The organism is Actinotalea sp. JY-7885 (assembly GCF_014525465.1).
In the GTDB taxonomy this organism is placed as follows: Bacteria; Actinomycetota; Actinomycetes; order Actinomycetales; family Cellulomonadaceae; genus Actinotalea.
Genome location: NZ_JACEXH010000002.1, coordinates 1 through 57,671, shown reverse-complemented (window position 1 = coordinate 57,671; position 57,671 = coordinate 1). Strand labels below are relative to the sequence as shown.

The 57,671-nt window shown below is 72.9% G+C and carries 49 protein-coding genes; 23 read left to right on the top strand and 26 right to left on the bottom strand.

The window, feature by feature from the left end; translation table 11 throughout:
- Positions 1-332 precede the first annotated feature (332 nt).
- Positions 333-908, top strand: a complete 576-nt coding sequence (locus IDM29_RS00615; RefSeq protein ID WP_182112696.1) for a hypothetical protein — start codon at positions 333-335, stop codon at positions 906-908.
- 24 nt (positions 909-932) lie between these two features.
- Here IDM29_RS00615 and IDM29_RS17555 read toward each other — a convergent pair whose 3' ends face one another.
- Entirely contained in the window at positions 933-3,017 is a 2,085-nt protein-coding gene (locus tag IDM29_RS17555) for a DUF4132 domain-containing protein (RefSeq protein ID WP_182112695.1), read from the bottom strand.
- 92 nt (positions 3,018-3,109) lie between these two features.
- Here IDM29_RS17555 and IDM29_RS17470 point away from each other — a divergent pair, with 92 nt between their 5' ends.
- Together IDM29_RS17470 and IDM29_RS00600 are read left to right on the top strand one after the other, a co-directional pair.
- Positions 3,110-4,690: an SIR2 family protein gene (locus tag IDM29_RS17470; protein WP_182112694.1), complete on the top strand. Its 1,581-nt coding sequence runs from the start codon at positions 3,110-3,112 to the stop codon at positions 4,688-4,690.
- Positions 4,687-5,190 carry a hypothetical protein gene (locus IDM29_RS00600; protein ID WP_182112693.1) on the top strand — a complete coding sequence of 168 codons (504 nt, stop codon included), beginning with the start codon at positions 4,687-4,689 and terminating at the stop codon, positions 5,188-5,190. The genes IDM29_RS17470 and IDM29_RS00600 overlap by 4 nt, the downstream gene beginning before the upstream one ends.
- Here IDM29_RS00600 and IDM29_RS17080 read toward each other — a convergent pair.
- Positions 5,134-5,376 carry a histidine kinase gene (locus IDM29_RS17080; protein WP_255491710.1) on the bottom strand — a complete coding sequence of 81 codons (243 nt, stop codon included), beginning with the start codon at positions 5,374-5,376 and terminating at the stop codon, positions 5,134-5,136. The genes IDM29_RS00600 and IDM29_RS17080 overlap by 57 nt on opposite strands.
- A gap of 265 nt (positions 5,377-5,641) precedes the next feature.
- Here IDM29_RS17080 and IDM29_RS00590 point away from each other — a divergent pair, with 265 nt between their 5' ends.
- Together IDM29_RS00590 and IDM29_RS00585 are read left to right on the top strand one after the other, a co-directional pair.
- Positions 5,642-6,610, top strand: coding sequence for a DUF6318 family protein (locus IDM29_RS00590; protein ID WP_188037035.1), 969 nt, complete (start codon positions 5,642-5,644; stop codon positions 6,608-6,610).
- Between the two features lie 173 nt (positions 6,611-6,783).
- Positions 6,784-7,683, top strand: a complete 900-nt coding sequence (locus IDM29_RS00585; protein WP_223147804.1) for a nuclease-related domain-containing protein — start codon at positions 6,784-6,786, stop codon at positions 7,681-7,683.
- Between the two features lie 90 nt (positions 7,684-7,773).
- Here the strand turns inward: IDM29_RS00585 and IDM29_RS00580 are convergent, their stop codons facing one another.
- The 11 genes from IDM29_RS00580 to IDM29_RS00530 all read right to left on the bottom strand — a co-directional run bounded on the left by IDM29_RS00580 (position 7,774) and on the right by IDM29_RS00530 (position 22,361).
- Positions 7,774-8,592 carry a hypothetical protein gene (locus tag IDM29_RS00580; RefSeq protein WP_182112691.1) on the bottom strand — a complete coding sequence of 273 codons (819 nt, stop codon included), beginning with the start codon at positions 8,590-8,592 and terminating at the stop codon, positions 7,774-7,776.
- Positions 8,589-14,954, bottom strand: coding sequence for a DUF4011 domain-containing protein (locus tag IDM29_RS00575; protein ID WP_188037034.1), 6,366 nt, complete (start codon positions 14,952-14,954; stop codon positions 8,589-8,591). Before IDM29_RS00575 ends, IDM29_RS00580 begins: the two co-directional genes overlap by 4 nt.
- Positions 14,955-15,042: 88 nt before the next feature.
- Complete coding sequence (locus tag IDM29_RS00570; RefSeq protein ID WP_188037033.1) at positions 15,043-15,276, bottom strand: hypothetical protein; 234 nt, start codon at positions 15,274-15,276, stop codon at positions 15,043-15,045.
- Between the two features lie 53 nt (positions 15,277-15,329).
- A complete protein-coding gene (locus tag IDM29_RS00565) occupies positions 15,330-15,683 on the bottom strand; it encodes a DUF6188 family protein (protein WP_182112688.1) in 354 nt (117 codons plus the stop codon).
- A 16-nt stretch (positions 15,684-15,699) separates the two neighbouring features.
- Positions 15,700-16,068 (bottom strand): hypothetical protein, encoded by a 369-nt coding sequence (locus IDM29_RS00560; RefSeq protein ID WP_188037032.1) that lies wholly within the window; start codon positions 16,066-16,068, stop codon positions 15,700-15,702.
- Between the two features lie 52 nt (positions 16,069-16,120).
- Positions 16,121-16,477: a DUF6188 family protein gene (locus IDM29_RS00555; protein WP_188037031.1), complete on the bottom strand. Its 357-nt coding sequence runs from the start codon at positions 16,475-16,477 to the stop codon at positions 16,121-16,123.
- Positions 16,477-17,676 carry a putative T7SS-secreted protein gene (locus IDM29_RS00550; protein WP_188037030.1) on the bottom strand — a complete coding sequence of 400 codons (1,200 nt, stop codon included), beginning with the start codon at positions 17,674-17,676 and terminating at the stop codon, positions 16,477-16,479. The genes IDM29_RS00555 and IDM29_RS00550 overlap by 1 nt, the downstream gene beginning before the upstream one ends.
- A complete protein-coding gene (locus IDM29_RS00545; RefSeq protein ID WP_188037029.1) occupies positions 17,673-17,990 on the bottom strand; it encodes a hypothetical protein in 318 nt (105 codons plus the stop codon). The genes IDM29_RS00550 and IDM29_RS00545 overlap by 4 nt, the downstream gene beginning before the upstream one ends.
- Positions 17,991-18,102: 112 nt before the next feature.
- A complete protein-coding gene (locus tag IDM29_RS00540; protein ID WP_309232651.1) occupies positions 18,103-19,332 on the bottom strand; it encodes a Fic family protein in 1,230 nt (409 codons plus the stop codon).
- Positions 19,333-19,398: 66 nt separating this feature from the next.
- On the bottom strand, positions 19,399-20,181 hold the full coding sequence (locus tag IDM29_RS00535; RefSeq protein WP_375372388.1) for a DUF429 domain-containing protein: 783 nt from the start codon (positions 20,179-20,181) through the stop codon (positions 19,399-19,401).
- A gap of 101 nt (positions 20,182-20,282) precedes the next feature.
- Positions 20,283-22,361 carry a nuclease-related domain-containing DEAD/DEAH box helicase gene (locus IDM29_RS00530; RefSeq protein ID WP_188037027.1) on the bottom strand — a complete coding sequence of 693 codons (2,079 nt, stop codon included), beginning with the start codon at positions 22,359-22,361 and terminating at the stop codon, positions 20,283-20,285.
- 102 nt (positions 22,362-22,463) lie between these two features.
- Between IDM29_RS00530 and IDM29_RS17550 the strand changes: the two genes are divergently transcribed.
- Positions 22,464-23,348 carry an HNH endonuclease gene (locus IDM29_RS17550; protein WP_223147803.1) on the top strand — a complete coding sequence of 295 codons (885 nt, stop codon included), beginning with the start codon at positions 22,464-22,466 and terminating at the stop codon, positions 23,346-23,348.
- Between the two features lie 53 nt (positions 23,349-23,401).
- Here IDM29_RS17550 and IDM29_RS00520 read toward each other — a convergent pair whose 3' ends face one another.
- On the bottom strand, positions 23,402-24,640 hold the full coding sequence (locus IDM29_RS00520) for an exonuclease domain-containing protein (protein WP_182112679.1): 1,239 nt from the start codon (positions 24,638-24,640) through the stop codon (positions 23,402-23,404).
- 147 nt (positions 24,641-24,787) lie between these two features.
- Positions 24,788-26,629, bottom strand: coding sequence for a DUF2075 domain-containing protein (locus tag IDM29_RS00515; protein ID WP_182112678.1), 1,842 nt, complete (start codon positions 26,627-26,629; stop codon positions 24,788-24,790).
- 222 nt (positions 26,630-26,851) lie between these two features.
- On the opposite strand from IDM29_RS00515, the gene IDM29_RS00510 reads away from it, so the two are divergent.
- Positions 26,852-28,357 carry an MFS transporter gene (locus IDM29_RS00510; protein WP_375372387.1) on the top strand — a complete coding sequence of 502 codons (1,506 nt, stop codon included), beginning with the start codon at positions 26,852-26,854 and terminating at the stop codon, positions 28,355-28,357.
- Positions 28,358-28,390: 33 nt separating this feature from the next.
- Here the strand turns inward: IDM29_RS00510 and IDM29_RS00505 are convergent, their stop codons facing one another.
- The 3 genes from IDM29_RS00505 to IDM29_RS00495 are packed head-to-tail and all read right to left on the bottom strand — an operon-like array spanning position 28,391 to position 30,341.
- Positions 28,391-28,924 carry a hypothetical protein gene (locus IDM29_RS00505; protein WP_188037025.1) on the bottom strand — a complete coding sequence of 178 codons (534 nt, stop codon included), beginning with the start codon at positions 28,922-28,924 and terminating at the stop codon, positions 28,391-28,393.
- Complete coding sequence (locus tag IDM29_RS00500; RefSeq protein WP_182112676.1) at positions 28,921-29,265, bottom strand: hypothetical protein; 345 nt, start codon at positions 29,263-29,265, stop codon at positions 28,921-28,923. The genes IDM29_RS00505 and IDM29_RS00500 overlap by 4 nt, the downstream gene beginning before the upstream one ends.
- 2 nt (positions 29,266-29,267) lie before the next feature.
- A complete protein-coding gene (locus tag IDM29_RS00495) occupies positions 29,268-30,341 on the bottom strand; it encodes a hypothetical protein (protein ID WP_182112675.1) in 1,074 nt (357 codons plus the stop codon).
- A gap of 165 nt (positions 30,342-30,506) precedes the next feature.
- Between IDM29_RS00495 and IDM29_RS00490 the strand changes: the two genes are divergently transcribed.
- Entirely contained in the window at positions 30,507-30,881 is a 375-nt protein-coding gene (locus IDM29_RS00490; RefSeq protein WP_255491708.1) for a nucleotide pyrophosphohydrolase, read from the top strand.
- 2 nt (positions 30,882-30,883) lie between these two features.
- Here IDM29_RS00490 and IDM29_RS00485 read toward each other — a convergent pair whose 3' ends face one another.
- From IDM29_RS00485 to IDM29_RS00460, 6 genes are all read right to left on the bottom strand, one after another.
- Positions 30,884-31,294 (bottom strand): contact-dependent growth inhibition system immunity protein, encoded by a 411-nt coding sequence (locus IDM29_RS00485; RefSeq protein WP_223147802.1) that lies wholly within the window; start codon positions 31,292-31,294, stop codon positions 30,884-30,886.
- 8 nt (positions 31,295-31,302) lie between these two features.
- Positions 31,303-31,632 carry a hypothetical protein gene (locus IDM29_RS00480; protein ID WP_182112674.1) on the bottom strand — a complete coding sequence of 110 codons (330 nt, stop codon included), beginning with the start codon at positions 31,630-31,632 and terminating at the stop codon, positions 31,303-31,305.
- 157 nt (positions 31,633-31,789) lie between these two features.
- Positions 31,790-32,131 carry a hypothetical protein gene (locus tag IDM29_RS00475; protein ID WP_188037024.1) on the bottom strand — a complete coding sequence of 114 codons (342 nt, stop codon included), beginning with the start codon at positions 32,129-32,131 and terminating at the stop codon, positions 31,790-31,792.
- A 226-nt stretch (positions 32,132-32,357) separates the two neighbouring features.
- The gene (locus IDM29_RS00470; RefSeq protein WP_188037023.1) at positions 32,358-32,729 is read right to left on the bottom strand and encodes a hypothetical protein; all 372 of its coding nucleotides are present in this window, start codon (positions 32,727-32,729) and stop codon (positions 32,358-32,360) included.
- A complete protein-coding gene (locus IDM29_RS00465; RefSeq protein WP_188037022.1) occupies positions 32,726-33,862 on the bottom strand; it encodes a putative T7SS-secreted protein in 1,137 nt (378 codons plus the stop codon). The genes IDM29_RS00470 and IDM29_RS00465 overlap by 4 nt, the downstream gene beginning before the upstream one ends.
- Before the next feature lie 104 nt (positions 33,863-33,966).
- Positions 33,967-34,206 carry a VOC family protein gene (locus IDM29_RS00460; protein WP_188037039.1) on the bottom strand — a complete coding sequence of 80 codons (240 nt, stop codon included), beginning with the start codon at positions 34,204-34,206 and terminating at the stop codon, positions 33,967-33,969.
- Positions 34,207-34,343: 137 nt separating this feature from the next.
- Between IDM29_RS00460 and IDM29_RS00455 the strand changes: the two genes are divergently transcribed.
- The 14 genes from IDM29_RS00455 to IDM29_RS00390 all read left to right on the top strand — a co-directional run bounded on the left by IDM29_RS00455 (position 34,344) and on the right by IDM29_RS00390 (position 54,331).
- Entirely contained in the window at positions 34,344-34,931 is a 588-nt protein-coding gene (locus tag IDM29_RS00455; RefSeq protein ID WP_188037021.1) for a DUF6318 family protein, read from the top strand.
- Complete coding sequence (locus IDM29_RS17545) at positions 34,928-35,794, top strand: PKD domain-containing protein (protein WP_188037020.1); 867 nt, start codon at positions 34,928-34,930, stop codon at positions 35,792-35,794. The genes IDM29_RS00455 and IDM29_RS17545 overlap by 4 nt, the downstream gene beginning before the upstream one ends.
- Before the next feature lie 451 nt (positions 35,795-36,245).
- Positions 36,246-36,842 carry a DUF6318 family protein gene (locus IDM29_RS00445; protein WP_255499749.1) on the top strand — a complete coding sequence of 199 codons (597 nt, stop codon included), beginning with the start codon at positions 36,246-36,248 and terminating at the stop codon, positions 36,840-36,842.
- A gap of 383 nt (positions 36,843-37,225) precedes the next feature.
- Entirely contained in the window at positions 37,226-37,720 is a 495-nt protein-coding gene (locus IDM29_RS00440; protein ID WP_188037018.1) for a PKD domain-containing protein, read from the top strand.
- A 217-nt stretch (positions 37,721-37,937) separates the two neighbouring features.
- Positions 37,938-38,546 carry a DUF6318 family protein gene (locus IDM29_RS00435; protein ID WP_255499748.1) on the top strand — a complete coding sequence of 203 codons (609 nt, stop codon included), beginning with the start codon at positions 37,938-37,940 and terminating at the stop codon, positions 38,544-38,546.
- Positions 38,547-39,114: 568 nt separating this feature from the next.
- Positions 39,115-39,795: a DUF6318 family protein gene (locus IDM29_RS00430; protein WP_309232650.1), complete on the top strand. Its 681-nt coding sequence runs from the start codon at positions 39,115-39,117 to the stop codon at positions 39,793-39,795.
- 313 nt (positions 39,796-40,108) lie between these two features.
- On the top strand, positions 40,109-40,708 hold the full coding sequence (locus IDM29_RS00425; RefSeq protein WP_255499746.1) for a DUF6318 family protein: 600 nt from the start codon (positions 40,109-40,111) through the stop codon (positions 40,706-40,708).
- A 285-nt stretch (positions 40,709-40,993) separates the two neighbouring features.
- A complete protein-coding gene (locus tag IDM29_RS00420) occupies positions 40,994-41,590 on the top strand; it encodes a PKD domain-containing protein (RefSeq protein ID WP_188037014.1) in 597 nt (198 codons plus the stop codon).
- Between the two features lie 103 nt (positions 41,591-41,693).
- Positions 41,694-45,056 carry an exodeoxyribonuclease V subunit gamma gene (recC, locus tag IDM29_RS00415; RefSeq protein ID WP_188037013.1) on the top strand — a complete coding sequence of 1,121 codons (3,363 nt, stop codon included), beginning with the start codon at positions 41,694-41,696 and terminating at the stop codon, positions 45,054-45,056.
- The gene (locus IDM29_RS00410; RefSeq protein WP_255499745.1) at positions 45,053-48,538 is read left to right on the top strand and encodes a UvrD-helicase domain-containing protein; all 3,486 of its coding nucleotides are present in this window, start codon (positions 45,053-45,055) and stop codon (positions 48,536-48,538) included. Before recC ends, IDM29_RS00410 begins: the two co-directional genes overlap by 4 nt.
- A complete protein-coding gene (gene recD / locus IDM29_RS00405) occupies positions 48,535-50,496 on the top strand; it encodes an exodeoxyribonuclease V subunit alpha (RefSeq protein WP_188037012.1) in 1,962 nt (653 codons plus the stop codon). Before IDM29_RS00410 ends, recD begins: the two co-directional genes overlap by 4 nt.
- Before the next feature lie 115 nt (positions 50,497-50,611).
- Positions 50,612-51,175, top strand: coding sequence for a hypothetical protein (locus IDM29_RS00400; RefSeq protein ID WP_188037011.1), 564 nt, complete (start codon positions 50,612-50,614; stop codon positions 51,173-51,175).
- 168 nt (positions 51,176-51,343) lie between these two features.
- Positions 51,344-52,732: an MDR family MFS transporter gene (locus tag IDM29_RS00395; protein ID WP_188037037.1), complete on the top strand. Its 1,389-nt coding sequence runs from the start codon at positions 51,344-51,346 to the stop codon at positions 52,730-52,732.
- Positions 52,733-53,128: 396 nt separating this feature from the next.
- The gene (locus tag IDM29_RS00390; protein WP_188037010.1) at positions 53,129-54,331 is read left to right on the top strand and encodes a DUF4190 domain-containing protein; all 1,203 of its coding nucleotides are present in this window, start codon (positions 53,129-53,131) and stop codon (positions 54,329-54,331) included.
- A 65-nt stretch (positions 54,332-54,396) separates the two neighbouring features.
- Here IDM29_RS00390 and IDM29_RS00385 read toward each other — a convergent pair whose 3' ends face one another.
- Positions 54,397-54,663, bottom strand: coding sequence for a hypothetical protein (locus tag IDM29_RS00385; protein ID WP_182112660.1), 267 nt, complete (start codon positions 54,661-54,663; stop codon positions 54,397-54,399).
- A 199-nt stretch (positions 54,664-54,862) separates the two neighbouring features.
- On the opposite strand from IDM29_RS00385, the gene IDM29_RS00380 reads away from it, so the two are divergent.
- Positions 54,863-56,395, top strand: coding sequence for a glucose-6-phosphate dehydrogenase (locus IDM29_RS00380; RefSeq protein WP_188037009.1), 1,533 nt, complete (start codon positions 54,863-54,865; stop codon positions 56,393-56,395).
- A gap of 9 nt (positions 56,396-56,404) precedes the next feature.
- Here IDM29_RS00380 and IDM29_RS00375 read toward each other — a convergent pair.
- On the bottom strand, positions 56,405-57,671 hold a 1,267-nt coding region (locus tag IDM29_RS00375; RefSeq protein WP_188037008.1), incomplete at its 5' end, for a class I adenylate-forming enzyme family protein.

Genomic DNA, 57,671 nt, shown 5'->3' with positions numbered 1-57,671 from the left:
GGCGACGACGCCGACGACGATGGCCCCCGGACTGGTTCCGGGGGCCATCGTCCGTGTGCTGCGAGCTGCTCACCTACCCTCGTCGCATGAGGACTGACGGCAGCGCGCGCGGCACGACCCTGGATCCCGCCCGATGAGGGCGGCACGCAAGGCCGCGCCCTGGGTCGCCGGCGGCGTCGTGCTGGCGATGCTGCTCGCCGGGCTGGTCGGAGCGCTCGGCGGGCTGGGCTGACGCAGGGCCGCACTCTCCGCTGCCATGAGCACGCACCGCACCCGATCTGGTGCCAAGATCGGCCGGCAGGTGCTGTCACCCCGCTGCGGAGGAGGCCCGGATGGAGCACGACGAGCTCATCGGACGGCTGCGTCGGCTCGAGGGCCGGCTCTCGCGCATCGAGCGGCGCGAGGGGACGCTGCGCAGGACCGCGTCGATGCTCACCCTCGGCGCCGCGCTGTCGGTCGTGTCGATGTCCCTCACGTGGCTCGGCGACGGGGTGGACCTCGACGCGGACCACGTGACCGAGGCGGTCACCTGGCCCGGTCTGAGCGGCTGGAACCTGCTCATCAGATTCACCGGGACGACCGAGGGCGGCGAGGCCTTCCTCACCGTCGCCGTGCTGATGCTCCCGCTCCTGACTGCTGCCGCGGCCCTGACCGCCCTGCGCAGCGACAGCCCTGGTCCGTCCCGCCTCGCCGTCGCAGTCGCCGCGGTGACCGCAGGGGTGGTCGGCGGGCTGTACCTGCTCGGTCTGCTCACGACGCGGTACGGGCAGGTCGTCGGGTCCGGATGGCTCCTGGCCGCCGTCAGCGCCGCCGTCGTGGCGGGTGCGGCCTACGCCCAGGTGTCGGTCCTGCGGGACGAGGAAGAGCGGCGGCCACGTGCGCGCACGGGCCTCGCGGCTCTCCGCTGACGGGTGTGCGGCCCGGTGGCGGCCTCACCCGCCACGGGCGCACTGGGCCACGGCCGCCAGGATGCGCGCGAGCAGCTTCTCGTCGTACGGGAGCCAGGGGACCGTCGGCGTCGGGCGCGGCGTGACGACGAGGGGCACCTCGTCCCCGTCGAGCGTGATGCGCCCCGTCCGCAGGTGGATGGCGAAGCGGCCGACGTGGAGATGCGTGCGGCTCAGGTGTGTGTCCGGCAGGCCCTCCGTCGCGCGGGCGACCACATCACGCCGCAGGGCCAGGCCGTCGCTCCAGTGCGGCAGCCTCGCCGGCCGGTCGGGGACGAGGCCGAGGGCCGCCACCGAGACCGCAAGGTCCAGGGAGCGAAGGATCTCGGAGAGGAGCACATGCCCCTCGGCGGCGTCGGGAGACCACGCCGTGCCGGCACCGCGGCCGGTACGGAGCCGCAGTGCCCCGAGCACGGACTCACCACGCGCGCCGGGGTAGGCGCCGGGGAGGTCGACCCGCGCCACGACGGCGCCCTCGGTGCGCGTCATCCCGTCGTGCGCGTCGCTCGTCCACCCCGCCCCGCGAGCGACCGCCGTGAACAGCCGCAGGTCGACGACGTAGCCCTCGAAGTCCGTGACGACGCCGTCAGCCGCCGGGATGGCGCCATAGTGCTCGCGGAAGACCTGTCGGAACGGCTGGTCGATGCGCTCGCGCCAGATGCGGTCGCGCCACGCGCCCCGCTCCTGGTCGTCGGCGGAGGCCGGGTGCCACAGCGCGACAGAGGCGTCGGGCGTCACCGAGACCTCCAGGTCGTCGGCGTCCGTCCACAGCAAGGTGCCCGCGCCCGGGCGCGGCATCGCCGACCGGACGCGACCGTCGGCGCTGGTCACCCTCCACACGAGGCGACCCGCCACGTCCCCGAGCGAGGGGGCGACAGCGTCCTGCCACTGCGCCGCCGGCCAGTGCAGACCCGTGAGATAGCCCTTCTCGAGCAGGCGCAGCTGTGTCGTGCGCCGCGGGTCGTGGAGGTCAGGGTCGCCGCGGAAGGCGATCGCCGGCCGCAGCGCGAGGTGGCGCCGGGCGTCCGCCAGGTGACGCGTCAGCTTCTTCTTCACGCCCGCGTGCCGGACCGTCGGTATGACACGGGTCAGGGCCTGGACCGTCTCCGGCGTCGGCGCGCACGCGATGGCACGGCCGAGGTTCATCGCCAGTGACTGCGAGGGAACCGTGCGGGCGGCAGGGTCCGGCGCCGTCGAGACCGCCTCGAGCAGTGGGGGCACGAGATCGGCGACCCAGGGCTCGTCCCATGCCAGCGCCTGGAGCGCGGCCTCGGCGACGACGGGCGCCTCCGTCCCGGTGAACGCGGCGTCGGGTGCGTACGGCACACGCCCCGCGGCGACGTCGCGGGCCCGCTCCAGCGCATCCTCGAGGGCGTTGCGGACCCAGGCCCGGTAGGCGGGGATGTCGTCCGGCCGTGGGCCGCCGTCACCGACCGGCGTCGGGCGCGCCCCCACCCACAGCTGCGGGGCCCGGTCGAGGAGGAACCGCTCCTCGGCGGACAGGGTGGACACCATCTCGAGACGGCCGGCGTGCCAGCTGCTTTCCGCGGTGCCACGAAGGCGGTCGTCGAGGTCGGGCCAGACGTCCTCGGCGCCGGGAATACCGGCGAGCAGGGCAAGCGCGGGACCGTGGCCCCACGGGAACCTGTGCCTGCGCTCGGGTCCCGGGGCGGGTGCGTCCGCCGCAGCACGGAGCACGGCGAGGAGCGCTGTCGCGGCGGCGACGACGTCCGGCGCCACCGGGTCGGTCGCGCGCCGCAGGACGTGCGCCGCCGCGGTCAGCCGGCCCGCCGGCGTCTGCCGCGGCCCGTCGCCGTCCGCGAGGGCACGCAGCACGGCGCTCGCCGCGGCCGGCGGGTAGACAGCGTCGTCGAGGTGCCTCCGCAGCGTGCCGGTGAGCCGCGGGTGAGCCGCGGCCCGGACCTGGTCCGTCTCGAGATGGACGTGGAGGCGGCCGAGGTCCGCGGGGGCGAGCTCGACCACCCGGTCCGCCAGGGCGACCTCATCGTCCGTCGCTTCCCGCGCGGCGAGCGCCTGCTCGATCCGGTGCACGAGCGAGGCGGTGGTCACCGGGCGAGTGTCGCGCACGGGGCCGACACCGGGCAGCCGCCCACAGGGTGACGACGGGAGCACACCCCGCCCCACCGGGCTAGCGTCGCCCCATGACCGGGGACGGACACGTCTTCGTGGTCCACGGGCGCGTGGAGAACCTGGACCACGACGCCGTCGTCGTGCCGACGGACCGGGCGTTCTCGGTCGGCGAGCGGTGGGCGGCGGCGCTCGGTCGGCGTGACGACACCGGCGCGGCCGCGTGGCGTCGGGACGTCGGGGCGCTCCGGCCGCACGGCTGGGCCGACGCCGGCTGGGGCCGGGCACGGGAGTCGTCCGTGCTGCGCCCGCGGTCGCCGGTCTGGTTCGTCGACGCGGCGAACGGCCGCGGGCTGGCGGGCGCAGCGGACGCCGTCGGGCCCATGGTCGACCGGCTGGCCGCCGTCCTCGCGGACATCGACCACGCCCAGCTGCGACCCGGCGGGAACCGGCCGCGGCCCGTGGTGGCCGTGCCCACGCTCGGCGTCGGGCGCGGCGGATTCGGGGCAGTGCGGGGCGACGTCGTCGACGCGCTGCTCGCGACCTGCCTGGCTGCGGCGCACTCGGGGGGGATCGACGTCGTCGTCGCCGCGGCGGACGCGGCGGACCACGCGGCGTTCCAGGCGCGACGCCGCCTTCTCGGTGGAGGTCACGCCGACCACCTGCCTCCCGGCCTGCTGCGCGACGCCGAGGCGCTCGCCGCCCGCGTGACCGAGGGGTCGCTGGCGCTCTTCATCGGCGCGGGGGTGAGCATGTCGGCGGGACTGCCGTCGTGGGGCGAGCTCATCGGGCGGCTCGCGCAGGACGCCGGCGTCGACCTCGGCACCGTCCGGTCGCCGCTCGACCAGTCCGAGCTGCTGCGGCGCGTGCTCGGCGAGCAGCGGCTCGGCGAGCGTGTCGCCGAGCTGACCCGCGGGGACGGCCGGTACGGCCTGTCGCACGCGCTGCTCGCGTCGCTGGGGTGCGCGGAGGCAGTGACCACCAACTACGACGACCTCTACGAGCGTGCCGTGCACGACACCGGCCAGGAGCACCTCGCGGTGCTCCCCTTTAACCTGACGATGCCGGGCGCCCCGTGGCTGCTCAAGATGCACGGCGACGCGCGGTTCCCCGAGACGATCGTGCTGTCACGGTCGGACTTCGTGGGCTACGACGCGCAGTCCGGGCCTATGGGCGCCGTCGTGCAGTCGCTGCTCATGACCAAGCACCTCATGGCGGTCGGGGCCTCGATGACGGACGACAACTTCCTGCGCATCGCGCACGAGGTGCTGCTGTTCCGGGCCGGCAGCACGCCGCTCGCGTCCGACCGGCGGCGGGGGACAGCTCTCGGCACGGTCGTCACGTTCTCCGCCGACGAGGCGACGCGGCGGTTGTGGGAAGGCCGCTTCGACTACGTCGCCGTCGCGCACGACAACGGCGCCGGCCCCGGCGTGCGGGCCAGGCGCCTGGCGATCTTCCTTGACGCGGTCGCGATGCACGCGACGCCGGCGCAGTACCTCGCCGACGAGCGGTACGCGGCGCTCCTCAGCGACCGCGAGCGCGAGGTGGCGGAGAAGGCTCGTGACCTGCGACGACGCATCGAGACGCTGCCCGAGGCGGAGCGGGCGGCGTGGCGGCGGCTGGCAGACGCGCTCGGCGAGGTGGGGGCCGGATGACGGAGGCACTCGCGCCGGACCTGCGACGCCTGCTCGCGAGGTTCGCCGCGCTCGGCCAGCCACGGCGCTACGACGACTCCGGCTTCCGGCTCGCGAGCACTCTCGAGCCGCCCGCCACAGCCCACGAGATCGCCGCCACCGTGCCCGAGCACGCGCCAGACGAACTGCGCGAGCTCTGGTCGCTGACCCGAGGTGCCAGGCTCTTCGAGGACGTGGACTACGGACAGTGGGGGATGGTGATCCTCTCGCCGGCCGCCAGCGCCAGGCGCACCGCGCACGAGCGCATCGCGCGCCCCGACGAGCTCCGACCGCACGACGTCGTCATCGCCGAGTTCCTCGGGGACTCCGATCTCCTGATCGCGAGCGTCGACGGGTCCGGCGGCTGGCAGCTGCGGGTGGCCGAGCCGCTCCTCCCTCGGGAGGACTGGCCCGTGCTCCAGGGGTCACTGGCGGGCGTCCTGTGGCGGTTCCTCGCGAGCGGGGGCGAGAAGTACTGGTAGGCGGGCGGCTCCCCGCCGCCGAGCACGAACACGTGCGTCCCGGCGCCCTGGCCGAGCGCGTAGGCGCGGATCATCCAGCCGCGGTACCGAGGGCGCGACGGCGAGTCCGGCCTGCGCGCGCACGGCGATCGCGGAGACGTGGTGCGCGACCGTGTCGTGCAGGTCGCGCGCCAGATGGTTCGGCACGTCACCGATGGAAGGGCAGCGGTGGGTAGGGCTGATCGGCCGGAAGGAGGAGAGGTGCGCGGGCGGCGCCCTGCACGGCTACCGCCGGGAGCCCCACGGGACGGGTCGGACAGTTGTCCACAGGGCACTCCGAGGACCACTGCCCTGGCCTACGGTGCCCGACATGCGCCTTTCGCCCAGGACCGAACGCCATCGGCTCGCGGCGGTCGGCGCCGCCGTGCTCGCGGTGGCGCTCGTCGCATGCGGCAATGCCGCACCATCGCCAGTGCCGCGCCCTAGCGAGCCGGCCGTACCCGTCTTCACCGTCGACGAGGCGCGGGACAAGGCGCCCGAGCTGGTGCACCACACGGTGCGGCCGGAGCCACCCGCCCAGCTGGACGTCACCGCCGACGAGTCGGGCGGCATCTTCCTGGAGTACGCGCTGGCGGTTGCCGACTACACCCACGACACCGGTGACCTGCAGGCCTGGGAGCAGCTCAGCCACCCCGAGTGCGGGTACTGCGCGCACGTCGCGGAGCAGGCTCGCGCCGCCCACGCGGAAGGTCGGGTGCCCAGCGGGGCGACCTCGCGACTGCACGTGGCGCACGCGATCCGTGTCAGTGACGACTTCTTCTCCGTCTTGGGTCGCGTCGTCACGACGCCGAGCCAGGAGCTCGACGCCCACGGCACCGTCGTCGACACGGGCCCGGGTGGGACCTACGCGGTGGCGGCCGCCGTCGTGCTCGAGGAGGGCCGTTGGATGTTGCGCGGACTCGACTCCGCGACCGTCCAGAGGCCGGGGCCCGACGGTGGGCCACCCCTGGCTGCCGCCTACAGCGGACCGCCGACGGAGCTCGACAGCGACAGCTGGAGCGACGGCATCAGCACCGCCGCCCACTACGCCCACCTCGACCGATACGTGCGGGCGACGGGCGACGACGTCGCGATGCGTGACCTCACCGACCCGTCCTGCGAGACGTGTGGCTCGTTGATCGAGGACGCGCTCGCGCAATGGCGGACGTCGCCGACGCCAGCCGACGACCGCGTCGTCGTCGCGTCGGCGATGCCTGGCGGCGCCTCCGACACCTGGGTCATGGTGAACTTCCACCTGGTCGAGGGGACCGACCTGAGCCGCCTCGCCGTCTATGACGAGGGCCCTTCCTCACCGACGCGACGCCACTGGTACTACGCGATCACCGTGACGCACGACGGCGCCCGGTGGCGCGTCGCCCACGTGACCGCATCGCAGGGGTGAGCAGAGCGGCACCCGCTGCCGTGGCATGAGCGGCACGGCCGGCGGGGCCGGTGATGCGCCGAACGGGTGACCTGACGTGCACGCCGTCACGTCGAACCCCGGGGATGTCGATGCCGCGTCAACGGCGCGAGCGCTATCGCGTCGGCGCTCGGCGCGAACACCAGGGGGAGACCATGAGCGATCTGAGGGAGCTGAGCGTCGTGCGGTGGCGCAAGTACGGGAAGGACCGCCTCTACGTCACCGCTCCTGACGAGCGACGGATGGGATGGTGCGACCTGGCCACCGGGGTCGTCACCGTCGACGACGACGCCGACCGTGCAGCGGTGGAGGCAGCCGTCGCGGGCTGGCGCGCCGCGGTCCCGGAACCAGCTCAGCAGGCCTCCCCCGCGCCGTCCACGAACGCCGGGGTCACGGTCATCACCGAGTCGTCGGTGGCGGCGCAGGAGCCGGTCTGGAACGACCTCGCCGAGCGACGAGCCGGCCAAGCGGCCCGCGAACAGGCGATCGCTCTCAAGCACGCCGCGCCGGTGCGGACGTTCGTCGCGCGCGTCCTGCGGGTGCACACCGACGAGCGGGCGTGGCGGATCGGCGCGGACGGTGAGGAGATGGTCGCGGCCCGTCTCGCGAGGCTGGTCAAGAAGGACGCGCGCTGGCGTGCGCTCCACGCAGTGCCGGTCGGCGTGAACGGATCTGACATCGATCACGTTGTGATCGGCCCGGGCGGAGTCTTCACGCTGAACGCCAAGCACCATCCCGGCGCGAAGATCTGGGTCGCGGGCACGACGTTCATGGTCAACGGTCAGAAGCAGCCGTACCTGCGCAACAGCCGCCACGAGGCGGCTCGCGCGTCGAGGCTCCTGACCGCGGCCGCCGGCGTCCCTGTCGAGGCGGTCGGCGTGGTCGTCCCGGTGGGCGCAGCCGACATCACCATCAAGAAGGCGCCGGAGGGTGCGCACGTGGTCTACCGAAGGGCCATCGGCAAGTGGCTCGAGCGACGACCGGAGGTCCTCGATCTCGAGGCGATCGACCGCGTCTTCGAGGCCGCGCGACGATCGACCACCTGGCTGGGATGACAGGGGCCGGAGCGCGCTGCGGGGCGATCAGCGGAAGCAGGTAGGGGCAGGGGGCGCGTGAGCGTCGGATAGCGACGCTGCCGCGTCACCTCAGCGGTGAGCCGTCGTCGCCGGAGGGCTGCCCGGGCGCGGGAAGGTGCCGCGCGCCGGGCCCCTGCGGTGCGCGTGGCCCGCCTCGGTCGCGTTGATCGCGAGCGCCGGGTCGCCGTGGTCCGGCGCCGTCCAGTAGCGGTCGTCGTCGAGCACGGTCGCCAGCTCGGCGTCCGGGACCGGGTGCAGGTCGACGTCGGCCCAGACATGCCGCTCGACGGTGAGCAGGCCGGCACGGACCAACCCTGCGACCACCTCGACGATCGCCCGCCGAAGCACCGCCTCGCCCATGCCGAAGAAGTAGACGCTGAGGTCGGACTCGATCTCCCAGAGGCCCGCGTCGTCCGCCATGCCCAGGACGAGGCGGCTGACGTCGTCGGCCGTCGCGCCGTGCCTCCCGTCGGCGTCGGGGGAACGGCGCAGCGGAGGGTCCGCGAGCCACGCCAGGAGGCCGGCCTGCGGAAGCCGGATGCCGCCGTTGCGGTCGATCACCGAGCGCGCCCGCCGGGCGGCGCACACGACCTCCGCCCACCGGGGGTGCACCCTGCAGGCCGTCGTCGAGGCCCGTGGCAGCTCGGCGAGCATGGCGAGGAGGCGTGCACCGAGGGCACGCATGACGAGCACCTCGTCCCGGTAGAGGACCGCGCCGACGGCAGCCTCGGGACTCGCTGCGACCGTGGTGTGGCGGGTCAGCCACGCGAGGGCGTGCTGGATGGCGGGCGGGTGCTCGATCGCGAGGGCGGTCACCCCCAGGGTGACCTCGAGCCTGAGGTGCGGCTGGGCGACCTCCGCCGGGGCGTCGGCCACGGCGCTGCTCACGGGGCGGCCACCACGAGGCCGTCGCGCTCGATCAGAGCGGCTTCGTCGAGGGCGGCCGCCAGGACCGCCTCGAGGCGGGGGCGGGTCCTCGACGCGAGGCGGGCGACGCCGAAGACCTGCGCGGTCGCGCGGAGCAGGTCCTCGCGCCCGATGCCGTGGGCGCCGCGTGCGATGTGCACCATCGCGGCGCGGAGCTCGGGGTAGGCCACCTCGGCGAGGTCGCGCCCCCCGACGTGCGGGACGCGGACCAGGGCCCAGGTGCGGCGGTCGGCGCCGTGCGGCCAGACGACGACGTCGCCGTTGGGCGCGTGCTCGACGCGGTCGGGCGGGACGACGGCGGCCAGGCTCCGGCGGCGCGCCTCGCGGACCGCGGTGAGTCCGAAGCGCCGGGCGACGACGCCGACGAGGCGGTCCATGAGCATCGGGCCCTCGGTTGCCAGGACGTCGTCGATCTCGATCACGACGCGCTTGCGGTCGTGCGCGCGGTGGAGGTTGTCGAGGACGGTGACCGTGCCGCGTGGTTCCTCGGACGCGGGCACGTAGGCGGTGCCCGAGGGTGCCGGGGCCGTGGCGTCCGGGGGCGGCGCGAGGTCCTGGACGTCCTGCACCGTCGCGCTGTCCGGGACACCGACGACGGTGTCCTGGATCGGCGCCGTCTCCCCGAAGGCCCCGGTGTCCTGGATGCCGACCGCGACGTGCTCGGGCTCCGCGCGGCGCACCGCGAGCGCCGGCTCGCGCGCCTCCGGGCGGCGGGCCGCCTCCACGACCGCGTGCACGACGGCGTCGGGCTCGCGCAGCCAGGTCGGCAGCCACACCCGCACCACGCGCGCCCAGCCCATCGCGCCTTCGAGCACGGTGCGCGGGAGGCCTTCGCGGTCGGTGACAGTGGTACGGCGCGCCCAGGCGGGACCGTCGAGGAGCACGGCGACCCACGGCAGGTCGGGCGCCGCGCGCACCGCGAGCTCGACCGTGAAGTCCGAGAGGCCGACATGCGTGAGGACCTCCAGCCCGGCGTCGCGCAGGGCGGCCGCGACCTCGTCGAGGTGCAGGTCCCGCCCTCGCTCGCGCACCAGGCCGGCGCGCCGGGCACCGTGCTTGGCCAGGACGAGGTAGTCGCGCAGGTCCGCGAGGCCCCGCGAGGACGAGCCGGACAGATCGAGTTCCTCCGGCTCGAACGACGAGAGCACGATGACGCGCTCCTTGGCACGCGTCACTGCGACGTTGAGCCGGCGTTCCCCGCCGCTGCGCGTCAGCGGGCCCCAGTTGAGCGGCACCCGGCCGCGGGTGTCCTTGGCGAACGCGAGCGTGAAGATGACGACGTCGCGCTCGTCGCCCTGGACGTTCTCCAGGTTCTTGACGAACAGCGGCTCCTCCTCGCGCGCGAGCGCCGCCTCGATCAGCGCGTCCCCCGAGCCCTCGAGCAGGTCGAGGACGAGCTCGCGCTGCTGCGTGTTGAACGTGACGACGCCGATCGACCGCTGCGCGTCCTGCCGCAGGAGCGCCGCGACCTCGTCGAGCACCGCGGCGGCCTCCGCGCGGTTGACCCGGGCGCCGCGGGCGCCGCCCTCCCAGACGCCGTCGACCTTGCGCCAGGAGACGCCGAGACCCTCGCGGCGGCCTGGCGGCGTCGGGAAGCTCGCGAGGCGGTTGTCGTAGTAGGCGCGGTTGGAGAAGGCGATGAGCGACTCCTCGCGGCTGCGGTAGTGCCAGGTCAGCGACAGGCTCGGCAGCCGGGACTCCTTGGCCTCCCCGAGGATGCTCTCCATGTCCGCGGGCACGGTGACGTCCTCGACGGGGTCGCCCTCGCTCGGCGGCGCGGAGTCGAACATCGACGTGGGCGGCATCTGCTTGGAGTCGCCGACGACGATCACCGACGCGCCGCGGCCCATCGCGCCCACGGACTCGGCGACGCGGATCTGCGACGCCTCGTCGAACACGACGACGTCGAACCCGGTGCCGTCCGTCGGCAGGAAGCGGGCGACCGAGCTCGGGCTCATCAGCAGGCACGGCGTGACCTCGGTGATGATCGAGCCGTAGCGCGCGAGCAGCTGGCGGATCGTCAGGCCGCCGCGGCGGCGGCCGAGCTGCGCCATGAGCTCGGCGCTGCGGCCGGCGCGGGCCCGCGGGTCGAAGGTGCGGGCGGCGACGATGCGCGCGGGCAGCTCGACGCGCATGCGCTCGCGCACGTCCTCTCCCGTGTCCAGGAACCGGCCCGTCAGCCGCGAGCGGTGGCGCTCGTCGAAGGTGCGCAGACCGGTGGCGTCGAGCCGCTCGGCGACGACCGTCTGCGCGTAGGCGAGGCGGACGGCGTCCTCGGCGCGGTCCCCGTCGAGGACGCCGGCGCGGACCAGGCGCCCGACGTCGGGGGCTCCCCACGCGTCGAACGCCGCGATCGCGCCGCGCACGCGCGCCCAGCGCTGGAGCTGCACGAGGGCGCCGGAGCGCGCGTCGGCCTGCCACCGCGGGCCGTCGGCGGCGAGCCCGGCCGACAGGCCTCGCCCCGCGAGCCAGGAGGCGAGGTCCTCCGGGGTCGCGCGCAGCGCGGAGGCCGCGTCGTGCCACGCGGCCGCCAGGCGGCGGATCGCCTCGACCGTGCCCCATGGCAGGTCGTGCGCGCGGTCGACGACGGCCTCGGTCGCGTCGTCCACGGCCCGGCCGCCCAGGCGGGCGAGGTCGGCGGTCGCGCCCCACCGGCGGATCGCGTGCTCGACCGGGACGTGCGCCTCGACGTCGAGGGGGTTCCAGCCGAAGGGCAGCAGCAGGCCGGGCAGGGCCCCGATGTGCTGGGCGAGCCGCTCCCCCGCGGCGCGGGCAGCGACCAGTCCGGTGAGCAGCGGGGTGAGCTGCTTGAGCGGCACCTCGGCGTCCGGCCGAACGGCGCCCGCGACCAGGGCGAGCGCGGCGCGGCGGCGCTTGCCGCGCCCGAGGAAGAAGGAGGCGTCGGCCGCGGTCGAGGCCGCGAGCGCGGCGTCGAGGTCGAGCGCCATGACGGCGGGCGCGAACGGGCCGAGCGCGCCGGCGTAGGTGGCGCGGTGCTGGTCGAACGCCTGCCGGACCTGTTCGGCATGCTCGGCCCAGCCCGGGCCCACGAGCCGCCGCGCCTCGGCGGTGGGCGCGAGCCGCTCCCCCGCGCTCGCGTCGAGCCACTCCGCGACGTGGTCGACCTGCTCGGGCGTCGTCGCGAGGTCGAGCAGCGGCCGCAGGGGCGAGGCCGCGAGGGCGGCGTCGGCCGCGATCACCTCGTCGACGGCCGCGGCGACGCGCTGCGGGACGACGGCCTCGGGGCCGGTGAGCCCGGCGAGGCGCCACGGGTGCGCGGCGGGCGCGCCGCCCAGGTCGTGGAGCGCGTGGGCGAGGTCGCGGGCGGCGTCGTACACGTCCGCAGCCGGGACCGCGCCCAGGACGAGCGTCGTGGGGAGCTGCGGGAGGGCGTCGTCGGGCACGTCGGCGCGCTCGCGCAGGCTCAGGGCGACCTGGCGCGCGTCCCACGCGGACAGCCCGACCGGGCCCTCGTCGTGGAGCTGGCGGGGGTAGCGGCTGAGGTTGTCGGTGAGCGAGCGGTAGCTGTCGCGCAGGGTCTCCCACGAGGCGGAGCGCTCGACGTCGTGCCCGATCGCGGCCTGGAGCTGGGCGCGCACGGCGCTGATCGTCTGGTTGCGGCCGTGCAGGTCGAGGCTGAAGACGCCGAGCCCGACGTCGTCCAGGCGGCGCTTGACGACGTCGAGCGCGGCCTGCTTCTCGGCGACGAACAGGACGCTGCGCCCGTGCGCGAGGCAGTCGGCGATGAGATTGGTGATGGTCTGCGACTTGCCGGTGCCGGGCGGGCCCTCGAGCACGAAGGAGCGTCCGGCGCGCGCCCAGCGGACGGCCTCGATCTGCGAGCCGTCGGCGGGGACGGGCAGGAAGGTCGTGGCCTCGGCGGTGGGGTCGGGCTCCGGTTCGGGCGCCGCGTCGAGGAACGGCACGCCCGGCGTCTCGACGAGGTGCCGGACGACGGGGCGCTCGACGAACGACCGCCAGCTCTCCGTGAGGTCCTTCCACATCTCGAGCGTGGAGAACGCGAACATCGCGACGGTCGCGGTCTCCTCGAGCGCGAAGTCGCCGTGCCCGCTGGAGAGGATCGCGGCGCGGACCGCCTGGAGCGCGCGCGGCAGGTCGATGCCCTCGCCGTCCTGGCCGGGGTCGAGCAGCTCGGGCACGACGATGCCGCGGCTGACGCGGAGCTTCTCGATGAGGCAGTGGTTGGGGACGATCGTGCCGGTCTCGTCCATGCGCAGGCGCCACAGCGCGCCGCGGCCGCCGACGAGCGTGACGGGGACGAGGAACAGTGGGGCGCGGACGGACTTGCTGCGCTCGGTCCAGGTCAGCGCGCCGAGGGCGAGGTAGAGGTTGTTGGCGCCGGTCTCCTCGATCGCGGTGCGCGCGCGGCGGGACAGGCTCCGCATCCGCGCGGCGTACGCGGCGGTCGCCAGGCCGACGTAGGCGCACGACTCCTCGACCAGGATGCGGCGGACGACGTCGGGGTCGATGTCCTGCGCCGAGCGCGCGCCCTGCTGGACGTGGATCTGCTCGATCTGGTCGTGCGGGACCAGCGTGAGGGTCTGGCCGCCAGCGACCAGGTCCTCGAGCGTCGCGAGCGCGCCGTGCGGCACGTGGACCGGCGCGCCGCTGCGCGCGGCCGCGAGGTTGAGCAGCGGGTTGCGCAGGGTGAGGTCGAGCAGCGAGCGCCGCCACGCCTCGATGCGCGCGGGCCGGTCCTCGACGGGCATCGCGGGCGTCGTCTCGCCGCGGATGCGCCGGCGGGCCTCGGCGCGCTCGACCTCCACCTCGACGACGACCGTCTCGCCGTCGCGCCGCACGGTCGGCAGCGGCCGCACGCGGCGGTGCGCGGCGACGACGTCGAGCACGTGGCTCACCTCGTCGAGGCGTCGGGTCCACCACGGGTCGGTGGCCGCAAGGGCGTCGTCGAACGGCATCGCGGCGGTGACGCCGGTGAGCTCGACGGTCTCGACGACGCCGGCGTCCATGAGCAGGCCGATGGTGCCGGGGTCGCTGACCGCGACGAGCGGGAGCTGGCTGTCGGTGACGAGGTAGCCCGCGACGGCGTGGTTGCGGGTGGTGACGATCACGGGATGCAGGCCGGCGGACTCGAGTGCGGCCGCGTAGGCGCACGCGAGGTCGAGGCAGTTGCCCCAGCGTCCGTCGAGCACCTCGCCGTGCGAGCGAATGCGCTGGCCGGTGCCCTCGAACGACGCCGGGGCCTGGATGTAGCGGACCTCGCGCGCCGTCATCGCCTCGTAGACGGCGCGGGCGATGGCGACGGCGCGCTCCTCGCCGCCCTGGTAGCCGTCGAGGTCGCCGCGTCCGGTGGCGGCCTGGAGTCGTTGGGCGGCCTCGGCGAGGAGCACGGCGACGGCGGCGTCGTTGGGGCGGACGTGCGCGGCCAGAGCCTCGGGGATGGACGCGGCCCACCACTCGTCCGGCGGCAGGAGGCGGATGAGGTCGGTCTGCTGCGCGTCGCCGAGGGTGAGCGTCAGGCGGGTGGTGATCGACTCGTCGAGGTGGACGAAGGCCGACGGGCTCAGTTGCCAGGCCGTGAGGTGCGTGGGGACGTCGATCGTCTCGCCGGGGGCGACCAGGCCGGGCTCGACGACCAGCGGCTCGGCGACGTGGGTGTCGGTCCAGGGCTCGATCGTCAGGCTGAGGGGGCCGGGGTCGACGGGGGCCGTGCCGTGGTTGGTGAGGCGGATCCCGAGGACCGGGGAGACGCGGTTGGTGACGAGGGCGTAGTTGAGGGCCTCGCGGTAGGTGACGGTGACGTCGAGCGGGCCGACGGCGGCGGTGAGGTGGCGGAAGCCGGGGGTGGTTGGGGTCTGAGTGCGGGCGGGGGCGAGGGAGACGACGTCGTCGTCCTGCGGGGTGGTGGGCTCGGGCTGCTGCGCGGCGGGGCGCAGGGCGCGGACCTCCGCAGCGGCGTCGTCCATCGCGAGGGACTCGAACAGCAGGGCCATCGTGTCGAGGGCGTCGTCGACCTCCGCGCGGTCGAGGTCCGGCACGTGCGCCCAGCGGTTGGTCGCCGCGATGAGCTGGTCGAGCCAGGCGTGCTGCGCGGGCTCGAGCGGGAAGACGTCGCGCGTGTGGCGGACGATCCGCAGGAGGGTGCGCGGTTCTCGGGGGTCGACCGTGACGGCGTGGCCGCGGCGGGTGGACTCGGAGGCCCCGTAGACGGCTGCCCAGTCCTGGTCGGCAGGCGCGGCCGCTGACATCTCCGCGTCGACCCACGGGTGGAGCGCGGTGCCGAGCAGCGCGAGGCCACGGCCGAGGCGCTCGGAGTCCGTCAGCGTGGTGCCGAGCGTCGACATGCGGGGGTGCGCTCCCTGGGTTGGGGTTCAGCGCAGGGTACGGGGAGCGGCTGACACGCGGCGCGGGCGGCGCGGGCGGCGCGCAGGTCTACGTGGCGCCGCAGCACAGCACACGGTCGCGGACCACGACGCGGGGATGGATCTCGATGGACAGCAGGACCACCATCGGTAGGCGACGGACTGGTCCGTGAGGTCGAACGAGAGGTCGAGGCGCTCGTTCGACCTCGTTGTCGAAGCGAAGGAGGCGGCCGCCGTACTCGTCGATCGGCTCCGGGGTGACGCCGAACTCCTCGAAGCACTCCTGGTCGGCGGGTGTCGACATCGGGTCGATGCGCACGGGGCTGTCTCCGGGGGGCCGGCGTCTCGCGACGGGATCTAGACGACGATCAGAGGTCGGTCCTTGAACTGGATCTCGTAGCTCTCGTAATTTGGTTCGTCGTCAAGGATGTCGATCGTCGCGGCACGGCCCGCGAAACGCAGGCGGACCGTCCCCGCGACGTTCCACTCGACGCTCTGGATGGCCTTCCCGAGGCTCGCGATGAACTCGGTCAGGATTTCGCTCCGATCGCTTGTCTCACGGCCGCCAGAGTGCATCACGAACGTCGACGTGACCATGATCCGGCATTCGCCCTCGAAGTTGAGATTCACCTCGTGCTGCCCGACGCAGACCTGAGTGAGAAGCAGGCCCCGCAAGGCGCTGAGATCGGTCGATGGGGGAAGGCCGTACATCAGGTTTGCACCATTCTTACACCTGCCCCCAGTCCGAACCGCGCAGCCCTAGGAAGTAGTCGTAGTAGTCGATGCACGAGCCACGCAGAGCGCTCCGGTCGATGGCGAGCACATGCTCCAGTACCGAGCGATGAAGCACCCCCCTCTCCGCCATGATGGTGAGCGTATGCAGCTCCGCTTCTAGACAGGCCTCGTCGTCCTCGCGGCGCGCTAGGGTCGCGAGGACGCATGAGACGACGAATGCCTCCTCCTCGGAGTGCCCGTCGAGGACGTCCGTGATCTCGTCGGCTGCGCGCTCCCGTCGCCGCCGGTCCGGCGCCGTCATCCCGTCGATCAGCTCGAGCACCATCTCCCTGTGGTCGCTACCGCTCTTCACAGCGCCCATCAGCGGCCTCCGAAGACGGTTCAATTGCGAAAGCCATTTCGCACGTTCCTAGTCAGACGACGATCGCCGGCTGATCTTTGAGTTGAATCATGAAGCTCTCGTAGTGCGGATCGTCGTCCACGATTTCAACGTGAGCGTCACGTCCCTGGAATCTGATCCGGACCGTTCCCTCGACGGTCCACTGGACGGCCTCGATGGGCGCCCCGAGGGCGGCAAAGAGCTCTCTCAGCACGCCGTCCTGCTCCTGAATTGGGGTTGCACCGTCGGGCACCAGGCGCATAGCCGACTCGACCCTGATCCACGAGGTGTCGTCGAAGCGGAGGATAACCTCATTCTGGCCGACGCAGACCTGGAGGAGAATTAAGCCGTTCAAGGCACTGAGGTCGGTTGCCGCAGGAAGTCCGTACATCAACTCTCCCAGTATCCCTCGGGCAACGGAACGTGCGTGCGAGCGCGGAACTGCGCCCGCGTCAGGTTGCCGGGCGGCAGGCCCGTGGTCGGATCGACCGGTTGGCCAGACGGATTGTCGAGTCGCCAGTACCCGTGAGGGTACTGGTCTGTAGGGCGCATCACTCGTAGCGCAAATCCGTCACGAACGCTGCTCGGCGGAAGCTGCGGCGGGTTGGTGGGCGTCAGGAAGATTGCCGGCGCCTTCGGCGCACTCCCAGCCGGACGCGCCGGTCTCGGCACTGCGCCTGCTTCGACGATGAAGCCGCGGGCCGGCGCGCCCGTGGTGCTCGGACGCCCTGCGCGTAGGACCCGGGATGCGGCCCCCGCACCTGCGAGAGACAGCGCCGCGTCCGGCACCATCCCGCCCCACCACGCCGCCGGGTTGTCCTCGAGCGTCTGGGTGTCGAGCAGCACCGGGACGACCTGGTCGGGATCCGTGAGCAGAACGTCGACCGCCTCGCCGAGGGCCTCGTTCGTGGCCCGGCTCTCCTCCATGAAGCCGTCACGGTCCACGAAGACCCGGACCGTCGTGACCAGCGGAAGGTGGACGAACACGGTGCCGACCCAACGGGCGAGGTTGAGGAAGAACTGGCCCGTGTGCCAGGCGCCGTCGGGCAGGTCCGCGCTGAGCTCGTCGAGCAGGCGTGCCGTCTCCTGCGCCGACGCGCGCGTCGCGGCCCGCGCGTCGTCGAGCATGGTCTGGGCTTCGTTCAGCGCACCAGAGTCGTACTCCAGGGTCGGCACGGTCAGGGCGACCCGCTCCGGCAGGCGTGAGCGGGCCCCACGCGTCGACGGCACGGGCTCCGTACACATCAGCCGCGCCGCGGCCCACAGGTCTGCTGCCTCGCCGGCCTGACCCCGAGCCCAGGACAGCACGTCCGCGTGCGCTCGCAGCACGATCGCGGCGGCACGGAAGACGCCGGCGACCGCGCCCAGCGACTCCTCGAGGACGGCTCGTCGCCCGGCCCAGCCGTCCGCCGCGTCGCCCACCCAGCTCGCGACCACGTGCCGTCCGATGTCGGTAGCGGCCTCGAGCAGCGTGTCAGCGCGTACCTCGAGGTCGTCGGCATCGCCGTGGAGCGCCTCGAGGGAGCCCGGCACCAGCAGCTCGGGGTCGTCGGTCGTCCACAGCTCGGAGATCCGGACCTCAGTGTTCACAGCGGGTTCTCGCCGCTCGACGTGGGCTCGGAACTCGGGGCGAGGACGTCACTGTCGCGGTACTCCCGCACGGTCGCGTGGAGGTTCTCCCCCGCGTCGACCGCCTCCTCGCCCAGGCCCTGCACGAGCAGGTGCGTGTACCGGTCCGCGAAGCGGTGCGCCGCCGCGGTCAGCGTCCGGTCGCCGTACGAGGCCGCGGCCAGGAGCAGGCCGGCGCGTCCCACGGTGGTGACGTCGTCGCCCGCCTGCAGCAGGGCGGAACCCGCCGCCCACGCCTCGTCGTACTCGACCTCGAACCCGCCCGCGCCGGTCATACGCCACCTCCCCAACGGGAGCATGGCGGGAGCGGGCCGATGGCCACGGTTGTCCACAAGCGTGGCCTGACCACGCGATTGGCACGACGACGATGGCGAACGACCTGAGCTGTCAGCCGCGTCGGACCTGCTGTGCGTACGCGTCGAGGAGTCGCAGGATGCCGCTGTGCTGCCACACGCGGTTGCGCTGCTTCCCCGAGCGCTCCTCCAGGACGCCCCTGTCGGCGAGCTGCTGCAACGCACGCTGCGCCGTGGTGTCGGTCATCCCCATGTCCCGGACGAGGTAGCGGGAGTTGAGCACGGGGTGCGAGATCAGGTGAGGCAGCACACGCCACGCGACAGCCTGGGGGCGCAGTCCGGAGAGCGCGTCTCTCGCGGCGTCGAGCTCCGCGGCGAGGTCGTCGACCAGCGCAGCCCCCGACGTCGCCGCGTACCGCGCCGCGCGCGCGAACTGCTCGACGATCGGACGTGCGTCCCCCGCGCGGTATGCGGTCAGGCTGTCGAAGTACGCCCGGGTGTCCGTGAGCAGACCGGCCGAGACCGGCGCCGTGGTGTGCAGCATGAGCTTCTTGGCGCGGAGGACCGCATGGACGAGCGCCCGGCCCGTGCGGCCGTTGCCGTCGGAGAAGGGGTGGATCGTCTCGAACTGCGCGTGCGCGACCGCCGCCTGGACGATGACGCTCAGGTCTTCGCGCTGCACGAAGCCCATCAGGTCCTTCATCAGGGCTGGCACCAGCGGCGCCTGCGGCGCGACGTGCGAGGCGCCACGAGGGCTGATCGCACTGGTGCCCACCCAGACGAGCCCATCGCGGTACCGGCCCGCGTGGGCCTCCCACCCGCGCTCACCGGCCATGAGCTCGGCATGCATCCGCAGGATCGCCGCCTCGTCCAGCGAGTCGGCGAGGGCGAGCGCCGCTTCCATGGCACGGACGTTCGCGGCGACGGTCAGCGCGTTGTCGCTCGACGCCTGGTCGATCTCGGCCAGGGCGAGCTGGCGCGCACCCACGGTGAGGTTCTCGATCTGCGACGACGACGCCGACTCGGTGCGCAGGAGGATCGAGCTCATCGGTCCCAGCGCGGGGCTCTCGGTGCCGAGCCTGGCACGGGTGTGGGCGTCGAACCGCGCGAGCGCCGCGGACGCCTCCTCGACGTCGGCGGTCAGGTCGGACGGCAGGGAAGGGGCGTAAGCGGCGATGCTCGGGGGGACCGTGGACTGATAGACGCCCGAGCCGGCGGCGACCTGGGCGCGGCTCGACAAGCCATCGCCCTCCGCGAGCCACTCGTGCGTCTCGTACTCGACGGGGTCGATGGGCAGCGGGTCCGAGGGCGGATCTGTGGACACAACGCCACGTTACTATCACTTCTGCCTTGAAGTGCAGGTAGCGGTGCTTGCGGCGGGGGACGGAGGTCAGCCGAGCGCGTCGAGCGCCTTCGCGATCAGCTCCGCTTCCGTCAGCCCGCGCTGCTCCGCCGCCTTGTGCACCCTTTCCCATATCTCATGCCCACGTTGCACAGTGACGGCACCGCCAGGCACGGCAGACCGCCGCCCCGGCGCCCGACGCGGAGGCCCTGGGACCACGATGTAGCCCACGCGGGCGTCCCCGAGGACGCGGAGCGCCGAGTCCTGGCGGGCCCAGAGCCACGCCAAGTAGGCGCAGAAGATGGCGTCGACCTCGTCCTCGACCGCTGCCAGGTGCATCGGTCGCTCCGCAGCGGTGATCACGGTGCGGATGTCAGCCCACCGCGCCTGAGCGCGCAGTCGCATCGGCTCCTCGCAGAGCTCCTCCATCGCGTCGAGCAGCACGAGGAACGCCGAGCGCCTCGACGCCGTTGTCCGGCCTGGCTTGTTCTTGTACGGCAGCACGCGGTCGAGATCGAAAAGCGTCACCATCGCCGGGTGCGGGTAGACCTCGATCGCGACGGAGCGTCCCGGACCGGGCGAGACGGTGGGATCGACGTCCCAGCCCAACCGGTTCGCGAGGACCTCGCCGCGAGGTGGGTTCAGCCACGGTCGTGAGCGGTTGCTCGAGTGCGCGCCCGCGTCATAGCGGCCGAACTCGGCCTGCAGCAGGGCCTCGCACTCTCGTCGACCCGTCTCGTTCGGTACGACGAGCGGCGCGTCGATCGCGGCGACGACGTCGCCTCGGCCGTGCTGGTCGACGAACTCCTTGATCTCGTCGTCCGTGCGCACAGTTGACGACGCCACGAGGCGTCCGGACTCGTCCAGCGCCGCGAGGCCCGTGCGGTTGCGCTCACCCCAGGCGAGGTCGACGCCGAGGTAGGTCACCGTCCTCAGACCACCCCGACCCACAGACCGTCGCGCGCACGCGTCATCCCCACGTACAGCTCGCGACGGCGAAGGTCCCACCGCTCGCGCTCGGTCCCGTCCTCGGGCGGCGCGGCGTTGCCGACGTCGGCCGAGACGACGTCGGGCAGGAGCACCTGCTTGAACTCCAGCCCCTTGGCCCGCTTGATCGTGCCGACCTTGACGGCCTCGACGGGTGTGCCGGCGTACTTCTCGAGATCGATCGCCGGGATCCCCGCGCGCTGGAGCGCCTGGAGCGCGTCGCGCACGGCGAACTTGCTCAGGCACAGGACGCCGATGTCGCCCGGGCCCGTGCCGACCTCGCCGAGGACGTGGCGGACGCGCTGCACCATACGAGGCCCCCGCTCCCGCGCGCCGGCACACTGCTCGATCACCGGCCGGGCGCCGGTGCGCGGGACGCTGCCCGGCACGTCGCCGCGCGCGCCCGCTCCCTCGATGTCCGAGAACTCGTCGCCGGCGACCATGCGCTGCGCGAACTCGAGGATCTCGCGGGTGTTGCGGTAGTTGACGTCCATGACGACGCCGCGGCCGGCGAGGGAGATGCCCAGCTCGCCGAGCGTGTAGCCACCGGGGTAGATGGACTGCTGGCCGTCGCCGATGAGGGTGAAGGCGTCGGGCGCGTCACCGACAAGGCCGTGGAGCATGCGCACCATGGCGCAGCTGAGGTCCTGCGCCTCGTCGACGATGACGGCTCCGTACGGCTCGGTGAGCGGCTCGCGCCGCAGCTCTGCCTCCGCCAGGAGGATGGCGTCGGCGAAGTCGCACACGCCCTGGCCGCGCAGCTCGGCGTCGTAGGCCTCGTACAGGCGCCAGACCTCCCGGCGCTGGTCCAGGTTCAGGCGGTAGCCGCGACCGGTCCGCAGGAGGTCGGCGTACTGGTCGAACTGCGTGATGCCGCGGCCCTTGATGACGCTCTGGACCTCCTCCTTCCAGTAGCGCACCTGCATCGCCGAGGTGCCAAGGCGTCCGGCCGCGCCGACACGCTCCCAGGCGACCTTGAACGCGGCGTCGGCCTTCTGGCCGTTGAGGTTGAGGCGCACGCCGCGCTCGTCGAGCACCCGCAGGGCGAACTGGTGGATGCCGACGAACTCGACGCGATCCGCGACGTCCGGCGCCATGCGATGCAGGGACTGCTTGAGGACGTCGGGCAGCGTCCGGACGAAGGTGGTGACCAGCACCCTCCCGGGTCGCGTCCGCGCCAGGTACGCGGCGCGGTGGAGGCCGACGACGGTCTTGCCCGTGCCGGCGGCGCCACGGATGCGCGAAGGGCCGTTGAAGGAGCGGCGGACGAGCTTGGCCTGAGACGGGTGGAGGAACGTCATCCACTCCTCGATCGGGCTCGCGAGCATCCCCTCGAGCAGCGCCGACTGGACGTCCTCCTCGCTGAGGAGCGGCTCCATCGACGCCGTCGCCTGGGTCGGGATGACCGGCTCGGGAAGCGCCACGCTCACGGGCGCGGGCGCGTTCACCTCAGGGAACAGGGCCAGTGCGCGCGTCAGCACCGTGTCGACCTGCGTCGGTGTCAGGCGGCTGCCCTTCGCGGCGATGAACCGCAGCACGTCCTTCTCGCCGACGACGCACACCGGACCGACGCGCTCGTTGATGCCCTGGCGGCCCGCCAGGACGACGACGGCGTGCACCTCGCCCGGAGCGAGGCCCACGTCGGCGAGGTCGCCCTCGGCGGCGTACGCGAGGTCGGCGAGGGCCAGGACGTCGTCGGTGACGTCATCCTGGCCGCGGTGGATCCGGTCGGCCTGGATGCGGACGTCCTTCCACGCCTTCGTGTCGACGATGAAGACCCCACCGGGGCCGACCACGACCAGGTCGACCTGGGCGCGGCGGCTGCCGGGCCAGCGGCGGTCGGCGAGGAGGTGATGGCCGACGGCGGCGAGCGGGGCGAGGGCTTGCGCGGTGCGCTTCTCCGTCACGTCGGCGATGCCGTACCGGGCGGCCGTGGCGCGGGCTTCCGCTGCCGCGGCGGCGTGGGCATCGGCGAGTGCGAGCTGGCGGCGCGCCTCTGCGCCGGCTGAGTCCCCTGCGGGCATGTGAGTACCTCCCAGGGACTCGTCGGCACCGACATGGCACTTCGTGAGCCGATAAGCCTTCCGGCCCTGTTTCCACGGCCCATTTCATGGTGAGCTCGCGCGGTGGACACCGCTGTCGAGTCGGCGCTTCGCGTCGAGATCATGAGCTGGCTACGCGAACGTGCCGCGATGAACGGCGGGTTCCTCCACCGGCAGGAGCTCCTGGGTTTCCGGATCGACGGCCGCGACCTTCCGCTCATCGACTTCTCGCGGGGCATCCGCAACCCGGCGTCGTTCAGCTCGACGCTGTCGATCGTCGCGACGTCGAACGGGCCCTACGACGACGTCGAGTCCGACGACGGTCTCCTGCACTACAGCTACCGCAAGGGTGACCCGTGGAGCGGCGACAACCGCAAGCTGCGGACCGCGATGGAGACGGGGCAGCCGCTCATCCTGTTCCGCAAGGAAGTGGCGAACTACTACACGCCCGTGATGCCGGTGTACGTGGTCGACGACGAGCCCGAGAGTCGCGCGTTCATCATCGCGCTCGACGAGGCGTTCCGGTTCATGGGTGACGTGCGGAGCCTCGCGGAGCCGCAGCGCGAGTACGCGCGCCGCCTCGCCAAGCAGCGGCTGCACCAGCCGGCGTTCCGGACGCGGGTGCTGCTCGCGTACAACACGCAGTGCTCGATCTGCCGGCTGCAGCACGGGTCGTTGCTGGACGCGGCGCACATCGTGCCGGACTCGGAGGCGCACGGCGTCCCGACGACACCGAACGGGCTCGCGCTCTGCAAGATCCACCACGCCGCGTACGACCAGAACATCCTCGGGGTGACGCCGGACTACCAGGTGCAGGTGCGGACGGACGTGCTCGAGGAGGTCGACGGGCCGATGCTCAAGCACGGGATCCAGGAGATGCACGGGCGGGAGCTGACGCTGCCGACGCGGCGGGCGGACGCGCCGGATCGGGAGCTGCTGGCGTGGCGGTGGGAGCGGTTCTCGGCGTAGCTACGGCGCGCTGCCGATAGGGGCGTGGCACCCGCGGGAAGCAGGTGCCGGGTTCACGTCGTGAGTGTCGCCAGCATCTGTTCGAATGCCTGCTCGGTCACAATCGGGATGCCGTAGTCGGCGGCCTTACGCGCCTTTCCCGAGAGCGAATCCGGGTCGGCGGCCACCACGAGCGCCACCTTCTTGGTTACGCCGGACCAGGGAACGAGGCCAACTGCCTGGGCGCGCTCCATCCAAGTCTCGCGCGGCACCGCCATGTCGCCCGTGAACACCACGAGGTCGCCCGGGCGCAGCCGGAAAGTAGTGACCCGATGCGTGGGCGGCCCCGTGGCGCCGGACGTCACCTCCGCCGTAGCGATGATGAGCGCCTCTGCCATCTCCGCCTGGTCAAGGCCAAGCAAGGCTCCAACCGCGTTCAGATCTCCCTTCTCGTCGTCCGAGAGCAGACCGTCCGCCCACGCGACTCGCGCCAACGCCTCGTAGTAGCCGACATGCAGGTCGCGCGCGGTGGCCCGGTCGATCCCGAGCTCGACGGCGAGAGAGACGAGCCCATCCTGCTCACGGACGGACAGGAACCGGTCCAGCAGCGCGCGGTCGAGCAGTGCCAGGTACTGCTCCTGCTCCAGCGTGTCGCCCGCACTCGGCAGCCGGTCGGCCAGTCGCTTGAGGAAGGGGACCTGCCTCGACCGCGCCGCCCCGCGCTGGGCAGCGGTGAAGGGCTGGCGCGCGATGGGCGGCCAGGGGGTGGAGCTCGCGTCGACGACGACGTCGTGCCACGGCGCAGGGTCACGTATCCCGAGATAGGCGCCCAGCAGGTGCGCAGTAGCGGTGGCGTCGGCGAGCGCGGTGTGCGCTTCGGTGAGAGGGATGCCGAGATGCGAGCAGCACCCGGCGAGCGCGCGCGGTGCACCGGGGAGCAGACGTCCGGCCCACTGCATGGTGCAGAGGCACCGGTCCGCAGTGATGGGGACATCCCACCCGGCGCTCGCGAACTCCGTGTGGACGAAGCGCCGATCGAAGTGCGCGTTGTGCGCGACGAAGGTACGGCCCGCGAGGCGATCGGCGAGGTCACCGGCGACCTGGGCGAACGTCGGGGCGCTCAGCACGTCTGCGGCGCTGATGCCGTGGACGTGCTGCGGTCCGAGGTCGCGCCCGGGGTTGAGCAACGTCGTCCACGACTCCTCGATGGCCCCGCCGGGGTCCACGTGCACGACCGCGATCTCGACGATGCGATCATGCGCTCCCGGAAAGAGCCCGGTCGTCTCCACGTCGACGACGGCATAACCGGCCATGGCGCCCTCCGCATTCTCGGCCTACTTGCATACTTCGGCAGGTGATGGGAGCGACGTGAGCCGCCGCCGAGCCGCGACATGGGGAACGACTACCGGACGCGTGTCGGGCAGCCTTTACGTCGACGTGACCGAACGGCGTAGCGAGAACTAGCCAGCATTCACCACGCGGCGCAGCATCGCCCGCGTCTCCTCGTCCGTCGAGTACAGCAGCGCCCCCACCATCCCCCGCGTCAGCAGCACTTTGTAGACGTGCCGCACCAGCCGGTCGAACGTCGCGTCGTCGACCACCTTGCGGTTCCGGAAGTCGGGGTCCTTGTTGAACTCCCGCTGTGCCACCCAGCGGTCCTCGCGCCACACGAGGTCGTTGCCGAGGATGACGCCGTTCCAGTCGTACTCGAACCCCTGCGCGGTGTAGACGCAGCCCACCTGCCAGAAGCCCGCCGGATCCGTCGCCCAGAGCGGCGACGGCGGCGCCCCACCCACGGAGCGGTCACTCTTGAGGTTCCACGGCCGAGACCAGTCACCGATGCGCACGTCCGGGACGAGCGAGCCGTCGTTGCGCGGATTGCTCCACGGCCAGCAGTAACCGGCGGTCATACGAGCGCCATAGCCCTCGTCGCGCTTCGCGGCGAGCCGCCCTTCAAGCTCCACCGGCGAGTCGACGACGTCGACGGAGAAGCTCGCCTCGTCGCTCCACGGGATGGGCCCACCCTCGCGGAGGCCCAGAAGCCGCAGGACCCAGTCGAGGTATGCGTCGCTGCCCCCGGCCCGGTACTGCGCGTTGAGGTCGACGTGCCGGACCGTCAGACCCTTGGTACGCGCGTGGTGCTCGATCTCCGCGACGCTGCCCATCTCGCCCGGCCGCACCACCTGGTGCTGGTCGAGGAGGAACACGGGCACCCGGGCGGCGTCGAGCAGCTCCTCCACCTGCGGGCGTGCGTTCTCGCGTAGCGACTTCGCCGTCCAGCGGTTCACGGACTTCTCCCGGAGCCGGTGCGCCTCGTCGAGGATGAGCACGTCGAGCCCGTTGGTCTCGGCGTCCATGAAGCTGTTGAAGTACTTGAACAGGCTCTTGACCTGCGTGGACCCCTTGCCCGCAACCTGCCGCAGGGTCGTCGTGAACGACTGCGAGCCGGTCGCGTGCAGCACCGACCTGCCCTGCCGCGCGAGCTCGCCGAGCAGCGACAGCGCGATGACGCTCTTGCCGCTCCCCGGTCCTCCGGCGATGACGATGGCCGTCTTATGGTTCGACGAGCGCGCCTCCTCGACGGCGGCGAGAACGAGCTCGTACGCGACACGCTGCTCGTCGAGCAGCACGAACTGCTCGCGCTCGCGGATCTCCTTCGCGGCGACCGCCAGGAGCTGTTTCGACGGCCGGATCGCCGAGCCGAGGAACCGGTCCGCAGCGGCCGCGCCCGGCTCGGGTGCGAGGCGACTGCGCAGGTAGTCGATGAAGTCCGCCCGACGCTGGCCCGTGAACAGGCGCGCCTCGCTGGCCGCCGGCATGCCGCGAAGGTCCGCGACGGCGGCGTCGGTCGCGTTGTGCAGGTACGCCACGCCGTCCATCGCCTCGGGCCGCTCGGCGAGCACCACGACGAAGTCGCGCAGATACTGCGCGTATCCGGCGACCTGGGCGGACGGGTGCAGGGACGGGCGGTAGGGGGCACCGTCGACGTCGACCAGGGTGTCGCTCGCCTCCCAGCGCGAGGCGCGGCCCCACTGCTTGAGCTCGACGACGACGTACGAGTCGCGTCCGGTGCGGGGGTGCACGCCGGCCAAGACGACGTCGGCCCGTTTGGAACTGAGCGGGAGGCGCCGCTCGGGAAGCACCTCGACCCCGCCGAGGCCGGCGTCGGCGAGGTCACGTGCCAGCGCTGGCAGGCTGTTGCGCCAGGAGCGCCGCTCTCCCGGGCCGGGGAGGCCGAGACCGCTCATGACGAAATGCTCGGCGAGCTGGCGCTCGACCTCGGTCGCGTCGCCGTCGCACATGACCGCGAGCGCACGACCGCTCCACCTGATGGGTTGCACCGACGACCCCTGCGCAGCACGAAGTTCGTGCGGAGGGGGCATGTCCGGCCATGAGGCGCGGAAGTCCGTCGGTACCGCTGATCGCCTCGGACACTAACGGGCAGGCGGCGGTACACCGGTGGACGACGCGCAGGCAGTGCTCCGCGCCCGATGAATCCGCGGCGCACCAGCGGTCTGTCGTCGATGAGCGCTCACCCGCCCGCTGAGAGGACCGCCCCCGTGACTGCCGACAGCGACCATCCCGCCGCCAGCACCGCCATGCGCACGTTCGGCCACATCCTCGTCAACACCGCCGTCGCGAACGTCACCACGAGCTTCCTCTGGTTCGCGCTGACGTTCTGGGTCTACCTGGGCACGCGCTCCGTGCTGGCCACGGGCGTCGTCGGCGGCGCGTACATGCTCTTCGTCGCGCTGAGCAGCATCGTCTTCGGGACGATCGTCGACCACCACCGCAAGCTGCGCGTCATGCAGGCCTCGAGCGCGATGACGCTGCTCGCGTTCGGGGTCGCCGGCGCGATGTTCTGGCTGCTGCCGGAGGCGGCGCTGCTCGACCTCGGCGGGCCGTGGTTCTGGGCCTTCACCGTGATCATCCTCGCGGGCGCCGTCGTGGAGCAGATGCGCAACATCGCGCTCTCGACGACCGTGACGATCCTCGTGCCGGACGAGCGCCGCGCGAACGCCAACGGGCTCGTGGGCACCGTCCAGGGCGTCGGGTTCATGGTCACGAGCGTGTTCAGCGGCCTGTCGGTCGGGCTGCTCGGGATGGGGTGGACGCTCGCGATCGCGCTCGGCCTCATGGCCGCGACGCTCGTGCACCTCGTCACCATCCGCTTCCCCGAGGACCGGGTCGCCGCGGCGCCGACGTCCGGTGCGCGCGCCGCCGTCGACCTCTCCGGCTCGATCGCCGTCATCCGCTCGGCGCCCGGGCTCTTCTCGCTCATCACCTTCGCGACGTTCAACAACCTCATCGGGGGTCTCTACATCGCACTGATGGACCCCTACGGACTCGAGCTGTTCTCCGTCGAGGTGTGGGGGATCGTGCTGGCCGTCAGCGCGACGGGATTCATCGTCGGTGGCGGGGCGGTCGCCAAGTTCGGGCTGGGCCCGAACCCCATGCGGACGATGCTGCTCGTCGTCGTCGGCATGGGAGCGCTGGGCGCGACGTTCACGATCCGCGAGTGGTGGGTGCTCTACGCCGTAGGCATGTGGCTCTACATGTGCCTGATCCCGGTCGTGGAGGCCGCCGAGCAGACGGTCATCCAGCGGGTGGTCCCGCTCGAACGGCAGGGCCGCGTCTTCGGCGTCGCGATGACGTTCGAGGCGGCGGCGACCCCGATCACCGCGTTCCTCATCGCGCCGCTCGCCGAGTTCTGGATCATCCCGTACGCCCGCTCGGACGCCGGCAGCGCGGCACTCCGGCCGCTGCTCGGCGACGGCGACGCGCGCGGCATCGCGCTCGTGTTCCTCCTCGGCGGGCTGCTCATGGTGGTGGCAGGCCTGCTCGCGTTCCGGTCGCCCATCTACCGGGTGATGTCCCGGACCTACCGCGAGGCGGCGCCGACGTCGGCCGCGAGCGAGAGCCCCGGTGCCGCGCCGGGCCAACCGTCGATCCGCGCTGGCGTCGCCGCGAGCGGCGAGCCGGGCGTCATCAAGGGATCGACGCCGAACGACGACGGCGGAATGCCGTAGCCGGACGCCTGGCGCGGGCTCGAGCTCCGGGGATCAGCGCCCGAACGTCTCCGTCGACCCGCACACGAACTCGCCGGTGACCGTCGCGTCGACGTCGGTCGTCGCCATCCTGCGCGCGCTCTCGGACACGCGGCCCGGCAGGTCGGCGACCTCGAAACCGCCGTCGGACATCTCGAGCGGCTCACGGGCGACGTAGACGCCGCCGTCGGGCAGCACCACCGACAGCCGCGGCTCGTCCCCGGCGAGCCCCGAGACGGCCCCTGCGTAGTAGCCGAGCGGCGCGGAGACGTCCTTGGCGACCTCCTCGAGGTGCGCGGCCCGAGCAGCGTTGTCGACGTCCTCGCCGAAGTGCGTGCCGGCGATATCGACGTAGCAGTCCGTGCCGTCCATCGTGACCTCGACCGAGACCGGCTCGCCGTCGGGCTCGGGGGTGTAGGTGACGGTGAACGCCGCGGAGCCGTCCTCGAACCGCCCCTGCGAGCCGTCACCGCTCGTGCAGCCCACGAGCATCGTCGTCGTCACCACGAGCAGGCAAAGCAACCGGACCGGCGGAGGCCGTCGGCTCACTGCTGCTCCTGTCGGAACCGCGCGAGCGCCTCGCGCCGCAGCGCGTCCAGCTGCTGCTCGCGCTGCTCCGGAGTCATCGCCGCCGCCTCCGCCCGCGAGCGCTCCGCGGCCGCAGCGAGCACGGGCGCGAACGCCGACGACGACGCGAACGAGCGGATGTCCATGCGCCCGTCGAGCACGGCTGCGGCCAGGTCCCGCAACTGCGGCGGCCCCGAGCGCCGCAGCTCCTCGAGCCCGTCGCGCGCCGCCCGGTGCAGGGGGTCGTTCGTCGGGATCGTCGCGAAGAGGCGCGGCTCCCGCTCCTGGTCGCCGCCCTGCGGGCCCAGCTCGGTCTCGGACACGCTCAGACCCTCCCGTTGTCGTACGCCGCCGGCAGCTTGAAGGTCGGCGACGTCATGGTCAGCGCCTGGAGCACGCCGGCCCCGGCCACGAACACGTCCAGGTACGTCCGTGCCTCGTTGATGACCGCGAGGGCCTCGCCGGCCAGCCACACCGCCCGGGCGATCGCCGCGCTGCCGGCGAGGAAGCCGACGATGCCGCCGATGCCCGTCCACGAGGTCAGCGCGGCGAACCCGTACGCGATGGCACCCGCGAGCGCGATGTCCATGATCGACGCGAGGATCCCGGCGAGCAGCTCGGCCTGCGTCTCCATGGCCATGGCGAGCCCGTCGGCCTGACCCTTGAAGTCGCGCAGCGCCTGGGCGATCTGCTCGCACTGCGCCGCGACCTCACCGAAGTGCGCGGCCGCCGCCAGCGCGGCGTCGCCGTACCACCGCTGCATGCACACGGCAGTCTCGGCATCCACCGTGAGGCCGACGAGCGTCATGTACTGGCCGAGATTCTGAGACGCCGACCCGGCCGCGTACATCGCGTTCCAGTCGCCGGCGAAGGACTTCTGCGCCTCCTTGAACGGGTCGTACCCGAAGATCGCGTCGAGGACCTCCATGACGAGCGATGTCGGGCTCAGCCAGTCGGCCGTGAAGATCCGCTCCATCAGGGTCGTCCCTGGGTCGCTCACCGGCTCGCGCAGCGCGGACGTCGAGGTCGCGACGCACACGGGCATCGACATCGACTCCCGCGACGCCTGGGGTTGGCCGCCGCTGTACAGGGAGTCGAGGCGCGCGTCGGTCGCGTCGTCGGTCGCGTCGTAGGCCGCAGCCGTCGCCATCAGCTCCGTCGCGGACCCGTTGAGCGAGAGCCCGAGCGCCTCGAGCATCTGCACGACGCCGTCGCGCGTCTCGTTCATCGACCCGACGGCCTGGTTGTACAGCAGAGCGCCAGGCATCGTGTCCAGCGTCAGGTGGTTCCAGGCGTAGGTCCAGGCCGGGCCGCACGCCTGTGCGTCCCATCCCTCCGCCGACAGCTTCCCAGCGAGCTGGCGCAGCGCTGGCGTCTCGACCGCGAACTCCTCCGGCACGTGTGCCCCCCTCTCGACTGCACGCAGACTAGACGGACCCACCCCGCAGGTCTTGTCAGGTCACCCGGACGCGCGCCATCACACGCGCGTCGGGCCGAGGACCTGACGCGGATCCTTGCGCCCTGACCGGGGCGCGCCGCGGGGGGGTTGTGGCACCGTCACTGCGTGCACACGACGGACGACGACGGACGCGAACCGCAGCTGACCGAGCTGAGCCGCCTGATGCGCGAGTTCTCCGAGCAGCGCGACTGGACGCAGTTCCACGACCCGAAGTCGCTCGTCCTCGCGATCGTCGGCGAGGTCGGCGAGCTCGCGGAGCTGTTCCAGTGGCTCCCGACGGACGAGGCACTCGCCGTGCGCGACGACCCGCGGCGACGGGCGCGGGCCGGCGAGGAGATCTCCGACGTGCTGCTCTACCTCGTGCGGCTCGCCGACGTGCTCGGCATCGACCTCATGGCGGCGGCACGGGAGAAGCACACGCAGGCACGACGTCGGTTTCCCGCCGAGGAGCACCTCGGGCGGGCGCCGGAACGGAGCTGAGGTCAGTCCGGGTCGGCGATGAAGGGTGCCAGCTCCGCGAGGAGGTCCGGCATGACGTCCGCGTCCTCGACGTCGATCGCGTGGACGATGCGACGCAGCTCGCCTTCGGGGTCGTCAACGGTCGACTTCCAGTCGTCGTACTTGCGCACGACGGCGGCCAGGAGGTCCCCCGGATAGAAGTCGCCGTGGGCGAGCGGATCCCGGCGTAGCACCGCGAGAGCGCGCGGGATCAGAACGGGTAGACCGACACCCTGACCGATCATGATCCTGAGGCCCTCGGTGTCGAGGGAGCCGACAGGGACCCGCCGCAGCTGCGTCACGCGGGTGATGAGGAACGTCGATCCCGGCGGTGGCTCGCCCCACCGGTCGCCTTCAAGCTCCTCGAGCGACAGGTCGTTCACCTCGTGAGTCATCACAGCGCTCAGTCGTCGAGCCGGGCGCGGTAGATCCAGCGCACACCCCTACGCACCTCGAGTTCGGGAGCCGACATGACGTCCGTGCGCACGCCGATGTTGACGTCGTTCCCCACCAGCACCCAGAACGCATCCTTGATGTCTTCGATGTCTTCGTCGTCGTCCGGGGTCTCGCGAGCGAGCTGGAACCGCAGCGTCACGTCCTTCCCTGCGATCTCGACACCGACCGCGAGCGCGTGCCGCGGGATCGCCCCCAGCGAGGCCTGCGCCACCTGAGCGACGACGTAGTTGTCCCAGATCGGCGCGTTCTGGGGGTTCTCGGGACTGGGGAGCGTCACGGCGACGCCAGCGCGCCGATGTCGGCTCGTCGACCTGCTCCAACGCGAGTCGTATGCCGCCCGCGGTGCGCGGCGTGAGGCATCCGGCGGGCGGCGCTGGCACCCGTCAGGGCCCGGCCGAGCGGGCGCGAGCTGTCGAACCACACGTCCACACCACTCATGGCCGGAGGCTCGGGTGGTACTCGTAGTCGATCTCGCGGAGCTCCGGGCTCAGATAGCCGCGCAGCTCCGCGCCCCCGGGGTCCTGCGGGTCGGGGAGCATCTCCACATCGCTGACCCAGATGAGGTTCCTGACGGGTTCGGTGCCCGACAGATAGGCGCGGCCCAGCCATTCCCAGATCCCGCGGCACGTCGTGGGCTCGTCGCGTACGTGCGCCACCGTCCACCGGACGACATCCGAGAGGATCAGATGGGGAAGGACGACACCGTCCATCTCCTCGAGGTTTTCCGCGAGTATCGGCTCGAGGCTGCCGTGCTCGTACACCAGCGCTCCGATCATGGCGACAGTGCACGGGTGATTCCTCATCGGCCCTCCATGGCGTCTCGGAGCTGCTGGGCTAAGCGCTCTGCGACGGCGCGATCCCGCGGATCGGCATCTGGGCGCCCGGGTTTGGCGCGGGCCGAAACAGCAGCGTCGCGTCCGTTCACTGCGGACTCGACACCGACCGCACGCGCGCGCCTGGGGAGGGGAGCATCACCGCCAGCCGCCCAGCCGCGTCGGAGGGTCACGTGCCCGCCTCGAAGACCCACGCTCCGCGGCTTGGGCCGAAGTAGTGAGCCTCGCCAACTTCCGTGATGTTGATAGCGAGCCCCACGTCACCTGGACCAGCCGGCCGCCAGAACCGGTCGTCCGCGACCACAGCGTCAATCTCCTCGTCGGGGACCAGGCGCCGATCTTGCGCGTCCCACGTGCTCCAGGCGATCGTGATGAGGGCCTCGTGTGCAAGCGTGCTGACCACCCGTGCCGCCATCAGGCGTCGCCGCTGCGGCACGGCGTCGGGGAACTTGTGATTGAGCTCCCAAAGGATCTGCCAGAGGCTCGCGTCCTCTTCAATCGCCTGGAAGAGGACGATGCGGCACACCTCGTCGAGCGTCATTGCTCAAGATCCGGGTTGCCAGCAAGGGGAACGCGAATCGTCTCTCCGTCTCGACTGACCCGCAGGTAGGGACCGAAGTGCAGGAGGTCGCTAGCGTCGGGCACACCTCGCTCAAGCATGACCGCCTCGCCGAGCCTCTCCGGATTGAGGAATCGGACGCCCTCCCCCTTCTTCAGTGGCAGCTCGTTCCACGTCTCCGGAACGAGCTGCCTCACGTCCTCCCACGCCGCTCCGCGCAAGGCCTCGGGATCGCGCAGGAACTCGTCGAAGGTTGGCATCGATCGTGGTTCCACGTCGAGTGCCTCTTCTTCGGGATGGTCGCCGTGGCCAGGTTCTCGGGATGCCGAGGGCCCCTGCGCCGTCGGCGAATCACGCTCACCAGCGACGGTCCTCAAGAAGCGGCTGCCCCGAAGTCCGGCAGAGGCGGCAGCTCCGCCTCCCGCTGTCGCCCCAACGATGATGAGGTCGGGTACCAGCCGCCCTGCTGCCCTGAAGGGCTCGGTCCGCCAGGTGTCGTAGTCGACCATCGCCTTGACCAGCGCCTCCGGATCCTCGCGCAGTCCGGTGTAGAGCCCGGTCGCCACGGCGACGCCGTCGGAGATCACCGCATCAGGGTCGGAGATGAACCGAACGGCACTGAACTGCCACCAGCCCTCGATCATGGCCACCGTGCCCTCGGCCATCCCGAGGTAGTACTGGTGGTGCGCGCCGATGACGGCGCTCCAGAACGGCGGCAGCCGGTCGATGCGGTCGGTGATCGCCTGGAGTGCCGAGGCGGCGCGCTCCGCCGAGCCGTCCACGGCGTCGCGCACGTCCTCGAGCAGCGCGTCCGCCTCCCACGCCGTAGCCGGTACCGCGGAGGCGAGGCGGTCGTCGGCCCACGTGATCGTGTCCGCGTGGCCGTCCAGGACTGTGGCGGCGTCCACGCTGTCGTCGGCCGCCCGGCGCAGGTCACGCACCACGCCGGCGAGGGTTTCGAGGTAGGCGTCGCACGCCTCGCCCGACCACCGGCCGACGTCGGCCCGCGCCGCAACCGCGGCCAGGTCCTCCGCCGCCTCCGCGCGACGGCGTAGGCGCGCGGCGTCGTCGCGCAACGCCGTGGCGTTGCCGAAGGAGGTGGCAGTCGCGCTCATGGCGCACGTCTCGCTCTCGTGGGACCGGCGGGTCCGGTATGTCTATCTGCGCGAGAGCGCGCGCGTCGGGGAGACGACGAATCTGTGGATAAGCGGCGGAATGCTCAGCCCACGAAGACGCAGAGCGTGTGACCGTCGGGGTCGGCGTAGACACGGAGCGGCTCCTGCGGGTCGTCGCTGCGGTCGAATCGCAGCGTCCCGCCGAGCGCCACGATGCGCTCGTGCTGTCGGTCGAGCTCCTCCTTGCTGGGGACCTGCGTGTCGAGGTGCAGCTGCTGCGGGACCGCCTGCTCGGGCCATGTGGTCGGCGTCTGCTCGTCGACCTGCTGGAACGCGAGCTGGATCCCGCCGCGGGGGGCGGACCGTCGACCCTTGGCGACATTCCCGGCGTTCTCTGAGCGTCACGCGTATGGGTGATGCGCTGTCCACAGATCGCTTCGCGACCTGTCGGGAATGTCCGGCTCGCCGGTAGGTTGCGGCCATGCGTCTCAGCAGGGGCACCGCGGCACTGCTCGTCGCGCTGTGCGCGGTCGGAGGGCTCACGGGGTGCACTGACCGTTCACCCGAGCCGACGCCGACGCCGACGCCGACCGCAACGAGTGGCCCGACGCCAACACCGACGACCCCGCCGGAGGCAACTGCGCCGGATCGGCCCTCAGCCACGCATGAGATCAGCACAGAGGGAGCGGGGGCATTTGCCGCCTATTTTTTGGAACTCTACCCGTACGTGTACGCAACAGGAGACCTAACGGAGTGGCGAGGACTAAGCCATCCAGAGTGCATCTTCTGCGCGTCGGTTATCACGAACGTGGAGGAGCAGGTCGCCACTGGAGGCCGGTCGGAAGGCGGCGGTAACACGTTCATCGACATATCAGCTGTCGACATCTCCCCGGAACTCTACGCCGTCACCGTCACGACCGAGCAAGCGGCAAGCCGGGAATTTGACGCTGCGGGCATGACGGTCGACGAGTCCCTCGGAGGGCGGTACCAGCTTTACGTGGTCCTTGTCCCAACGCCCACCGGATGGCAGGTTCGGGGAATTGATGTCCTTGACGGGCCGGCCGAGTGAGCGCTCGTCGCGCCGTAAGCGTCACTCTCGCCCTTCTGCTGGTTGTCCCCGCAGCAGGTACTGCGCACGCGGACGTCACATACGGCGGCGAGGCGCGCGACGACGGCGTCACCATCACAGCCCGCGATGCGCTCGCGACCGAACGAGCGTGGCAGTCCTCATCGACAGACCCTCGTCTGCGCCTGATCGAGTACATGCGAAGCCGTATGTGCGGTATTTCTTCGGGCCGCCCGTCGACGCCAGCCAATGGCAACTGCACTGCCGACGAGGGCCCTGTTGATATCCCGGATTGCGGCGGTGTGGCGCACATCAATCCACTGTGGCGCCGCGAGCGCGCCACACCTGCCAGTCCGTGGGGTCCTTGGCTCTTCACCTCACCAGCGTCCTGCCCCCAAGAAGCCCTCCCCGCCTTCTCGGCCGAGGACTTCCGTCGCCTCCCGCTCAGCCCGGCCCAGGTCACCATCCAACCCGCCGCCGCCACGGTCCTCATCAACATCCCCACCATCACCATGGCCACCGCCGCCCAGCAGAACCTCACCACCGACCTGCTCGGCTACGCCGTCGAGGTCCAGGCCACCGCCACCTCCTACAGCTGGGACTACGGCGACGGCTCCGCCCCCCTCGTCACGACGAGCCCCGGCCGCCCCTACCCCGACCACGACGTCCACCACAGCTACGGCGACCCCGGCACCTACGCCATCACGCTGACCACCACCTGGGCCGGCCAGTACCGCCTCGCCGGCACCACCACCTGGCAGGACATCGACGGCACCGCCACCACGGTGACGACGACGCCGCCGATCACCGCCGTCGAACGCCGCAGCACCCTCGTCGCAGGCGCGTGCAGCTCACCGGGCTGCTGACGAAGGGCCCGCGGCTCGGACGTGCTGACCGCACACCGGCGAGATCTCTCGGTCCCATTTCGGCAGCGCGCGCCCCGGGGTAACCAGGCACCGGCAAGTGCCTTTGGTTGCCGGTGGAGCGCTCGATGAGCTTGCTGGCGTCCCAAAGTTCGACGGCCGCGCCGATGGCCGCGATGCCCGCCGCCGGCGCGGTCCGCAGGCGAGGTCGCCGTGGTGACGTCCACATGTCGGCAGGACCCCAAGGAGCCGGTAGCGCTGCTGAAGCGGCGTCCCGCCCGTCAGGCCGACTTATGAACGCCACTCGTAGAAGGAGGCGACCAGGGCGACAGGGGAGTATCCGCCGGCACGGATCCCTGGCGTTCTCTGAGCGTCACGCGTACGAGTGACGCACTGTCCACAGATCGCATGCCGACCTGTCGGGAATGTCCGGCTCGCCGGTAGGTTGCGGGCCATGCGTCCGAGCAGGGGCACCGCGGCACTGCTCATCGGCGCGTGCGCGGTCGGCGGGTTGGCGGGGTGCACTCGTGACTCGGTCGAGCCGACTCCGGCGCCGACCGTGTCGAGCAGTCCGACGGCGACGCCCAGCCCCACGCCGACGCCCACGACGCCGCCCGAGGCGATTGCTCCCGAACGGCCGGCTGCCATGGACGAGATCAGCGTCGCTGGCGCGGAGGCGGCGGCCACGTACTTCATGCAGCTCTACCCGTACGCGTACGCGACAGGCGACCTCACCGAGTGGCGCAACCTGAGCGACCCTGAATGCGTATTCTGCAACTCCGTCGTACTCAATGTGGAAGAGCAAGTTGCGGCAGGACATTCGAGCACCGGATCTCGCATGGACGTGCACGAGGTCTTCGCCTGGGAGATCAGTGTCGGCCGTTACGGCGCAACTGTGAATGCGACTGAGGGCCCGTCCATGGAACTCGACGCATCCGGCGAGCTCGTCTCTCAGCGCCTCACCCCAGAGACCAACGAGCTGACCTACGCGCTCGCCCACGACGGCACGGCGTGGCGAGTGCTTGAAGTGGGCGTGGAGCCCGCCTCATGACCCTCCGGCAGTTCACAACGGTGCTGATCACGGCCGCGCTGATACTCGGACCAGCGACGCTCGCGAGTGCTGGCTCAAGGGATGAAAGTCAGGCCGTGTCGGCGATCGGCCGAGGAAGCGTCTATGAGTTGAACGCTCGCGACGCATACACGGCTGAGCGGGCATGGCAGTCGTCGGCGCAGGATCCCAGCCTGCGGGTCGTCGAGTACACGAGGACCCGCATGTGCGGCCGCAGTAGCGGACACATCTCGACTCCGCTGAACGGTGACTGCGCTCTGGACGAAGGGCCAGGCGAGTCCTTGGACTGTCAAGGAGCTGTACCCCTGCTGCCGCTGTGGCGCCGCGAGCGCGCTACGCCGACAAGCCCATGGAGTGTTTGGCTCTTGGCAGCCGAGGCGTCCTGCCCCCAAGAAGCCCTTCCCGCCTTCTCGGCCGAGGACTTCCGTTGCCTCCCGCTCAGCCCGGCCCAGGTCACCATCCAACCCGCCGCCGCCACCGTCCTCATCAACATCCCCACCATCACCATGGCCACCGCCGCGCAGCAGAACCTGACCACCGACCTGCTCGGCTACGCCGTCGAGGTCCAGGCCACCGCCACCTCCTACAGCTGGGACTACGGCGACGGCTCCGCCCCCCTCGTCACGACGAGCCCGGGCCGCCCCTACCCCGACCACGACGTCCACCACAGCTACGGCGACGCCGGCACCTTCGCCATCACGCTGACCACCACCTGGGCCGGCCAGTACCGCCTCGCCGGGACCACCACCTGGCAGGACATCGACGGCACCGCCACGACCGTCACCACGGCCCCGCCGATCACCGCCGTCGAACGCCGCAGCACCCTCGTCGCAGGCGCGTGCAGCTCGCCGACCTGCTGACCACTCAGGCGAGCGGGCCGTTCGAGCCGCACACCACCCCGCTGGCGCAACGCGCCGCGCTGCGCGGCGACGCTCACGGACGTCGCCGCGTCGGGCCGGCGCCGACGTCCACCCAGTAGCCCGACCGCCATCACGTCACCGGCGGAGGACCTTTCCGAGCCGTAAGTGGCGCCTCGTGACCTGTCGCGATTGTCCGCCTCACCGATAGGTTGCGGCAATGCACCTTGATCGGGGCATCGCGACGCTGCTTCTCGGCGTGTGCGCGGTCGGCGGCCTCGCGGCGTGCACCGGCCCTTCGCCCGACCCGACGTCGAAACCGACCGCGGAGAGCGGCGGCCCAGCGCGAACGCCTACGTCTACTCCGACGTCGACGACGCTGCCCGAGGCCATTGCTCCTAAACGACCGGCCGCTATGGACGAGGTCAGCGTCGCTGGCGCCGAGGCAGCAGCGGAGTACTTCTTGCAGTTGTACCCCTACGTGTACGCAACGGGGGACCTGGCCGAGTGGCGGTCCCTCAGCCACGCAGGGTGCCAATTCTGCGCCTCGGTCATCAGCAATGTTGAGGAGCAGGTTGCTCTAATGCACACAACGCAGGGGGGCGCGATCTCAATTCAGAGCGTCGAGGGAGTCGCCGTCGACAGCTCGTACACCTCCGTCACGGTGGAGTTCCGGCAAGCACCGTCTGCCACGCTCGACCGGGCCGGCACTCTTGTGGAGGACTTCCCCGACGCCAAGACATACCGGACGCTCGTAGGGGTTGAGATTGCGAACGGGAAGCCGGTGATTCGCGGCGTGCAACCGGAAGTGATCAGTGGCACCGCCTAGTCAAAAACTCGCGGGACGATGTTCGCGTGCCCGGCCGTCTCCGTGGCAGGCGTGCTGGGGGGCGCGCGCCTGCCAATGCCGCAGAAGCCGAGGCGGACCCCGGACTGGACGGCGGTCCAAAGATGACTCCACGCACCTCTCGGCCCGAGGCGCACATGGCCTTGAACAAGCGGCAGGCGCAGCATCAGCTAACGCGGGCGACCGCCTGAGCGCACGCGAGCCGTGAAGTGCGGCACCACTTCGGTCGCAGTGTCGGCTCTGCTGAATGGCGACTGCAACGACGACTTTGGTCCTGGACGGAGCGTGTTTGCGAGAGGGCCAAGCCGTTGAGGCTTCTCTGGCGACGCGACAGAACGACACCCACTACCGCCTGGAGCCCGTGGCGGTATGTGTCTGAGTGGTCCTCCCCGAGGACGCCCTTCCCGCCTTCACCGCCGTATGACGTGGGCGATGTGCGGGTACGTGTGCGGCATGGCTGGACCTCCGCGTCCAGGGTGCCGCGTGGCGGACCGATCGTCATCCCTCGGCACGGATCCCTGGCGTTCTCTGAGCGTCCCGCGTATGGGTGATGCGCTGTCCACAGATCGCTTCGCGACCTGTCGGGAATGTCCGGCTCGCCGGTAGGTTGCGGGCCATGCGTCCGAGCGGGGGCACGGCGGCACTGCTCATCGGCGCGTGCGCGGTCGGCGGGTTGGCGGGGTGCACTCGTGACTCGGTCGAGCCGACTCCGGCGCCGACCGTGTCGAGCAGTCCGACGGCGACGCCCAGCCCCACGCCGACGCCCACGACGCCGCCCGAGGCGATTGCTCCCGAACGGCCGGCTGCCATGGATGAAATCAGTGTCGATGGCGCAGAGGCCGCAGCAACCTACTTCTTGCAACTTTACCCGTACGTATACGCCACCCGAGACCTGGCGGAGTGGAGCATCCTCAGCGATCCTGAGTGCATCTTCTGCGCCTCGGTCATATCCAACGTCGAGGCGCAGCAGGAATCCGGCACAGTAAATCGCGGGTCCCTGATCAATCTCCAGGAGATCGAGGCCCGCGAGATAACTCGAGGCTCGTGGTTCGGCGTCAACGCCACGTTCGTCGAGGGCCCTTCGACAGAGCTCGACCAAGCGGGAGCTGTGGTAAGCGAACGCGCTGAAAGCACTCTAAACACTGTTGAGTTCGCCTTAACCGTCAAGGACGGTGCGTGGACAGTTCGAGAGGTCGAGGTCCTGGAGAGTGTGCCAGCGGAGGGCGTATGAGGCTCCTCCTCGCGTTCTTGACAGGCTGCCCCCTGGTAGCGCCCTCGTCGCCAGCAAGCGGTTCGAACGAGAGCGCGGGAAGCAGCACGTTCGGCGGTGAGGCGAGGAGCCGGTAGCCCTGCTGGAGCGGCGTCCCGCCCGTCAGGCCGACTATGGACGGCGACTCGTAGAAGGAGGCGACCAGGGCGACAGGGGAGTATCCGCCGGCACGGATCCCTGGCGTTCTCTGAGCGTCACGCGTACGAGTGACGCACTGTCCACAGATCGCATGCCGACCTGTCGGGATTGTCCGGGTCGCCGCTAGGTTGCGGCCATGCGTCTGGTTCGGTGCATCGCGACACTGCTTCTCGGCGTGTGCGCGGTCGGCGGTCTCGCCGGGTGCACGCGCGAGTCCGTCGAGCCGACACCTGGCCCCCCGGAGCCCGGCAGTACCACAGCGTCTGCCACGTCCACGCCGACGCCCACGACGCCGCCCGAGGCGATTGCTCCGGAACGACCTGCCGCCATGGACGAGGTCAGCGTCGCCGGCGCGGAGGCGGCGGCCACGTACTTCCTGCAGCTCTACCCGTACGCGTACGCGACAGGCGACCTGAGCAAGTGGAACGAACTGAGCGATCCGGAGTGCGTATTTTGCCAGTCCGTCATACGCAATGTCCAAGAGCAGGTGGCGGCAAGTCACTCAAGTTCCGGGTCGGCCATCGCCATTCTTGAAGTGTCTGCATGGGAGATCAACGTGGGCCGCTACGGAGCGACCGTTACGGCGAACGAGGGACCTTCGAAGGAGTACGACGAAGCCGGCGAAGTCGTCTCCGAGCGCACCGAATCAGAGAAGCACGTGCTCACGTACGCGCTCCGCCATGACGGCTCAAACTGGCGCGTGCTGGAGCTAGATGTCGAGACGGTTGAGTCGTGAGCGCTCGCTCAACCACCAAGATCGCAGTGTTCACCGCCATGCTGGTGCTTGTCGGATCGGCAGCGCTCGCGCGTCCCGGTCTCGGCGACGAGGACGAGGCGGTATAGGCCGCAGCCCGCGGTGACGTCTTCGAACTCAACGCGCGCGAGGGCTTCGCCGCTGAGCAGGCGTGGCGCTCCGCAGGCGCAAGTCGGGCCCTGGCACTCATCGAGTATCTCCGGGCGCCGCTTTGTCCGGTCACTTCCGGCGAGATCTCGACGCCCGGCAACGGAAGTTGCGCGACGAATGCCGGCACAGTCTGTCCCTGACTGCGAGGGCGTCGCTCCTCTCGAGCCACTCTGGGGCCGGTCGCGCAGCACTCCGACTGCTCCCTGGAGCGCTTGGACCCTCGTCAGCCCCTGGTCCTGCCCCCAGGACGTCCTCCCCGCGTTCACCGCCGAGGACTTCCGTCGCCTGCCCCTCACCCCGGCGCAGGTCACCATCCAGCCCGCCGCCGCCACGGTCCTCATCAACATCCCCACCATCACCATGGCGACCGCGGCGCAGCAGAACCTCGCTGCCGACCTGCTCGGCTACGCCGTCGAGGTCCAGGCCACCGCCACGTCCTACAGTTGGGACTACGGCGACGGCTCCGCCCCCCTCGTCACGACGAGCCCGGGCCGCCCCTACCCCGACCACGACGTCCACCACAGCTACGGCGACACCGGCACCTACGCCATCACGCTGACGACGACGTGGTCCGGCCAGTACCGGCTCGCCGGGACCACCACATGGCAGGACATCGACGGCACCGCCACCACCGCGACGACGACGCCGCCGATCACCGCGGTCGAGCGCCGCAGCACCCTCGTCGCGGAAGCGTGCACATCCGCGGACTGCTGACACCGGTCGTACGCCACCACCCGCCCTCGCGCCGGCGGCCCACCACGTCGTGTCGCACCCGCCCGTTACGGTGACCGCACCGACACCCGCGTGAGGAGGTCCCGTGCTCCACCTGCACCGCTCCGAGCGCGCCGACGCCCTCATCGCACCGCTCGCCCAGGTGCTCGTGGCGCCCGCGGCAGACCCTTTCGCGACCGACGTCGTCGCCGTCCCCACGCGCGGCGTCGAGCGCTGGGTCGCGCAGCGGCTCGCGCACCACCTCGGTACCGGACCGGACGGCGAGGCCGGGATCTGCGCCAACGTCGCCTTCCCCTCCCCCGCACGCCTCGTCGCGGACGCCCTCGCCGCGGTGCTCGGCCTCGAGCGCGACGACGACCCCTGGCGACGCGACCGCCTCACGTGGGCGCTCCTCGACGTCGTCGACGAGAGCGCGGACGAGCCGCGGTTCGCGGCCCTCGGGCGCCACCTCGGCGTCGGCGAGAAGGACGGGCCGCGCCGCGGGCGGCGCCTGCAGTCGGCCCAGCACCTCGCCGGACTGTTCGACTCCTACGCCGCGCAGCGGCCGGCGATGGTCCGCGCGTGGGCGGTCGGCGACGATGCGGACGGCGCCGGCGGTCGCGTGCCGGACGACCTCGCCTGGCAGCCCGAGCTGTGGCGGCGCCTGCGCGCGCGCCTCGACGCGCCGAGCCCTGCCGAGCGCCTCGACGACGCCGCCCGCCTCCTCACCGCCGACCCGGACGCCGTCGACCTGCCAGCACGCCTGTCCGTCTTCGGACCCACGCGTCTGCCCGAGGACCAGCACCTCGTCCTCCACGCGCTCGCGGCCCACCGCGACGTCCACCTGTGGCTGCCGCACCCCTCGCCCGCGCTGTGGGACCGCGTCGCCCAGGCGCCGCCACCCAGCCCGCGCCGGCGTGACGCCGTCGCCGTCGCCGCCCACCCGCTGCTCGCCTCCATGGCGCGCGACGCGACCGAGCTGCAGGTGCGGCTCACCGCGTCCGGCGACGCGGCCGTCACCCACCACCGGAGCCAGGCGCCCGACGACGCGACCCTGCTCGGCGCGCTCCAGCGCCGCCTGCATGACGACGCCTCGGACGCACCGCCCGCGCCGCTCACCCCGGGCGACCGCTCCGTCCAGGTCCACGCGTGCCACGGGCGCGCACGCCAGGTCGAGGTGCTGCGCGAGGCGCTGCTCGGCCTGTTCGCCGACGACCCCACGCTCGAGCCGCGCGACGTCGTCGTCATGTGCCCGGACATCGAGGCGTTCGCGCCGCTGATCGCCGCGACCTTCGGCACCGCGGACGACGACGTGCGCGGCCACCCCGGGCGGACGCTGCGCGTGCGGCTCGCGGACCGGTCGCTGCGGCAGACGAACCCCCTGCTCGCTCTGGTCAGCCGCCTGCTCGAGCTCGCGGACGGACGGGTCAGCGCCCCGGACGTCGTCGACCTCGCGGGCACGGAGCCCGTGCGGCGGCGCTTCCGGCTGGACGACGACGACCTGGACCGGATCCGCGAGTGGGCCGTCGAGTCCTGTGTGCGGTGGGGCGAGAACGCTGAGCGGCGCGCACGCTTCGGCCTCCACGTCGCGCAGGGCACGTGGCAGACGGCGCTGGACCGCATCCTGCTCGGCGCCGCGATGGCCGAGGAGGACCACCGCTTCGTCGCCTCCGCCCTGCCGCTGGACGACGTCGACTCCACCGACGTCGACCTCGCCGGGCGCCTCGCGGAGCTGGTCGACCGCCTCACCGTCGTGCTCGCGGACCTCGACGGCGCCCACCCCGCGGCGCACTGGTTCGACGCGCTCGACCGCGCACTGCACCTCCTCGCCGACGTCGCGCCCGCCGACACCTGGCAGGAGGTCGAGGCCGGCATGGTGCTCGACGAGGCGCGCGACGCCGCGGCCCGGCACGGCGCGACGGAACTGCGGCTCCCCGACGTGCGCGCGCTCCTGTCGCACCGCCTGCGCGGGCGCCCCACGCGCGCCGGCTTCCGGACCGGTGCCCTCACCGTGTGCTCGCTCGAGCCGATGCGCGCGGTGCCGCACCGCGTCGTCGCGCTGCTCGGCATGGACGACGGCGCCTTCCCTCGCGGGTCCGGCAGCGACGGTGACGACCTGCTGCTGCGCGAGCCGCTGATCGGCGAGCGCGACCGGCGCGGCGAGGACCGCCAGCTCTTCCTCGACGCGATCACCTCCGCGCAGGAGCACCTCGTCGTCCTGTACAGCGGCGCCGACGAGCGCACCGGTGCGTCGCGGCCGCCCGCGGTGTCCGTCGGGGAGCTGCTCGACGCCCTCGACCGCACCGCCACCGCCGCCGACGGGCGGCCGGTGCGCGCACACGTCGTCGTGCGGCACCCGCTGCAGCCCGTCGACGAGCGGAACTTCACCGCCGGCGCGCTCGGGCGGCCCGGGCCGTTCAGCTTCGACGGACTCAACCACCGGGCCGCCGTCGTCGGCCGCGGCGAGCGCGAAGGCCGGCGACCGTTCCTCGACCACCCGCTCACCCCCGCGGCGCAGGACGACGGCGACGGGTCCGGGACGCTCGACCTCGACGACCTCGTCACCGCGCTGGAGCACCCGGTCAAGGCGTTCCTGCGCAGGCGGCTCGGGGTGCTGGTCCCCGGAGAGACCGACGAGGTCGACGACCGGCTGCCCATCGCGCTCGACGGGCTGGCGACCTGGCAGGTCGGCGACCGGCTGCTCACCGCGGCGCTCGACGGGGCGGACATGCAGCAGGCGGCCGACGCCGAGCGGCGGCGCGGTCAGCTGCCGCCCGCACGCCTCGGCGGTGCGGTGATGCGCGAGGTGCACGAGCAGGTCGTGCCCATCGTCGAGACCGCGCGCCGCTGGCTCGACCACCCCGCGCAGACGGTGGACGTCGCCGTGACGCTGCCGAGCGGGCGGACCCTGACCGGGACGGTGGGCGGCCTGCGCGGGGACGTCGTCGTCCGGCCCGTGTTCTCGCGGCTCGCGGCCAAGCACCGGCTGCGCGCGTGGGTGCAGCTGCTCGCGCTCGCCGCCGCGTTCCCCGACCGGCGGCTCGGCGCCGTGACGATCGGGCGGGGCAAGGGCCGCGGGGCCGGCGCGGCCGCGTCGCTGCTGACGGCGCCCGAGGCCACGGAGGCCGCGCGGCTGCTCGACCAGCTCGCCGACCTGCGGGACCGCGCACTGCGCGAGCCGCTGCCGATGCCGGTGGCGACGTCGTGCGCCTACGCGCGGGTCCGCCACGGCGGCGGCGAGGAGGCCGACGCCCTCGACAGCGCCGGTCGCGAGTGGCGCGACGGGTTCGAGAAGGCCGACGAGCTGCACGTGCTCGTGTGGGGCGACGACGCCGGGCTGCGCGACGTGCTCGGCACGCCGACCACCGAGGAGCAGCGGTGGTGGCCGGAGGACCGCACGCGCCTCGGCGTCCTCGCGCGGCGGCTGTGGGAGCCGCTCCTCGAGCAGGAACGGACGGAGCTCGCATGAGCGCGCAGCCGACCCACGCGACAGCGGGGATGGAGGCGACGGAAGGGGCGACCGCGACGGCCACGACCCCGGGCACCGCCCCACCCGTGACCCCCGCCGCCCCGGTGTTCGACGTGTGCGGGCCGCTGCCCCAGGGCACCACGGTGCTCGAGGCCAGCGCGGGCACGGGAAAGACGTTCACGATCGCGGCGCTGGCGACCCGGTACGTCGCCGAGGGCGTCGCCGACCTCTCCGAGCTCATGCTCATCACGTTCGGCCGAGCCGCGACCTCGGAGCTGCGCGACCGCGTCCGCGAGCGCCTGGTCGCCACGGAGCGCGCGCTGCGCGACCCGGGCGTGCGGTCCTCGAAGGACGCGCTGCTGCGCCACCTCGCCGACGTCGACGACGCCGAGCTCGACACCCGACGCCGGCGGCTCACGCGCGCCCTCGCCGACTTCGACGCCGCCACCATCGCGACCACCCACGGGTTCTGCCAGCAGATGCTCACCGCGCTCGGCATGGCGGCCGACGTCGACCGCGACGCGGTCCTGGTGCCGGACCAGGCGGACCTGGTCGAGGAGGTCGTGGACGACCTCTACCTGCGGCGCTACGCCAACGAGGCGGAGCCGGGGCTCGCGTACGCGGACGCCCGGACGGTCGCGCGCGCGGCCATCAGCGACCACGACGCCGCGCTGCGGCCCGACGACGCCGAGCCCGACTCCCCCGCGGACCAGCGCTACCGGTTCGCCCGCGCCGCCCGGGCCGAGCTGCTGCGCCGCAAGCGCACGCGGCGCGTGCTCGACTACGACGACCTGCTCGTGCTGCTGCGCGACGCGCTCGTGGACCCGCAGACCGGACCGGCCGCCGTCGAGCGCGTCCGGTCGCGGTACCGGGTCGTCATGGTCGACGAGTTCCAGGACACCGACCAGGTCCAGTGGGACATCCTGCGGACCGCGTTCCACGGGCACCGCACGCTCGTCCTCATCGGCGACCCCAAGCAGGCGATCTACGCGTTCCGCGGCGCCGACGTCGTCACCTACCTCACCGCCCGGCGCGAGGCGCACGCGACGGCGACGCTGGGCCGCAACTGGCGCAGCGACGAGCCGCTCCTGCAGGGCATGAGCGCCCTCCTGCGCCGCACCGCGCTGGGCGACCGGGGCATCGTCGTGCAGCCCGTCGAGGCCGAGCACACCGGCCGGCGCCTCGAGGGTGCGCCACCCGTGACGCTGCGGCAGGTGACGCGCGCCGCCGTCGGCTCCTCGGGCGCGGTCCCCGCCGTGGGCGCGGTACGCGGGGTGATCTACGCCGACGTCGCCAACGAGGTCGTCCGGTCGCTGGAGACGGTCCGCCTGCGCGAGGGCGAGGGGGACGCCGCGCGATGGCGCGCGCTGCGGCCCGGGGACATCGCCGTCCTGGCCCACCGCAACGCGGACGCCACCGCCGTGCGGGACGCGCTGGCGGACGCCGGCGTGCCGGCGGTCGTCTCGGGGCTGCAGAGCGTGTTCGGCACGCCCGCGGCGCGGCACTGGCGCACCCTCCTGACCGCGCTCGCGCAGCCCGGCGTCACGGGGCGCGTCGCCGCGGCGGCGCTGACGCCGTTCGTCGGGTGGGACGCGCAGCGCCTGGCGACCGCCCCCGAGGCGGACCGCGACGAGCTCGCCGACCGCCTGCGCACCTGGTCGCACCTGCTCGCCGAGCGGGGCGTCGCGACCCTGCTCGAGGCCGCGACCGCGGACGGGCTCACGCAGCGCCTGCTGCGCACGGCCGACGGCGAGCGCATGCTCACCGACCTGCGGCACATCGGCCAGACGCTGCACGGCGTCGCGCACACCCAGCGCCTGGGCACCGCCGCTCTCGCCGAGTGGCTGCGCGCGCGCATGGCCGAGACGGAGCAGGACTACGCCGAGGAGCGCAGCCGGCGGCTCGAGACCGACGCCGCCGCCGTCCAGGTCGTCACCATCCACGCGAGCAAGGGCCTCGAGTTCCCGGTGGTGCACGTGCCGTTCGCGTGGAACCGCTTCAGCGCGCAGACCCCGCCGGTGGTCCGCTACCACGACGACGCCGACGCCCGGCTGCTGCACGTGGGCGGACCGAGGGACCCGTCCTACGCCGACGCGCGCACGCGCCACCAGGCCGAGGAGCTCGGCGAGGACCTGCGGCTCGCGTACGTCGCGCTGACCCGCGCGAGCTCCCAGCTCGTCGTGTGGTGGGCGCCGTCCAAGAACACGACAGCGGGCGCGATGACCCGCCTCCTGCTCGGCACGCACGGCGACGGCGAGCAGCCGCCGCCCGGGGTCACCGTGCCCAAGGACGTCGACGCCGCCGCGGCCTTCGCGGCGCTGGCCGCGCGCTCCGGCGGGACCGTGGTGCACGAGCAGGTGACCGCCGCGCCCGCGCGCGTGCGCTGGACGCCGCCCGCGGCGCCGCAGTCCGAGCTCCACGTCGCACGCTTCACGCGCCCGCTCGACACCGCCTGGCGGCGGACCTCCTACTCCGGGCTCACCGCCGCCGCGCACGAGGTGGCCCACGGCGGGGTCGCCGACGAGCCGGAGACGACCGGCATCCAGGACGAGTCCGACGCGGACGTGACGCTGGACGCGACGACCGCCGGCGTCACCGACGGCGCGACCGCCGACGCGGCGCTGCGTGCCGTCCGCTCCCCCATGGCGGACCTGCCCGGCGGGACGGCGTTCGGCACGCTGACCCACGAGGTCCTCGAGCACGTCGACACCCGCGCGCCCGACCTCGCGGCCGAGCTGCTCCGCCGCTGCCGCGAGACCGGCCTGGCGCGCGGGCTCGGCGTCGACCCCGACGCGCTCGCGACCTCGCTGCTCCCGGTGCTGCGCACGCCGCTCGGCCCGCTCGCGGGCGCCGCCACGCTGGCCGACGTCGAGCCGCGCGACCGCCTGCCCGAGCTCGCCTTCGAGCTGCCGCTCGCGGACGGTGCGGGCTCCGGGCGCCACGCCGGCGCGACCCTGCACGACGTCGCCGACCTGCTGCGCCGGCACCTGCCCGCCGACGACCCGTTCGCCCCCTACGCCGACCGCCTCGACGGCCCGCACACGGGCACCGAGCGGCTGCGCGGCTACCTCACCGGCAGCATCGATGCCGTCCTGCGCGTGCGCGACGCCGCCGGCGAGCCGCGCTACCTCGTCGTCGACTACAAGACCAACCGCCTCGCCCCCGCGGCGGAGGACCTCACGGCGTGGCACTACCGGCCCGCCGCGATGGTCGAGGCGATGCTCGACGCCCACTACCCGCTGCAGCTGCTGCTCTACACCGCGGCGCTGCACCGCTACCTGCGCTGGCGCCAGCCCGGGTACGACCCCGAGCGCCACCTCGGCGGCGGGCTCTACCTGTTCGTGCGCGGCATGTCCGGCCCCGACACGCCCGTGGTCGACGGGACGCCCTGCGGCGTCATGGCGTGGCGGCCCCCCACGGACGTCGTGCTGGGGCTGTCCGCGCTGCTCGACGGGCGCGTGGCCGACGGGAGGCGGGCATGACCACGAACCCGGCCGCATCCGCCGCGCCCGCGCCGCCCCTCTCGCCGCCGACGCCGCCCGACCCCCACGACGTGCGCCTCGCCCTGCGGGCGTCGCCCCTGCTCCGCAGCTTCAACGTCGCGGGCCTGCTCACGGCCGCGGACGTGCACGTCGCCCAGCGCCTCGGGTCGCTCGCCGGCGAGCCCGACGAGACGGTGCGGCTCGCCGTCGCGCTCGCCGTGCGCGGGGTCCGCTCCGGCTCCGTGTGCCTCGCGCTCGACGACGTCGCCGAGCTCGCCGCCGAGGTGGAGGTCGAGGCCGGGCCGGTCGACCTGCCGTGGCCGGCGCCCGCCGCCTGGCGCGCCGCGATCGAGCGGAGCCCGGCGGTCGCCGCCGGACCCGTGGGCGGCGAGGACAGGCCCGTGCGCTGGGTCGACGGGCGCCTGTACCTCGACCGCTACTGGCGCGACGAGCAGGTCGTGCGCCGAGAGGTCGACGCGCGGCTCGCCGCTCCCCCGCCGGCCGTCGACGCCCGGGCCCTGCGCGACGCCGTCGTCCGGCTCTTCCCCGGCGCGGACGACGCGCGCCAGCGGCTGGCGGCCGCGACCGCCGCCGTCTCACCCCTGACCGTGCTGACGGGCGGGCCCGGCACGGGCAAGACGACGACCGTGGCGCGCGTGCTGGCGATCCTGCAGCAGGTGGGCGCCACGACCTCCGCGCCAGGGGCCGGGGCGCACAGACCAGGGCTCCGAGTCGCGCTCGCGGCACCGACCGGCAAGGCCGCGGCGCGCCTCAAGGAGGCCGTGCACGAGCAGGTCGCCGGCCTCGATCCCGCCGACCGCGCCGCCGTCGGCGACCTCGAGGCCATGACCATCCACCGGCTGCTGGGCTGGCGGCACGACTCCTCGACCCGCTTCCGGCACGACCGAGCGCGCCGCCTCCCGCACGACGTCGTCGTCATCGACGAGACGTCGATGGTGTCCCTGCCGCTCATGGCCCGGCTGCTCGAGGCGCTGCGGCCCGGGGCCCGCCTGCTCCTGGTGGGCGACCCCGACCAGCTCGCCTCGGTCGAGGCCGGCGCGGTGCTCGGGGACCTGGTGCGGCGCCCGCCCGCGGGTGACGGGCCGCTGCGCGCGCTCGACGGACCCCTGGCCGACCTGGTCTCCGCGGCCGCACTCACCCCGTCGGACCTGACCGCGCTGCGCGCGGGCGTCGTGCGGCTCACGGTCAACCACCGGTTCGACGGGACGCTCGGGCGCCTGGCCGCCGCGATCCGCGACGGCGAGGCGGACGCCGTCGTCCACCTCCTGCGCTCGGGCGACCCGAAGCTCGTGTGGGTCGAGACCGGGGCCCACCCCACGCCGGACCAGCTCGCCGGCCTGCGCGACGACGTCCGGGCGACCGGGACGGCGCTGCTCGCGGCCGCGCGCGCCGGGGACGGCGGCGCGGCGCTGCGCGCGCTCGAGAGCCACCGCCTGCTGCTCGCGCACCGCCGCGGTCCCGCGGGTGTCGCGCACTGGGCCGACGTCGCCGCCGCGTGGACCGCGGACCCCGGCGCACCGGACCAGCAGGGACCGTGGCCGCTCGGGCTGCCCCTGCTCGTCACGACGAACGACCGCGACACCGGCCTCTTCAACGGCGACACGTGCGTGGTCGTCGACGACGGCAAGGGCGGGCGCATGGCGGTGTTCGGCGACCCCGAACGGCCGCAGCGGATCAGCCCTCACCGCCTGCCCGCCGTGGTGCCGGTGCACGCGATGACGGTGCACCGGGCGCAGGGCAGCCAGTTCGCGCGCGTCTCGCTGCTCCTGCCTCCCGCGACGTCGCCCCTGCTCACGCGCCAGCTGCTCTACACGGCGGCCACCCGCGCCCGCCAGGCCGTCCGGATCATCGGCAGCGAGGAGGCGGTGCGGACCGCGGTCGGGCGCGAGGTCCGGCGAGCGAGCGGCCTCGGGGAAGGCCCCGGAGCGGTCGCCTGAGCGCGCGGCTGCGCGGGCAACCGGGTGATGCCCGGGCCCGGTGATCATGTCGGCCACCGGCCGCGCCGATGCACGGAGCGACGGCCGGCGCTCGGCCGCCGGGAGGGGGCCGACGATGAGCCGTCGTGCCGCGATGGTGATCGCGGGCGTCCTCGTGCTGGTCGCCGTCGCGGCCGTCGCCGTGATCGCCTCCACCTGGTCCCGACCCCCGCCGCCCGCGCCGGTGGCGGGCGCCGCGTCGTGCCTCACCTCCGGCGCCCTCGACCCGTGGACCATCTTCTACGAGGAGATCGAGGCGTACGGGCCGGTGGACGCGTCGACGCCCGGGTCGGTCCCGGGCGGCTTCACCCCGGTCCACGTGGTCGTGTGCGACCTCGAGGCGACGGTGACGGACGGCGAGGTCGCGGCGCTGACGATGAACGAGGTCTGGTTCGAGGGCGACGTCGGACCGGTGCTCGCCCAGCTCCGCCGCCCCTCACGCGTCCTGCAGCCGGCCAACCCCGACTGCGAGCTGGCCTTCCCCACGCCGGCGTTCTGGCTGGTCGACGCGGACGGTCGCGCGGTGCTCGCGACGGAGCCGACCGACGAGTGCGGGAACGTGGCGATGGACATCTGGGCCGCCGTCGAGGGGATGCGGGAGATGCGCCGGGTCGAGCACCCGCTCGCCCCGCGGCCGTGAGGACGGCCGGTCGCGTCCCGGCGACGTGATCGGCGCCCGCGCCCGGAATGCGCGCCCGGTGACGGTGTGTTGTCGTGCCACGTGACCACCGAGCGCCCGACGACCACCCGGACGACTGCCGACGGCGTCGGCTTCCGGTCGACCCGCGGCCCGATCCTCGTGGCGATCATGGTCACGACCGGGCTCGTCGCGATCGACGCGACCATCCTCGCGACCGCCGTCCCGACGATCGTCGCGGACCTCGGCGGGTTCTCGTCCTTCCCCTGGCTGTTCTCGGTCTACCTGCTCACCCAGGCCGTCTCGGTCCCGATCTACTCCAAGCTCGCGGACACGATCGGCCGCAAGCCGGTGATCCTCATCGGCATCGGGCTCTTCCTGCTCGGGTCGGTGCTCTGCGGGTTCGCCTGGTCGATGCCGGCGCTCATCGCGTTCCGCGCGATCCAGGGCCTCGGCGCCGGCGCCGTCCAGCCCATGGCGATCACCATCGCGGGCGACATCTACACCGTGGCCGAGCGCGCCAAGGCTCAGGGCTACATCGCGAGCGTGTGGGCCCTGTCGAGCGTCGTGGGACCAACCCTCGGTGGCGTCTTCTCGGAGTTCGTCGACTGGACCTGGATCTTCTGGGTCAACATCCCGCTGTGCCTGCTCGCCGCGTGGCTGCTGGTCCGTCACCTGCACGAGACCGTCGAGAGGCAGCGCCACCGCATCGACTGGGCGGGGGGCGCGCTGCTGTCGATCGGCTCCACGCTGCTGATCCTGGCGCTGCTCGAGGGCGGCAACGCGTGGGAGTGGTCGTCCCCGCAGAGCATCGCCTCGATCACGGCCGCCGTGGTGATGCTCGTCGGCTTCGTCCTGGTCGAACGGCGCGCGGCCGAGCCGGTGCTCCCGCTCTGGGTGCTCTCGCGCCGCCTGCTCGCGACCACCGCGCTGGTCGGCGTCGGCGTGGGCGTCATCCTCATCGGGCTCACGTCGTACGTGCCGACGTGGCTGGAGGCGCTGCTCGGCGTCTCCCCCCTGGTGTCCGGGCTGACGCTGGCCGCGCTCACGCTGGGGTGGCCGATCGCGGCGTCGCAGGCCGGGCGGCTGTACCTGCGCCTCGGGTTCCGGACGACCGTGCTGATCGGGATCGCCGTCGTCGTCCTCAGCACGTCCGCGCTCGCGGTGCTCTCCGCCGAGCCGTCCATCCCCGTGGTGGCGGCGTGCTGCTTCGTCATCGGGCTGGGCATGGGCCTGGTCGCCGCGCCGTCGCTCATCGCGGCGCAGTCGAGCGTCGGGTGGGGCGAGCGCGGCGTGGTCACGGGCGCGAACATGTTCGCGCGGTCGATGGGTAGCGCGGTGGGCATCGCGGCGCTCGGCGCGCTCGTCAATGCCGCGATGCGCGGGACCGACGCCTTCTCGGACCCGGAGCGCTTCGGCAGCGCGGCCACGGGCGTGTTCGTCGCCGTCGCCGTCGTCGCGGTGCTCACGGCGGCCGCCTCGCTCGCCATGCCCCGCGACCGCCCGGCCGCGGACCTCGAGCGGGCGCAGGACGTCGAACGGCCCGCGTCCGCGCGCTGACGGACGTGCGGTCCATGGTGCTGGTGGGGCTCATGAGGCCAGCGGGATTCGCCTCAGCACCAGTGGCCACTCCAGCCACACGCTCCGCACATCCGGGCAGCAGACGAGGGGCCGAGCTGGGGCGTGCTGGCCGATGCGCCGAGCCGCGCGATCGTGGACGTACAGAAGCCCCGCTGCCAGGGGGGCGGGCAGCGGGGCTTCGGTAGTTGAACTTTATGCGTACTGGGGGGTACCTACGCAAGCCCGCAGGCCCGGTCGGACGCGTGATCCTGAGCACAGGCACCGTGCACTCCGAACGGGTGAATCGGCGAGACGAGGTCGCATGCCGGGCCGCCATAGCGAACGATGCGGGGCGAGGGTGCCCCCGCACCCCCTCGCCGCCACTCCGGAGCAAACATGAGCGACCCACAGAACGACGCCCGCGAGCCCGAGTCCGGGCCCACGCCGCCGCCCTACGCGCCGCCGCAGTACGCCCAGAACCAGGGCACGACACCCGCTGCGCCCTACGCCTCGGCACCGACGCCCTACGCCCCGCCCCAGACCTCCGCGACCCCGTCCGAGACCACGTCCCCCTACGCCCCGCAGCCCGGAGCCTCGTCGCCGTACGCGGCGGCGTCGACGAGCCCGCAGTACGGCGCGACCGCCCCGCAGGGTGGGGCGCCCTACGGCGGCATGCCGGACCCCAGCGGGCAGTTCGGTGCGACGGCGTACGGCTCCCCGCAGGGCTACGGCCACCCGGGAGGCAACTACGCCCCGCCGCCGCAGACCAAGGCTCCCGGCATCGCGATCGGCGCGCTGGTCATCGGCATCGCGGCCCTCGTCCTGTGCTGGATCCCGTTCCTCGGCGTCGCCCTCGGCATCGCCGGCGTGGTGGTCGGCATCCTCGCCATGCGGAAGCCGGGCGGCAAGGGCTTCGGCCTCGGCGGCCTCATCACGGGCGCCCTGGCCCTGCTGATCGCCCTCGTGGTCACGTCCTTCACGCTCTTCGCCATCAACCAGGTCAACACCGCCGTCGAGGAGTTCGAGACGGTCGGCGAGGAGGCGGAGCGCGAGAGCGGGACTTCGGACGGCTCCGGCACCGAGGACGAGGGCGGCACCGCGGCCGAGCCGACGGAGCCGGCCGAGCCGACGCAGGCGCCCGGCGCAGGCTCCGGCGCTCTCGGCACGCGCGAGGACCCCGCGCTGCCCGGGGTCGACTTCGTGACGTTCACCGACGATTCCGGTCCGCTGTGGGAGATCACCGTCGGCACGGCGTCGTGGGACTCGTGGCCCGCCGTGCAGGCCGAGAACCAGTTCAACGAGCCGCCCGCCGCGGGCAACGTCTACGTCCTGGTCCCCGTGACGGCGACCTACCTCGGCGCCGGGACCGGCGACGCCTTCATCGACCTCTACCTCGAGTACGTGGCCGCGGACGGGACCGCGTACGACGACAGCTTCGTCGTCGCCCCCATGGACCTGTCGGCCCAGGACCCGGTCGCCACGGGGGGGACCGTCATGGGCAACCTGGTCTTCGAGGTCCCGGCCGACGCCGTCACGGGCGGCACCTGGGCCCTGTCGGTCGGGTACGACTCCGACACGATGTACTTCGCCGCGCAGTGACACGCGCCTGAACGGGCGCGGCCCCGGCCCCCTCGAGGGGCCGGGGCCGCGCCGGTCCTGCAGGTCTAGGCCGGGCGTCCCGACGAGCGCCGGACCAGCTCGCACATCTCGTGCGCCGTCATGATGACGGTGTCCTTCTCGGCGAGGTCCCACACCAGCGAGTCCTCGATGTGGCCGTCGGCGCGCTCGACGAGGAAGTCCGCCAGCCCGCCCGTGCGATACGCCAGGGGTGTCAGGTGCCAGGTCACGGGGTAGCCGCGCAGCGGGTGGACGCCGTGCAGGACGGCCGACGCGCCGCGGACCTTGTTCCGCGTCAGGGTGCTGCTGCTCATCGTGGCCTCGCTGGGTCGGTCCCGCCGCGCCCGCTGCGCCGCGTCGTACCCCTTGGATCGGCATCGCCGCCCGCGCCATGACCTCGCGTGCGGGTGAACGTGGCCGACGTCACACGTTCGGGTCACCACCACGCCGCCGCGCGCCGTGACAGCGGCCGACGTAGCGTCGAGGCGCACCCGCCCCGAGGAGGCCTCCCCGATGAGCCCGAGCGAGACGCCGTCCGCGACCCCGTCCGACGCGGGCACCGCGGCACCCCTGATCCTCGTGCTGCACGGCGCGCGCGGCGACCTGTCGCGCCGCCTGGTCCTGCCCTCGCTCGCGACCCTCCACCAGCGGGGCCTCCTCCCGGACCGCTGGGCCCTGCTGGGCACCGGCCGGGAGTCCATGAGCCGCGAGGACTTCGTCGGGCACGTCCGGTCCGCGCTCGAGGAGTTCGGCCACGAGGGCACCACGGACGACGACGTCGACGCGCTGACCCGGCACTCGCGGTTCACGGACGAGGTCAGGGCCGACGGCGACGGCGACGGCGGCGGCCTGCCCGCGGCGCTGGACCAGGTGCGGCGCGAGCTCACCGAGACCGAGGCCCTCGCGGAGGGCGACCAGGAGCCGGCGGCCCGGACCCTGGGACCGGAGGACGTCGTCGTCGTGCACTACCTCGCGATCCCGCCGCAGGGCTTTGCGCCGCTCACCGAGGCCATGGGCGCGCAGGGCCTGGCCGTCGGGCCGGACGGCCGGCACGAGACGGTGCGCATCGTCTACGAGAAGCCCTACGGGACCTCGCCCGAGAGCTTCCGGGAGCTCGACGCCGTCGTGCACGAGGTGTTCGAGGAGGACCAGGTCTTCCGGATCGACCACTTCCTCGGCAAGGAGGCGACGCAGAACCTGCACGTCATGCGCTTCGCGAACGACCTGTTCTCGAGCGTGTGGGACCGCCACCACGTCGAGCAGGTGCAGATCGACGTGCCCGAGACGCTCGACGTCGCCCAGCGCGCCGAGTTCTACGACGCCACCGGCGCTGCGCTCGACATGGTCGTCAGCCACCTGTTCCAGGTCGCCGGCCAGGTCGCGATGGAACCGCCGCGGCACCTGGCGGTCTCGGACCTCGTGCGGGCGCGGGAGGACGCGATCGGCGACTTCCGGCCCCTCGACCCCGTGAATGACGTCGTCCTCGGCCAGTTCGAGGGGTACCAGGACATCGAGGGGGTCCGCGAGGGCTCGACGACCGACACGTTCATCGCGGCACGCCTGTGGATCGACAACGAGCGCTGGCGCGACGTGCCGTTCCTGCTGCGAACCGGAAAGCGGATGGCGGCGTCCGCGCAGCGCGTGACGCTGGTCCTGCGACGCGACCCCGTGCACCTGTTCGGCGACGAGGTGCCGGCGGGCGCGATCAGCCTCTCGCTGGCCGGCGACGGCGAGATCGCGCTGACGACGGCGGTGAAGAAGCCCGGGCCCGACCTCGACCTGGCGCGCGGCACCGCGACGATGCTCCTCGACGACGTCACGCCCGGGGAGCCGCTGCCCGCGTACGCGTCGCTCATGCACGACGTGCTCCAGGGGGACCGCACGCTCTTCACGACGCCGATCGGCCTCGAGGCCGCATGGCGCACGTTCGAGCCCCTGCTCGGTGAGGACCGCCCCGACCCCCTGCCGTACGCGCCGGGCTCGTGGGGACCGGCTGCGGCCGACGAGCTCGCCGCGCCGCACGGCTGGGTGCTGGGCCGCCAGTAGCTCCCGCGACTACGACCGCAGCCGCGCCTTGCCGACCGCCGAGCGGTCGAGCTCGTCGACCACCCGCACCTCGCGCGGCACCTTGTGCGGAGCGAGGAGCGCGCGAACGGCGGTGCGCAGCTCCTGCGGCGCCGACGCGGGCGTCAGGGGGCCCGCGGCGTCCAGCACCACGTCGGCCACCAGGCGGGTGCCGTGCACGGCGTCCGGCACGGCGCCGACCACCGCGTCGCGCACCCCCGGCCGCGCGACCAGGAACGCCTCGACCTCGCCCGGGTGGACGTTCTCGCCGCCGCTGACGACGACGGCATCGGCGCGGCCTGCGAGCCTCACGCGGCCGGCCCGGTCGAGGACGGCCCGGTCGCCCGTCGGGACCAGGCGTCCCCCGCCCGTCGGGACCAGGCGTCCGCGCTCGACGGCGACGAGCAGGCCGGACGTCCCGCGCGGGACCTCGCGGCCGGCGTCGTCGACCACCGCGACCCGGACCCCGGCGACCGGGCGACCGACGCACCCGGGCGCCGCCGCGAGGTCGGCGGTGGTCGCGACGGTGAGCGTGCCCGTGCCGGTCGAGCCGAAGAGATCGACCACCCCGTCGGCTTGACGGGCCAGGCGCGCGGCGACGTCGGGCCGCAGGCCCGCGGAGCCGCTCACCACCCGGTGCAGCCGGGGGGCGTCCGGGCACCCGGCGGCCAGGTGGTCGGCGAGGCGCTGGAGGTGCACGGGCACCCCCGTGACGACGGCGGCGCCGTACCGCCGGGCCGCCGCGCAGATCCCCGCGCCGGAGCGCTCGCCCGCGGTCACGACGGGCGCGCCGACGAGGAGCCCCGCCGTCAGCACGCCGAAACCGTGCCCGTGGAACAGGGGCGGCAGGACCAGCACCGGCCTGCCCGCCCGGACGCCCGTCGCCGCCAGCAGCGCCAGCTGCGGGACGAGCCGGGCCGTCGAGGGCGATCCCGCGGTCGACACGGGGGCGCCCGTCGTCCCGGCCGTGAGCAGCACGACGCGCGGCGCGCGGTCCCGCCGGCCGGCCTCACGCCGGCCGTCGCGCGACGTCACCACGGACGTGCGGGTCAACGCCCAGGGCCCGGACGCCTCGGCGGGGACACGCAGGAGCGCCACCACGCGCTCGCGCTCGACGACGCCTGACACCTCGAGCTCGCCCGACCGCGGCCCGATGAGCACGGCGTCCGCGCCCGCCCGCAGCGTCGCGGCGACCGCGACGACGAACCGGCGGTCGTCGGGCGCGACGATGCCGACGCGGGGGCGGGCGGCGCGCGGG

What these genes read in the sequence shown, in the direction of transcription:
- IDM29_RS00615 (WP_182112696.1), top strand. Translation starts at nt 333, where the DNA reads ATGGAGCACGACGAGCTCATCGGACGGCTGCGTCGGCTCGAGGGCCGG.
- IDM29_RS17470 (WP_182112694.1), top strand. Translation starts at nt 3,110, where the DNA reads ATGACCGGGGACGGACACGTCTTCGTGGTCCACGGGCGCGTGGAGAAC.
- IDM29_RS00600 (WP_182112693.1), top strand. Translation starts at nt 4,687, where the DNA reads ATGACGGAGGCACTCGCGCCGGACCTGCGACGCCTGCTCGCGAGGTTC.
- IDM29_RS00585 (WP_223147804.1), top strand. Translation starts at nt 6,784, where the DNA reads ATGAGCGATCTGAGGGAGCTGAGCGTCGTGCGGTGGCGCAAGTACGGG.
- IDM29_RS00575 (WP_188037034.1), bottom strand. Translation starts at nt 14,954, where the DNA reads ATGTCGACGCTCGGCACCACGCTGACGGACTCCGAGCGCCTCGGCCGT.
- IDM29_RS00570 (WP_188037033.1), bottom strand. Translation starts at nt 15,276, where the DNA reads ATGTCGACACCCGCCGACCAGGAGTGCTTCGAGGAGTTCGGCGTCACC.
- IDM29_RS00565 (WP_182112688.1), bottom strand. Translation starts at nt 15,683, where the DNA reads ATGTACGGCCTTCCCCCATCGACCGATCTCAGCGCCTTGCGGGGCCTG.
- IDM29_RS00560 (WP_188037032.1), bottom strand. Translation starts at nt 16,068, where the DNA reads ATGGGCGCTGTGAAGAGCGGTAGCGACCACAGGGAGATGGTGCTCGAG.
- IDM29_RS00555 (WP_188037031.1), bottom strand. Translation starts at nt 16,477, where the DNA reads ATGTACGGACTTCCTGCGGCAACCGACCTCAGTGCCTTGAACGGCTTA.
- IDM29_RS00545 (WP_188037029.1), bottom strand. Translation starts at nt 17,990, where the DNA reads ATGACCGGCGCGGGCGGGTTCGAGGTCGAGTACGACGAGGCGTGGGCG.
- IDM29_RS00530 (WP_188037027.1), bottom strand. Translation starts at nt 22,361, where the DNA reads ATGCCCGCAGGGGACTCAGCCGGCGCAGAGGCGCGCCGCCAGCTCGCA.
- IDM29_RS00520 (WP_182112679.1), bottom strand. Translation starts at nt 24,640, where the DNA reads ATGGCCGGTTATGCCGTCGTCGACGTGGAGACGACCGGGCTCTTTCCG.
- IDM29_RS00515 (WP_182112678.1), bottom strand. Translation starts at nt 26,629, where the DNA reads ATGTGCGACGGCGACGCGACCGAGGTCGAGCGCCAGCTCGCCGAGCAT.
- IDM29_RS00510 (WP_375372387.1), top strand. Translation starts at nt 26,852, where the DNA reads ATGAGCGCTCACCCGCCCGCTGAGAGGACCGCCCCCGTGACTGCCGAC.
- IDM29_RS00485 (WP_223147802.1), bottom strand. Translation starts at nt 31,294, where the DNA reads ATGACTCACGAGGTGAACGACCTGTCGCTCGAGGAGCTTGAAGGCGAC.
- IDM29_RS00475 (WP_188037024.1), bottom strand. Translation starts at nt 32,131, where the DNA reads ATGATCGGAGCGCTGGTGTACGAGCACGGCAGCCTCGAGCCGATACTC.
- IDM29_RS00470 (WP_188037023.1), bottom strand. Translation starts at nt 32,729, where the DNA reads ATGACGCTCGACGAGGTGTGCCGCATCGTCCTCTTCCAGGCGATTGAA.
- IDM29_RS00465 (WP_188037022.1), bottom strand. Translation starts at nt 33,862, where the DNA reads ATGAGCGCGACTGCCACCTCCTTCGGCAACGCCACGGCGTTGCGCGAC.
- IDM29_RS00455 (WP_188037021.1), top strand. Translation starts at nt 34,344, where the DNA reads ATGCGTCTCAGCAGGGGCACCGCGGCACTGCTCGTCGCGCTGTGCGCG.
- IDM29_RS00445 (WP_255499749.1), top strand. Translation starts at nt 36,246, where the DNA reads ATGCGTCCGAGCAGGGGCACCGCGGCACTGCTCATCGGCGCGTGCGCG.
- IDM29_RS00435 (WP_255499748.1), top strand. Translation starts at nt 37,938, where the DNA reads ATGCACCTTGATCGGGGCATCGCGACGCTGCTTCTCGGCGTGTGCGCG.
- IDM29_RS00430 (WP_309232650.1), top strand. Translation starts at nt 39,115, where the DNA reads ATGCGCTGTCCACAGATCGCTTCGCGACCTGTCGGGAATGTCCGGCTC.
- IDM29_RS00425 (WP_255499746.1), top strand. Translation starts at nt 40,109, where the DNA reads ATGCGTCTGGTTCGGTGCATCGCGACACTGCTTCTCGGCGTGTGCGCG.
- IDM29_RS00420 (WP_188037014.1), top strand. Translation starts at nt 40,994, where the DNA reads ATGCCGGCACAGTCTGTCCCTGACTGCGAGGGCGTCGCTCCTCTCGAG.
- IDM29_RS00410 (WP_255499745.1), top strand. Translation starts at nt 45,053, where the DNA reads ATGAGCGCGCAGCCGACCCACGCGACAGCGGGGATGGAGGCGACGGAA.
- recD (WP_188037012.1), top strand. Translation starts at nt 48,535, where the DNA reads ATGACCACGAACCCGGCCGCATCCGCCGCGCCCGCGCCGCCCCTCTCG.
- IDM29_RS00400 (WP_188037011.1), top strand. Translation starts at nt 50,612, where the DNA reads ATGAGCCGTCGTGCCGCGATGGTGATCGCGGGCGTCCTCGTGCTGGTC.
- IDM29_RS00395 (WP_188037037.1), top strand. Translation starts at nt 51,344, where the DNA reads ATGGTCACGACCGGGCTCGTCGCGATCGACGCGACCATCCTCGCGACC.
- IDM29_RS00390 (WP_188037010.1), top strand. Translation starts at nt 53,129, where the DNA reads ATGAGCGACCCACAGAACGACGCCCGCGAGCCCGAGTCCGGGCCCACG.
- IDM29_RS00385 (WP_182112660.1), bottom strand. Translation starts at nt 54,663, where the DNA reads ATGAGCAGCAGCACCCTGACGCGGAACAAGGTCCGCGGCGCGTCGGCC.
- IDM29_RS00380 (WP_188037009.1), top strand. Translation starts at nt 54,863, where the DNA reads ATGAGCCCGAGCGAGACGCCGTCCGCGACCCCGTCCGACGCGGGCACC.